Consider the following 57671-nt stretch of genomic DNA (forward strand, 5'->3'; position numbering starts at 1 on the left):
CGGCAGGCGCAGATCCGGAGAAAGTGCTGCGCGAGCTGAGTAATAAACTCACCAACAAACTGATTCACGCTCCAACTCGCGCATTGCAAAGTGCAGCAGAGCAAGGCGAACCAGCAAAATTAACGATTATCCGCCAAACACTTGGCTTGGATGATCTATAACTCACGCTTTTTATTAAGAAAACGACACTATGAAAGCCTCTATTCTGACTAAGCTAGAAACGCTAGTAGAACGTTACGAAGAAGTTCAACATCTTCTTGGTGATCCTGATGTTATTGGAGATCAGGACAAATTCCGTGCTCTATCAAGAGAGTACTCTCAGCTAGAAGAAGTAACTAAGTGCTTCCAAGCTTATCAACAAGCGCAAGAAGATCTTGTCGCCGCTGAAGAGATGGCAAACGAAGACGACGAAGAAATGCGTGAAATGGCGCAAGAAGAAATCAAAGAAGCGAAAGCGACTATTGAGCGTCTTACTGATGAGCTACAGATTCTTCTTCTGCCAAAAGATCCGAACGATGATCGTAACTGTTTCCTAGAAATTCGCGCAGGTGCGGGTGGCGACGAAGCGGGTATTTTCGCGGGTGACTTATTCCGTATGTACAGCAAGTACGCAGAAAAGCGTGGCTGGCGCATCGAAGTGATGTCTTCAAACGAAGCTGAACACGGTGGTTACAAAGAGATGATCGCAAAAGTGAGCGGCGACGGTGCGTACGGCGTACTGAAGTTTGAGTCTGGCGGTCACCGTGTACAGCGTGTTCCAGCAACAGAGTCTCAAGGTCGTGTACATACTTCTGCATGTACCGTAGCGGTGATGGCAGAAATCCCAGAAGCGGATCTGCCAGAAATCAAAGCGGCAGACCTGAAAATCGATACGTTCCGTGCATCTGGCGCGGGTGGTCAGCACGTTAACACCACGGATTCTGCAATCCGTATTACCCACTTACCAACGGGTACGGTAGTAGAGTGTCAGGACGAGCGTTCACAGCACAAGAACAAAGCGAAAGCGATGGCGGTTCTTGCTGCTCGTATCGTTCAAGCGGAAGAAGAGCGTCGTGCTGCAGAAGTGTCTGATACACGTCGTAACCTTCTAGGTTCTGGTGACCGTAGTGACCGTATTCGTACCTACAACTACCCACAAGGTCGTGTGTCTGATCACCGCATCAACCTAACCATCTACCGTTTGAACGAAGTGATGGAAGGTGACCTGCAGAGCTTGATTGATCCTGTGATTCAAGAGCACCAAGCAGACCAACTTGCGGCGCTCGCAGAGAACGGCTAATCGATGAGCCAAGTTCAATCAATTGAGCAAGCACTGAAAAGTGCGACGGCGAAACTGGCAGAAGGCGGCAAAGAGTCGCCTTCTCTCGATGCAGCTGTACTCCTCTGCCATGTCCTTGGCAAACCACGAACTTATCTACTGACCTGGCCAGAAAAAGCATTAGAAGCAGAGCAACAAGCAAAATTCGACGCTCTACTTGAACGACGTTTAGCTGGTGAACCCGTCGCTTATATTATTGGTGAGCGAGAGTTTTGGTCTCTACCGTTCAAAGTTTCTCCCTCTACCTTGATCCCAAGACCGGATACAGAACGTTTGGTCGAAGTTGCACTCGATAAGACCTATGAGCAAACAGGACCTATTTTAGATCTTGGAACGGGGACGGGGGCAATTGCTATCGCACTCGCATCTGAAATGCCAACACGTCAAGTGATGGGCGTAGATCTCAAGCAAGAAGCGAAAGCACTTGCAGAGTACAATGCTGAGCAGCTAAACATCAAAAATGTGACCTTTGCTCAAGGCAGTTGGTTCGAGCCTATTGCAGAGGGTACGAAGTTTGCTTTAATTGTCTCCAATCCGCCGTATATTGATGAAAAAGATCCACATTTATCCCAAGGTGATGTGCGCTTTGAGCCAAAATCAGCATTAGTTGCTAAGGAGAATGGTTTAGCCGATATCCGCCATATCTCGGATCTTGCTCGTCAGTATCTTGAAGTGGGCGGTTGGCTGGCATTCGAACATGGTTATGATCAGGGTGATGCCGTACGTGAGATAATGCGTGGTTTTGGTTACCAACAAGTTGCCACGGAAAAAGATTACGGCGGTAACGATCGAGTAACGCTCGGTTGTTTTGCCTGTTAATCACGGAAGTCAGCAAACACTAACTAAAAAGAGAAGAAAAATGTACGTAGCTCTAAAACACATACACTTAGTGACGATTGCGCTCAGCGCGACACTATTATCGATCCGATTCGTGTTAATGATGATGAACTCACCGAAGCGAAACAATCGCTTTTTGAAAGTGTTTCCCCACATCGTTGATACTGCATTGCTAGTGTCAGGTATCGCGCTTATTTTCATTACTGGTTTCATCCCGTTTACTGATGCCGCACCGTGGTTAACAAACAAAATCACCTGCGTACTAGCGTACATTGCACTCGGTTTCTTCTCGTTGAAGCTTGCGAAAAACAACCTACTGAAGATATTTGGCTTTTTCGGCGCATTAGGTTGGTTGGTCATGGCTGCGAATATTGCTGTGTCTAAGAGCCCTACGTTATTTGGATAAGACGTCATGTTAGAGTTTTTTGACGAAGATTTTGACAATATACCGTTGGTGGAAGGTGCGCTTGAGCTAAACAAAGCGATTAACCCAGAAACCAAAGTACATTGGGCGAAACAAGAGTTAGAGCGTCTTTACAAAGATGCAGAAGCCACGCTTGTTCATGAAACCGATGAAGAGCAACGATTTGATGCATTCCTACGACTGTTTTTCCATGAGTGGGGATTCAAAGGCGACGAGCAGGAATACTTTATTTCGGACAACAGCTTTATCGATAAAGTGTTGGAGCGCCGAAAAGGTATCCCGGTTAGTTTAGGTTCGATTTTATTATATCTAGGTAAAAAGCTGGGTTTCCCGTTGAAGGGAGTCACTTTTCCTACTCAGTTCCTGCTAAAAGTCGATTGGATGCATAAAAAGCCAGACTACATTAACCCATTTAATGGTGAGTATGTAGGTGAAAGGATTCTTCAAGCTTGGCTTATTGGCCAAGAAGGACCGCTAGCTCAGCTAAAGCCAGAACACTTTGAAGAAGCTGACAATCCAACCATTATTGGTCGCTGGTTAGCGTTGATCAAAAGCGCGATGTTACGTGAAGAGCACTACACGCTGGCGTTGCGTTGTACGAACCTTGCGTTAACCTTTGTGCCAGATGACCCATACGAGATTCGTGACCGTGGTTTTATTTTCCAACAGCTAGAGTGCCCTCAAGTGGCGGTGTCAGATTTTCAGTACTTTATTGACCAATGCCCTGACGATCCGGCTTCTGAGCTACTAAAATCACAAGTTAATGTGATGAGTGAAACGCACGTCACACTTCACTAATTTTATCGATGTGCCGAACTGTGGCGTATCGTGGACAGAAAAAGAGAATCAAAATGGAACAGAAAATCGTTAATATCGGCGACATTCAGGTTGCTAACGACAAGCCATTCACCCTATTTGCAGGTATGAACGTTCTTGAGTCTCGTGATCTTGCGATGCAGATCTGTGAGCACTACGTAAAAGTAACGGAAAAACTTGGCATTCCTTACGTATTTAAGGCGTCGTTTGACAAAGCAAACCGCAGTTCTGTTCATTCATACCGTGGTCCAGGCCTTGAAGAAGGTATGAAAATCTTCCAAGAGCTAAAAGACACATTTGGTGTGAAGATCATCACTGACGTTCACACTGAAGCGCAAGCTCAACCTGTCGCTGACGTGGTAGACGTTATTCAGCTTCCTGCATTCCTAGCTCGTCAAACTGACCTTGTTGAAGCAATGGCAAAAACAGGTGCGGTTATCAACGTGAAGAAACCTCAATTTATGAGCCCAGGTCAAGTGGGTAACATCGTTGAGAAGTTCGCGGAATGCGGTAACGACAAGATCATCCTATGTGAGCGCGGCTCTTGCCACGGCTACGATAACCTAGTCGTAGACATGCTTGGCTTTGGTGTGATGAAAAATGCATCGAAAGGCAGCCCAATCATCTTTGACGTAACGCACTCACTACAGATGCGTGATCCGTCAGGTGCGGCATCTGGCGGTCGTCGTGAGCAGACAGTTGAACTTGCGAAAGCGGGTCTAGCAACAGGCATCGCAGGTCTATTTATCGAGGCGCATCCAAACCCAGACCAAGCACGCTGTGATGGCCCATCTGCACTGCCGCTAGACAAGTTAGAACCCTTCCTAGCGCAAATGAAATCTCTTGATGATCTGATCAAGAGCTTTGCAGATATCGATATCAAGTAAACGCCAGATGACTGGTGATCAAATGCAATAGCCAACCTCGTGTTGGCTATTTTTTTATCAGATGGCGCATCATTCTCAGCTTCTTGCTGCAAAGGCTCTAGGCCGCTGGGAATGTGCATCAGTGACTCCCAATAAGAAAAAAGGTAAATAAATGAAGCAGCGTCTGATTATTAAAACTGCGTTGAGTGCCGCTATTTTGGCCTCGTTAGCTGGGTGTGCTACGCAACCTGCACCAGAATGGAATGCAGATACAACCTATAAATTGACCGTGCTACACACTAACGATCATCACGGTCGTTTTTGGCAAAATCGATACGGCGAGTACGGTATGGCGGCACGTAAAACGTTAATAGATGATTTGCGTGAAGAAATACAAGCAGAGGGGGGCAGTGTGTTACTGCTTTCTGGTGGTGACATCAACACTGGAGTACCTGAGTCTGATTTACAAGATGCCGAGCCAGATTTTAAAGGCATGAGCAAAATTGGTTACGATGCGATGGCGCTAGGTAATCATGAGTTTGATAATCCATTGGATGTGCTTTTCAAGCAGCAAGAGTGGGCAAGTTTTCCGATGTTGTCTGCCAATATTTACGATAAAAATACTGGCAAGCGCCTATTCCAACCGTACGCGATGTTTAACAAACAGGGTATTAAGATTGCAGTAATTGGTCTTACAACCGAAGATACAGCGAAACTTGGCAACCCTGAATTCATTGAACAAATTGACTTCCGTGACCCAAAAGAAGAAGCCAAGAATCTAATTGCTGAGCTGAAAGAAACGGAGTACCCAGACCTTATTTTTGCTGTCACACATATGGGACACTATGAGAATGGCAATAGAGGCATCAATGCACCTGGTGATGTAGCGTTAGCTCGTTATTTGAATGAAGGTGATCTGGATATGATTGTTGGTGGTCACTCACAAGAGCCGGTTTGTATGGAAGGTCCAAATGTCATCAAAAAGAGCTTTAAACCGGGTGATGAATGTCAGCCTGATCAACAAAATGGTGCTTATATTGTTCAGGCACATGAGTGGGGGAAATATGTGGGACGCGCCGATTACGAGTTTCGTAATGGTGAACTCTCGATGGTGAGCTACGATCTGATCCCAGTAAACTTGAAAAAGAAAATTAAAGTTGATGGCCAGTCCCAACGAGTTTTGATCCAAGAAGAGATTGAACAAGACGAAGCGATGCTTGAGTTTCTTCGTCCTTATCAAGAAAAAGGTCAGGGCAAGCTAAACGTGAAGATTGCAGAATCTAACGGTAAGCTTGAGGGTGACCGCAGTGTGGTTCGTTACCAGCAAACAAACTTAGGTCGATTAATTGCAACGGCTCATATGGAACGGGCAAAAGCAGATTTTGCCGTAATGAATTCTGGCGGCGTTCGCGATTCGATTGCAGCAGGTGACATTACCTACAAAGATGTGCTGACTGTTCAGCCATTCGGCAATATGGTCTCTTACGTTGATATGACGGGCAAAGAAGTATTGGATTACCTAAATGTTGTTGCAACTAAGCCTGTCGACTCTGGAGCTTACGCGCAGTTTGCGGGTATTGCGATGAGTATCAATAATGGTGAGGTAACCAATGTGTTCATTGGTAATAAGCAACTTCGCTTAGATGATAATTACCGCTTTACCGTACCAAGCTATAATGCTGCTGGTGGTGATGGTTACCCTAAAATCGACGATCATCCAGGGTATGTAAATACAGGTTTTACCGATGCTGAGGTTTTGAAGGATTATTTAGAAACACACAGCCCTATTGATGTTAATGAGTATGCCCCTTCAGGTGAAATCACGTATTTAGTTGATACGGCGATTGATCAGTAACCCAACAGAGAAAAAGCGATTGACTCAAACTCGCTGATATCATTAACTAAAAGCGCAGATCCAATTCAATCTGCGCTTTTTGTTTTTATGAGGAGAATCTTGATGACTCCGGCCATTAATCTTGCGAAAAAGAAAAAAATTCCACACACGATTCATCAGTATGAGCACGACCCTAGAGCCGATAGTTATGGCTTGGAGGCTGCTGAAGTACTGGGGCAGGATCCGAAAACAGTATTTAAAACCTTGCTGTTCTGCTTGAACGGCGAGCCAAAGAACCTTGCGGTTGCGATTATCCCTGTTGAGCAAAAGCTGAACCTAAAACTGGCAGCGAAAGCAGCGAAGGGCAAAAAGGCCGATATGGCTGATCCGGAAATCGCGCAAAAGACCACAGGTTATGTTGTTGGTGGGATTAGCCCACTGGGGCAGAAGAAAGCCTTACCTACTTTTTTGCACGAAAGCGCAGCAGAGCAAGACACCATCTGTGTGAGTGCAGGTAAACGTGGTTTAGAAATCGAGTTAGCCCCGAAAGATTTGCTTGGATTAACTCGTGGTCAGTTTGCACCTCTTTGTTTGTAAACTCATGACAAATAAAAAGGACGCTCATGAGTGTCCTTTTTTGATCTTGCCTGTCAGAGAAGCGTTACTTACTTCTTCAGACTCAATGTACCACCGGTGCGTTTAGCTGGTTTGCTTGGCTTCGCGGCATTTGGGTTCATGTAATGCTGCTTAGGCTTACTCGGTGATTGAGGCTTGTTTGCTGAGTGCGTATTGCTCGATGCATCTGGTTTACGGTGTGATTTTCCATGCTCGCCTTGCGGTCTGCTACGTTCACCTTGTGGTTTCGCTTTGTAATGTTCTTTAGCTGGACGTCCGCCTTCATCGTCACGCTGACGACGCTTTTGTTGACCTTTTTTCGAGTTTGGAGCATGACGAAAATCGTCTGCGTTATTTCCGCGGTAGGTACGTGGCTTTTGATTTCGTCGAGATACCGAGTCTTGGTTTTCTTCACGGCTGTCATATAACTTCGCGTCGGTCGCTTTACGAATATTGCGGCCTTTTGAGTCAACACGAGATGCCTCTTCTGTACCCACCGAACCATCGCACATAGCAAGAATCTCAGCGACTTCATCGTCAGTTAAGTAACGCCATTTTCCGTTCGGAATACCGTCAAGAGAGATATTCATGATTCGAACACGACGAAGCTTAAAGACTTCGTAACCTAGTGCTTCACACATACGACGGATTTGGCGGTTAAGTCCTTGAGTGAGCACAATACGGAAAGAGAACTTAGTCTCTTTCGTTACCTTACAAGGTAGAGTGACGGTATCGAGAATTTTAACGCCGCTCGACATCTGTTTGAGAAACTCACCTGTAATCGGTTTGTCCACGCGCACAACGTACTCTTTTTCGTGGCTGTTGCCAGCACGGAGGATTTTGTTGACGATATCGCCATCGTTGGTCAAAAAAATCAGACCATCAGAGGGTTTATCCAAGCGGCCGATCGGAAAGATACGTTTTTTGTGACCGATAAAATCAACGATGTTCCCGGGTACATCTCGTTCTGTTGTACAGGTGATGCCTGTTGGTTTATTGAGAGCGATATAAATCGGCTTCTCTTTTGCTGCAACAGGCTTACCGTCCACACAAACATCATCACCAGGTAGTACTTTTGTTCCCATTTCAGGCTTGTTTCCATTAATGGTGACACGACCTTGTTCAATCAGTCTGTCTGCCTCACGGCGTGAACAAAAGCCAGTTTCACTGATGAATTTATTTAATCGTTTAGCGTTGTCTTGTGACATTTTTGTCTCCTAACGTTTCACAACGGCGAATGAAGTTTCCTTCCCGTGAGAGAGAAGGAAGAATAAGGACGGGCATTCTAGCATTAGGGTGAAATTTAGCCCAACCGTTTTTGGTGACGTTCGCGAGTTTCTAATTTCTTTTCCGCACTTTTTCTAAGTAGAACGTAAACGGCTCCGGTTCCACCGTGAAAGCGTTGCGCACTATGCACGCACTGAACTTCCCTGATTTGTTGTAGCCAGCTGCTAACAAAGCTTTTCATTAGTGCTGGTGGATTTGAGCGTTCTCCTCGGCCGTGGACAATAACGACCGTTCGTATGTCCATTGATAGGCACTGTTTTAAAAACTTTACGACTTCATCACGAGCTTCTTTCAATGTTTTACGATGCAGATCTAGGCGTGCTTGGATTGGATATTTGCCAAGACGAAGCTTGCGGTAAACCCCGTCTTGTACGCCATCACGTTTAAACTCAACAAAGTCCTCTGGTTTCAGCATTTCTGCGTGATCAAGTGACAGGTATTCTGGGTCATCTTCTGTTAGCCAGATTGCCGCTTCTCTCTTGGCGAGCTGCGCTTCGGTTACTTGGTGTACTTTTTTGTGTTCGGCGGTGTCTTGAGTGATCGGCTTTACATCGCCCATCATCTGTTGGAACAGATCAAAATCGTCATCGTGAGACATAGTAGTAATCTCATTAAGAACAGGGAGGAATAATAGGATTATATCAATGAGTGGTGCATTGAGATCAAATAAAAAACCGGAGTAGGCAAGTAACCGACTCCGGTGCAAAGCGTTTCTAGAGCTAAGCGAGATCTAGTGAGGAGATTTGTCGTTCATGATCTTGTATATGAAGAAACCGCCGTAAAATAACATCAGACCAATTGCCCCAAAGATTACTATCATTGACGATAGACCCACTGCATTACCAAATAGGAGATCAAGCCAAAAGTCCATACGTTTCCTCCAAGATGTTCCCGACAGGCATAAAACTAAATGGCAGTGCCTTGTTGCACACTGATCTGGATCAATTATGTTGCTAAGGTTAATAAACTGTATTTTTTTGTGAGTTATCAGTCACATTTTACGTGCTAGTGTTCAGTTATTCATCAAACGAATTAAGACCTAAGGTTTTTTTGTAAAAAGCACTTGCGTCACAGTTCAGAATCCGTAATATACGCATTCGTTGACGAGGACAAGTCCTCAGTTAAACATCTCGGTGAATAGCGCAGTTTGGTAGCGCATCTGGTTTGGGACCAGAGGGTCGGGGGTTCGAATCCCTCTTCACCGACCATATTGAGAAAAAGGCTCTACAGAAATGTAGAGCCTTTTTCGTATTTGGTGATATTTATTTGGATCCAGAGGGTCGGGGTCTGGAATGCCAGTCCAATCGAATCCCTACTTCACCGACCACTTTTAGAAAGCCTGCTCAATGAGCAGGCTTTCGTCGTTTTTAGCGCTAGTAATTTTAGACTTCAATAGTATCGAGCCAAATGGGTTCACCTGACGTTAGAATATGGCACTTCACCGACACGTATTGAGCGGAAGGCTCTACAGAGATGTAGGGCCTTTTCATTTTTTAGAGCGAGTAAATTTATTACTTGATGTCACACGAGATAGTGCTGATAGGGGTTTCAGAAGTTGTGAAGCAAACATAAGCGGTCTTTGGATGGTTTGGACCAACTTTGATGTAACCTGCTTTTAGTTCGTCTTCATCAAACGTGACAGAGTGAGATTTGCTCGAGCTTCCATCAAAGTAAACAGCTTCAAAGCCTTGATTCATCATATGTGCGACGCGATTTCGGGTATGGTTAGTGGAAAAAGTGATGTTCGCACAACGCATCATTGGTTTTTCGGTAATAAGAAACTGGCCACTCTCTTTATCTAATACCCCGCCTTTTGCTTCCGGGGTTATATCAATAGCTTGAAAATTTTCTACGTTACATGACGGTTTAGCATAAGCAAGCGATGAAGTGAGCATCATACTGCTCACGCATAGGAATAAAGCTTTAAATTTCATATGAGTTATTATGTATCCACATAGGTTAGAGTCGTTTTAGCAGAGGAGTAAACCATTGTCAGTGATCGTGTTAGCGTGATGCCTTGCTATTCATCATTGATGAGGCTGGCTGCCTTCAAATAAATTTCTAAATATGGCACCTAGCTTGACGGGTTTTACCGAGTGGTTTTATGTCAAAGCCCCTTTTTTTAAGCAGCTCAATCAGATTATCTTTACCAACTAAATGCAAACTGCCGACAACAACGGTATAGCGACCCGAACGTTGAGGTAGGACACTGCCAGTATCAAGCTTTTTTGCCCAATCTCGATTGCGCTCATATAAGAAAGCCTGATTAAAATCTTCTGTTGCTTGATCGGTTAATGATGCCTCGACCAACATACTACCATCACCGCTCTTCCAGCTTTCTATCAAACACTGAACCAATTCTTCCCCACCGTCATATTCTTCAATTGACGAGAGGAGCATCTCTTTACCGCCTTCTGATTGACCTGCTATTAAATCAATTTGGAATTGCACGGACTCCAGTGGAATGACCGGGATTTGTTTTTTATCAGCGAGTCCTATTAAGTGCATGTCGACCCCTTTATCAGAGACATACCCCAGTTTGTTGACTAAAGCGAGTTGGATGGTTAATGCAGCCGTCCATGGTGGAGAATTTAAAAGTTGAGTTTCTGGCAACCCTAAATCTTGTGCTATCTCGACTAAGTGGCGACGTTGAGCCTTGTCTAAAACATCTTTAGAAAGAATGGTTGTTTGTGGGTAAACCAAGCCTTCAGAGTTTCTGACATCAGCTTCGATAATCAATCCAGCGCTTTGGCTTAAGTGCTGAGTAATAGTTTTAGGGAGCGGGTACATCGTTTTATCGCCCACATGCACAGAGCCAATGATCATCAGCTCGGTTTCCCCTTTTTTTGCTAGCCAATGTTGCGGTTCTGCATAAGAGGAAAAGGGAGCAAAGGCAACAAGTAGGGATGATATGAGTGTCAAGAGACGAAACATAGAATGGTCCTCAGGTAAGTACCTTTAAACTTTATACGCAAAAATGCTTGAGGTTAAGTGCAATTTCTCTAGTGGGGATATTCGACAAAATCGTCATTTCTAAAAATATTGACGAGTTTTGACGATGAATAAATGAGAGTCACTTCACGAAAGATAAATAGGTCATTCGCTTACTAATGGTTCACAAAATAATTAGGCGTGATCCAAATCTTACAAAATCAGTCGTAACTCATGAATATTAGTGACCTAGATCGCAGCAAACTCGTCAAAACAAGTTGTTCGATTTTGACGTGGCTTGTAACTTCATGAAAGTTAAGTTTTTATGGTTTTTGCTGAGTATCATTTTTTGAACTAGATCACTTCCTATTTCTATTTATTTTACGCTTAGAAATAACTGGTTGTATGTTGAATGCAACTGTTAGGCCCCTCGCATTTGAGGAGCCGCGATTTTTATCATTGTCGTTTTGAACCACTGACTTTTTTGGGGAAGTAAGATGTTTAAACCTAGTCTGATTGCTGTTTCTGTTATCACCACATTAGCAGGTTGCTCTGCTCTGCAAAGCTCTGAGCAACAAGCTGTAAATTCACTGGCTAATAACCTTGATATTCAATACCAAGTGTTGACTAACCACGGTGCAAACGAAGGTCTTGCTTGTCAGGATTTAGGAGCTGAGTGGGCTTCTTGTAACAAGGTGAACATGACGCTAGTTAACCAAGGTGAAGCGGTTAACTCTAAAGATTGGGCTATCTACTTCCACAGCATTCGTCTGATTTTGGATGTAGATAATGATCAGTTCAAAATTTCTCGTGTAACGGGTGACCTACACAAACTGGAACCAACAGATAAGTTTGATGGCTTTGCGGCGGGCGAAGAAGTGGTACTTCCACTAATTGGCGAATACTGGCAGTTATTTGAAACCGACTTTATGCCAGGCGCTTTCGTGGCTGCACCAAACGCAGAACCTAAGATGATCGCTTCTCTTAACACAGAAGACGTTGCATCTTTCGTGACTGGCCTTGAAGGTAACAACCTAAAACGTACGCCAGATGACAACAACGTATTTGCAAACGCTGTGTCTCGTTTCGAGAAGAACGAAGACCTAGCAACACAAGACGTATCAACCACGTTACTACCAACGCCAATGTCTGTTGAAGCAGGCAAAGGTACAGTAGATATCGCGGCGGGTATTGCGCTGCCTAAAGACGCATTCGATGCGACTCAATACGCAGCAATTCAAGATCGTGCAGAAGTGGTAGGTGTGGACGTTCGTGGTGATCTTCCTGTAAGCATCACTGTTGTTCCTGCAGACTTCACCGGTGAACTGGCAAAATCTGGTGCTTACGAGATGAGCATCAAGGGCGATGGTATTGCGATTAAAGCGTTTGACCAAGCAGGTGCTTTCTACGCAGTACAATCTATCTTTGGCCTGGTAGATAGCCAAAATGCTGATTCTCTACCACAACTGTCTATTCAAGATGCACCTCGCTTTGATTACCGTGGTGTGATGGTAGATGTAGCTCGTAACTTCCACTCTAAAGACGCCATTCTTGCAACGCTAGACCAAATGGCAGCGTACAAGATGAACAAACTTCACCTTCACCTAACCGATGATGAAGGCTGGCGTTTGGAAATCCCAGGCCTACCTGAGTTGACAGAGGTTGGCGCTAATCGTTGTTTCGATACACAAGAGAAAAGCTGCGTACTGCCTCAGCTTGGTTCCGGTCCAACGACAGACAACTTTGGCTCTGGCTACTTCAGTAAAACAGACTACGTGGAAATCTTGAAATACGCGAAAGCGCGTAACATTGAAGTCATTCCCGAAATCGATATGCCAGCACACGCGCGTGCAGCGGTAGTATCAATGGAAGCACGTTACGACCGCCTGATGGAAGAAGGTAAGGAAGCTGAAGCGAACGAATACCGCCTGATGGATCCTCAAGATGCTTCTAATGTCACTACGGTTCAGTTCTACGATAAGCAAAGCTTTATCAACCCGTGTATGGAATCTTCCACTCGCTTTGTAGATAAAGTGATTTCAGAAGTGGCAGCAATGCACGCTGAAGCTGGGGCACCGCTAACGACATGGCACTTTGGTGGTGACGAGGCGAAGAACATCAAGCTAGGTGCTGGTTTCCAAGACGTTAACGCAGAAGACAAAGTAAGCTGGAAAGGCACGATTGACCTGTCGAAACAAGACAAGCCATTCGCGCAATCTCCACAGTGTCAGGCGTTAATCGCAGAAGGCACAGTGAGTGATTTTGCTCACCTACCGAGTCATTTTGCGCAAGAAGTATCAAAATTAGTTGCTGAGAAAGGCATTCCAAACTTCCAAGCATGGCAAGATGGTTTGAAATACAGCGAAGGTGAGAAAGCATTCGCAACAGAAAATACGCGTGTTAACTTCTGGGACGTTCTTTACTGGGGTGGTACATCATCAGTGTACGAGTGGTCTGAGAAAGGTTACGACGTGATCGTTTCTAACCCTGACTATGTGTACATGGACATGCCATACGAAGTTGATCCGAAAGAGCGTGGTTACTACTGGGCAACACGTGCAACCGATACGCGTAAGATGTTTGGCTTTGCACCAGAGAACATGCCTCAGAACGCAGAAACCTCTGTAGACCGCGATGGCAACGGCTTTACTGGTAAAGGTGAAATCGAAGCGAAACCTTTCTACGGTCTATCAGCACAGCTTTGGTCTGAGACAGTACGTAACGATGAGCAATACGAGTACATGGTATTCCCTCGCGTACTCGCAGCCGCTGAGCGTGCATGGCACCGCGCAGTTTGGGAGAACGACTACAAAGTCGGTGTTGAGTACTCGCAAAACTCTAACCTAGTTGATAAAGCATCGCTAAACCAAGACTACAACCGCTTTGCGAACGTGCTTGGCCAACGTGAACTGGCTAAGCTAGAAAAATCTGGTATCGACTACCGCCTTCCAATTCCTGGTGCGAAAGTAGAAAACGGCAAGCTAGCTATGAACGTTCAGTTCCCTGGCGTTGAACTGCAATACTCATTAGACGGTCAAAACTGGCTGACTTACGCAGACAATGCTCGTCCAAGTGTGAAAGGAGAAGTGTTTATCCGCTCTGTATCGGCGACAGGGGAAAGAGCAAGCCGCGTAACTAGCGTGAAATAACCTTAATCTTCTCAGCTAAATTTAAGCAAACCCTCAATGTCATGTTGAGGGTTTCTTTATTTTTATGGGAAATTAAGTGTGACCAATGTCTGATTATTTTTCATTGATAAATAAGTTTTAGCTTGTAATGGTCAGGGTTATTGTGAACTAGATCGACTTAATTTGCTAAATGTCAATAAATTACCTGTTTATGATCACACTTCTATTTTTTGAATCATTATAGAAAAATACGGTAAGTGCCTGTATTTGCCATACTTTTATCAGGGTTGTTGAGCGTCGGTTTGAACAAGATCACTTTTTAAAATGTTTTATTTTCCATCGCGAATTAATTGGAACAATATTGCGATCGCCAAGGAGGCACATTCCAAAGTTTGCGATAAAAGGGAAGAGAAGCCCTTTAAAACCGTCGCATAACGTGAATAAATAAAGGCAGTAATTATGAAAAACATTTTTGCACTGAGTGCTCTTTCTCTCGCTTTCGCTTCTAGCGCTTTTGCTGGTTCTTCTTACGTAACAGGTAATGTTCAATTCCACGATGATGGTCGAATCCATGGTTCGGACGTTACGTCTACACTGGAAGCTGGTCATACTTTTGATAACCAATTCGGCGGCTTTACGGTTTACACCGAATTTGATGGTATTCAGTTGGGTAAACTGGAAACAGAAAACGGTGGCGCGGGTAACACAACACCAGCAATCACTGTGGGTGGTGAGCAGTCATTTAACATTACCGATCATTTATGGGTTGCAGCGGGTTACCAACACTTGTTCTCTGCTGGCGAGAACGTACAGTACCGTCCATTGGTTAAGATCGGTTACAACTTCGATAACGGTATCTCGCTAAGTAACCGTACTCGTGCGCATATTGATGCGACAGACGCAGATGCGGATACAGATTACCGCATGGATAACCGTATTGGTTACGTGATGAATGAAGATGTGACGCTAAGCTACAACAACGTCTACATGATTGAAGCGGAAACGATGGACCACGAACTTCGCGCAACGTGGACACGTAAAGGTGTTCAGCCTTACTTTGAGTTCCGTAGCCAAGCACACGGTGCAGAAAACGCAAGTGGTGATAGCCTAGTTAACAATGCGTTTGTATTTGGTGCTTCTTACGGCTTCTAATCTTATATCTGTCCATTAAGAAAAAGCCCAGCAATTGATTTGCTGGGCTTTCTTGTTATTTATCGTTGCCTTCGTGGTGGCTATATTCGAACACTTGGCCTTTTTCGTTAAAGGCGTAAACAGTGTAGCTGTCTTTTTTATCGCCATACTCCATACCAGGGGAGCCCATTGGCATGCCCGGTACCGAGAGCCCTTTTGCGTTACGTGGTGGATTTTCTAAGAATGCTTTAATGTCTTCGGCTGGAATGTGGCCTTCGAACACATAGCCGTTGATTTCTGCTGTGTGGCAAGAGTAAAGCTGTTCGTTCTTGATGCCTAGATCGCGTTTTATGGCGTTCATGTCATCGTGCAATTTCTCTTCGACCGTAAATCCGTTCTCTTCCATGTGTTTTGTCCATTCACCACAGCAGCCGCAGTATGGCGATTTGTGGTTAATGACATCAGCTGCCAATACGTTGGCGGATGCGGTCGCAAGCATTGCAAAGGTCAATAATTTCAACTTCATAATAGCCTCAAATATAAGTGGTTATTTTACTGAAAAAAGTCGTAGTCGATTTGCATTACTAACGACAGTAATAGATGACAGCGCCATTGCCGCACCTGCGACAACTGGGCTGAGCAAAAATCCAAATGCAGGATAAAGTACGCCTGCGGCAACAGGGATCCCCAGTGAGTTATAAACGAAGGCTCCAAATAGGTTTTGCTTCATGTTTTTAAGTGTAGCGCGCGACAGTTCAATCGCATGTACCACCGCCATTGGTGACGTGTTCAGGATGGTCATTTGCGAACTTTCAATGGCGACATCACTGCCGCTACCCATTGCAATACCAAGGTTGGCTAACGCGAGAGCAGGGGCGTCGTTAATGCCATCCCCCACCATTGCCACGACATGGCCTTGGGATTGAAGTTGCTCAATGTGCTGAGCTTTCTCATCTGGCATTACTTGAGCGATTACTTCATCAATACCAAGTTCTTGACCGATAGCGTTGGCTACGTGTTGGTTGTCACCCGTCAGCATTACCGTTTTGATGCCTTGCGATTTTAATGCAGAGAGAGCGTGTTTTGCATCTGATTTGATTGGGTCAGCAATGGCGATCAGGCCGACTAACTCACCATCGAGCGCAACGGCAACCGGAGTCCATGCGTTCTGAGCGCATTCGTCAATTGCATCCTGAAGAGCCTCTGTTGCAACGTTTTCCGCTTGCATAAATTGAAGCGAGCCAATAAGCAGCGGTTTACCTTGATACGTTGCCAAAATGCCGCGTCCACGAACGTTTTCAAATTTATCGAGAGTCACTTCTTGTGTGTCGTGCTGATTAGCAAAATCGCATACCGCTTTTGCTAGTGGGTGCTCTGACTGACGCTCGGCGGCGTACGCTAACCCCAACAGCTCTTCTTGGCTGGTGGTCTGAGTAAACACTTGCTGCACACTCGGTTTACCTTGGGTAAGCGTGCCTGTTTTATCGAACACAACCGTATCTATTTTACTCGCTAGCTGCAGGGCATCAGCATCTTTGATCAAAATGCCGAGTTCTGCGGCTTTACCCACTCCCACCGTGACAGAAAGTGGGGTTGCTAAGCCTAGAGCACAAGGGCAGGCGATGATAAGTACGGTTGTGGTGACCACCAGCATATAGCTCGCTTTTGGCTCTGGGCCAACGGCAAACCAAACAAGCGCGGCCAGTATTGCTATGCCTACAACGACAGGGACAAACACCGATGAAATCTGGTCTGCCAATTTCGCGATGGCAGGCTTACTGCTCTGAGCGCTGCGCACCATACGAATAATACGTGCGAGCATCGTATTAGCGCCGATTCCGGTAGCCTCTATAGTGAGAGAGCCGTCGGTATTCAATGTCCCTGCAGATACATGAGCCTCTTGTGCTTTTAATACAGGAACGGGTTCACCAGTTAGCATGGACTCATCGATATACGATTCACCATTGATTACCGTACCGTCGACGGGCACTTTCTCTCCCGGCTTGATACGTAACTTCATTCCTAGAGTGATTTCTTCTACCGCGATTTGTTTATCACCTTTCTCAGTGATGACGGTCGCTTGTTGAGGCTGTAAGTTCACCAAAGCCTGAAGCGAGCGAGTTGTATTTGCTTTCGCTTTGGCTTCTATATAGTGGCCAAGTGAAATCAAACCAATGATCATCGCGCTGGCTTCGAAGTAAACATGACGAGATGCCATTGGGAACCAATCTGGGAAAATTACCACAAGCATAGAATAGAACCACGCTGCGCCAGTACCAAGCGCAACTAAGGTATCCATCGTGGCGCGCTTGTGAGTGGCCGCTAACCAAGCGTTACTAAAGAACTGTTTTCCGGCAGTGGCAAGCAGCAGCAAACACACAATACCGATCGCGCCCCAAACCAATTGGTCATTGGTGTTGCGAATCATCATGTTGCCACCAGCAACACCCCAAATCATCAAAGGGGCACCCACAACAAGGCCAGCAATTGCATCCAACTTAAAGCGTTTCTGCTGTTGACGCTGTTGCTGCGCTTGCTTTTCTTGCTGTGTCGCGGCGTCTTGTAAAACCTCGCCTTGGTAACCCGCTTGTTTGACAGATTGCAAAATAGATTGATGTAACGAATCTGAGTCTTCAGTCACAAACACCAGTGCGCTTTGTTCTGCGAGGTTTACTTGAGCTTTTTCAACCCCTTGTACATTAGTAAGGGCTTTTTCTACTGATGCGACACAGCTTGCACAGGTCATACCTTGAATCAACATCTGTAGTTGAGCCGTGCCTGCTAGTTGCTCGTCAGGCGTTGCTTGGTCGCCTTTTTCGCTTTGATGTGTCTGGCTTTGGCGTTGATCGGGAGTGATTGCCTTTTGCTCTTCAGCAACTGAGTTATCAGTAACAGCGTTATTGTTGGCCGTATAGCCCAAGCTAGCAACTAGCTCAATGACTTGTTGCTCGGAGAGTAGGGTACGAATCTCTAAGTGCGTTGTTGAAGCCTCGAAAGAAATAACGTCTTGATGAGAGTCTAATAAAGACGAGAGTTTTTTCACGCAGCCGCCGCAGCTTAAGCCTGAAAGGTTTAACTCGTACTGATTTCCTGCTTGGTAACCAAGAGATTCAATTGATGAGACAAGCTCTTTGAGAGAGGACTCGGTTTTGACCTCGACTTGCGTTGGGGACAAAGTGAGGATCTCTACATCGTGATTCGCATGTAAAGCCTTCTCAACTTTTCTCGCACAGCCCATGCAGTTGAGCCCTGATAAAGGTATGACAAACTGATACATAATCTGCACCTCAATAATAGTGATACATTGAGCTTAAACCTTCCTGCAAGGGTAAGGTCAATACCCATTTTTTGTTCTCAACAATTTCGTCAAAATCGCTTGAATCACAAAAGTTCACTGCCATTTTACTTGCGAGTGATCTCAAGGTTTTTTCTCTCTGAATATAAAGTTCCGTTAAAACACCTAAAAGATGAATGAAGTCGCTCACGCTTTTAAGATGCTCTCAATGTCAGTTCAGTGTCAAGAAGTGCTTTTAACGTTTTTAACTTTTTATATTTGAACTTAATTATTTGATTATTAAGTATTTATATTGTTTTTGATCTTCTCATTTTGAAGTCGCTCAGATTGCTGTAGGGAAAGTTTTTTAGTGCGAAAAAAGTTTGTCATATTTGCCCCGTCCAAACATTGTTTCAAGTTCCTGCCATGTCCTAGTTAGCGAATTTGAAAATGGAAAAAACTAAAAAATATAGGGGTTAAAAATGTCTTACCTAAAGAAAAGCCTACTTGCTACGGCAATCACAGGCATGATGTTCAGTGGTGCTGCATTTGCTGATGGTGCAAACAGTGACGCAGCAAAAGAGTTCCTAACCAAAGATTCATTCTCTTATGAAGTTTACGGGATCATCGCGATGCAGGCCGCGTACCGCGATTACGATTCTGGCAACAAAGCAACGGACGATGATCTAGGTGGCATGCAGCTAAACAACGAATCTCGCATCGGTTTCCGTGGTAAAAAACAATTTGCTAACTTCGGCCCTACTTTTATTTGGCAAATCGAAGGTGGTTACGTTGACCCTAGCTTTGGCGGCGAGGGTGCAGGTCTTGGTGAACGTGACACATTCGTCGGTTTTGAAAGTGCATCTTGGGGTCAAGTTCGTTTAGGTCGTGTATTAACACCGATGTACGAATTAGTTGACTGGCCTGCATCTAACCCAGGTCTCGGTGACGTTTACGACTGGGGTGGTGCAATCGGTGGTGCTAAGTATCAAGACCGCCAATCAAACACCATTCGTTGGGACTCGCCAATGTATGCGGACAAATTCTCTCTAGATATCGCGGCAGGTGCAGGTGACAAAGCGGGTCTGGGTGAAGGTGATGATTACTGGGGTGGTATCGCAGCGCACTACAAAATTGGTCCAATTCAGTTAGATGCCGCATACGAGGGTAACCGTAACATTAAGATGGAAGGCCAAACGTGGGAAAACAACACATACTTGGTGGGTGCTCAAGGCTGGTTTGATAACGGTATTTCTTTCTTCGCGCAATACAAATACATGGAAGCTGACGCAAGCAACGGCGTGAGTGAGAAGCAAGACGCAATGTCTGCCGCTATCATGTACACCACTGGTGATTGGCAATACAAACTGGCTTACGCAGCTAACTTCGATCTAGAGCGTGACGGTAAGACCATTAACGATACAGCAGACGATGTACTATCTGCACAAGTTATGTACTTCGTAGACCCATCGGCAGTGCTTTACGTACGTGCTCGTACTCTAGACTTTGGCGACGGTGCATATCAACTGGATAAACCAACAGAAGCGCGTTGGAAATCTGCGGACTACGATGAGTTCTCTGTGGGTGTTGAATACTACTTCTAATAAAGAAGCAGCTAAAAGGGCGGAAACGCCCTTTTTGTCTTGATACTGATTCAAATAAGCCTTTGGAATGACGGGCCTGTAAGTTTCAGAGGCTTATCTAAATTAGTATAAAGTGAGAAACCACGATGAAAAAAACAACGACACTTCTCGGACTTTGCGCAATGCTTTCTGCGCCTGCTTTTGCTGCTCAACTGACTCTGCAAGCTGAACTGGTTCCTCGCGTTCTCAACGGTGAGTTCGTGTACCCTGAGTGGATTTCCAAAAATAACAGCATCGAGCTGAAGGACGGGGAAAATCAGTTGGCGGTGACGGTTGGACAAATTGTCTTTGAAGATGGCAAGCGCCGTAAGTTCGATTCGCAGCCACTGGTATTAGAGTTTGAAGCAGAAAAAGACGCCGAACTATCGCTGACTTACAAAGCGTTCCGTACCATCGAAGAAGCGAAAGCTTTCGAACTCGATCCAAAAGTGGTATTGAAAGACAAACACGGAAAAGAAGTGGCATTCTCTATGGTTCAACTTCGTAAAGGTGGCTTGCAAGGTTTTCGTGATTACGAGCGAGAAGTGGCTGACTATAACAATGCAATGAACAAAGAGTCGACCAAGGCAAGCATTGCGTCTTCTCCGGCGGAAACCAAAACAATCAAAGCATCGTTTAATGAGTTAAGCCGTGAAGAGCAGCAAGAATTTATGCAATGGGCGATGCGTAACCTGAAGTAATTTCGTTCTGCACTTTAACAGTAAATAGGAGGGCAGTACCTTTATTGGTGCTGCCCTGTTTGTATTTCTGGTGTCAAACCGATTGTAGAATTGACTTACGGTGGTAAAATGTCGCCACTTTTATCCTTGACATTACAACGAGAGATCTCTCGTTGCTCATTACCCCTAAGGAACTCAAATGACGGTTAAAACTCGTTTTGCTCCTAGCCCAACTGGCTATCTACACGTTGGTGGTGCGCGTACTGCACTTTACTCTTGGCTATACGCTAAAAACCAAGGTGGTGAATTCGTTCTACGTATCGAAGATACAGACCTTGAGCGTAACTCTCAGGAAGCGGTTGATGCAATTCTTGAAGGCATGGAATGGCTAGGCTTGGAGTGGGATGAAGGTCCTTACTACCAAACTCAACGTTTTGATCGTTACAACGAAATGGTTGATAAGCTGCTGGCAGAAGATAAAGCTTACAAATGTTACGCGTCTAAAGAGCTGCTAGATGAAATCCGTGCAGAGCAAGAAGCAAATAAAGAAATGCCTCGCTACGATGCTAACCATCCAAAAATCAAAGCAGCAAACGAAGCGGCAAAAGATGGCGATCCATGTGTTATCCGTTTCCGTAACCCGAAAGAAGGCAGCGTAGTATTTGATGATCAAATCCGTGGCCGTATCGAAATCCGCAACGATCAAATGGATGACCTAATCATTCGTCGTACTGACGGTTCACCTACTTACAACTTCTGTGTAGTAGTGGATGACTGGGACATGGGTATCACTCACGTTGTTCGTGGTGAAGACCACATCAACAATACGCCTCGTCAAATCAACATCTACGAAGCACTAGGTGCACCAGTACCAACGTTTGCGCACTGTGCAATGATCTTAGGTGATGACGGTGCGAAACTGTCGAAACGTCACGGCGCTGTATCGGTCATGCAATACCGCGATATGGGTTACTTGCCTGCAGCACTAAACAACTACCTAGTGCGTCTAGGTTGGTCTCATGGCGACCAAGAAATCTTCTCTCAAGAAGAGATGATCAACCTATTCAGCCTAAATGCAGTATCTAAGTCAGCGTCTGCCTTCAACACCGACAAACTGCAATGGTTGAACAACCATTACATCAAGAACTCAGACCCAGCATACGTTGCAGAGCACCTACAATGGCACCTAGATCAACAAAAACTAGACGTAACGAATGGTCCTGCTATCACTGACGTGATCAAGCTAGTGGGTGAGCGTTGCAACACGCTGGTTGAGCTAGCTGAGCAAATCCGTTACTTCTACGAAGATTTCTCTGAGTTTGAAGCGGGCGCAGCGAAGAAACACTTACGCGGTGTGGCTAAAGAGCCTCTAGAGCTTGCTCTAGCGAAAGCTGAAGCACTGACCGAGTGGACAACAGCAAACATCAAAGATGGCGTTATCGCAGCAGTCTGTGAAGAGCTAGAAATTGGCATGGGCAAAATCGGTATGCCATTACGTGTTGCTGTAACAGGCGGCGGTCAGTCTCCTTCTGTAGATGCAGTAATGGAACTGGTTGGCAAAGAGCGTTGTGTTGCTCGTATTAAGATGGCGCTTGAGTTCATTGCTGAGCGTGAAGCAAACGCATAATTGCTTTGAACTAAAGGTTCTTTTGAATAAATAGTCACAAAGCCGCGGTAAACACCCGCGGCTTTTTTGTATCTGAATCCTAGATAATGAGAAACCTTCTCATATGTCGGTGAAGGATGTGGTATTTAGGACCGTAATTCACCTAGGTATGGATAAGATTTTTTAATCCAAATATCGTTGGCATGAATAAAAAATGAGCGATTATATATCAAATATCTGATTGATTTTTATCCACCTTCCTTAAAGTTCCATTTTTGTTGTCTCATTTTTAAGAAAAAACTTTGCTTAATTTGTAGTGTTCCAGAAAATAAAGCAAACGTTTGCGTCGTGATTGTGTGGGGATTTTTTTGCTTAAGATCACATGTTGTTGAGATTTTTGATGACAATAAATTGACAGAATTGGGATTTTTCTCGCGATTTCTTAGCGTTATAGTTCACCCCGTCAGTGATACCGAGATGGCGATATGTATCACTGAACAGGAAATGTACGTAAGTAGCTTCCATAAAAAAAATGCATGTGCATAAAAAGAAGCTGACTAAGTATCTCACTCAAGGAATGAATAAAAAGAATTGAAATACAACGTCAGTCAGACGGCGCATTTCGGCATCTAACAAAAGAACTTCTTTAGAGGAATCAATAATGAAAAAATTAGCAGCGGTAATTTCAGCGTCTCTACTTATGGCTTCAGCAGCACAAGCAGAAGTATACGTTGGTGGTAAGATGGGTAAGTCATGGATGGAAGACGCGTGTGTAGCGGGCCAGGCTTGTGACAAAGACGACTCTACTCTTGGCGCTTTTGTTGGTTACGAAATGAATAAATACTTCGCAGTAGAAGCAGGTTTCGACAACATCGGTGATTTTAACCAAACTTCTTTCGGTGGCCATGTAGAAGCAATCACTCTTGCACCTAAATTCAGCCTACCAATCACTGAAGACATCGCACTTTACGGTAAAGTGGGTGGCGCTTACGTAATGTTTGATGGTAAAGATGATTACTCTTACCTAGGCGCAGCTGGCCTTGAGTTCAACCTAAGCCAAAACGTAACTGCTCGCGCGGAATACCAAACTCTGACTGATATCAGCAACGATGTAACTCGTGCGACAGGTAACACAGCAACACTGGGTGTTTCTTTCAAATTCGGTGGCAACGATGAGCCAGTAATCGTAGAAGAGCCAGTTGTTGTTGAAGAAGTGGTTGTAGAAGAAGTGGTAGAAGAGCCAGTAGTTGTAACGAAAACATTCGAAACTCAAACAATCGGCACTGGTAGCTTCGATCTAAACAGCACAACTCTAAAACCAGAGAGCGCTGCAAAACTTGATAACCTAGTTGCTTTCCTAAACGAGCACCCACAAGCGAACGTTGAAGTTGTAGGTTACACAGATACTTCTGGCCCAGCAGCTTACAACCTAAAAGTTTCTGAGAAACGCGCTGAATCTGTAGCTAACGCACTCGTTGAAAAAGGCATTGATTCATCACGTATTCAAGCGCGTGGCGAAGGTGAAAACAACCCAATCGCTTCAAACGACACTCGTGAAGGTCGTCAGCAAAACCGTCGCGTAGAAATCGTTGTTCCAGAGTTTGAATACCAAGTTCAGCAATAAGCTCCTATCCGACCGTAGTATAGAAGACTGAAGCTGAAAGCCCCAAAGAGTTCGCTCTTTGGGGCTTTTTCATTTCTATTTGAAACGGACTGAAAAGCTAAAAACGGTAAACATCACTTGAGGTCAATGCTGTTTAAGCGCCCCATGAATGTTAGGATTTCCAAGTTGTCTTTATGTGCTTCTAACAACGCTTTTTTGGTTTGCATGTAGGCGGCAAGCTTGCCGTATTTACTAATAGAGCGAACCACCGTTTTGTATTTGTAGTCACCGTCATCATTGAACTCTCGCCACTTAGCGATGTAACACGTATCTCGGTTATCTGGGTTTTCAAGAGTGGGGTTAGGCTTGTGAACAATTTTTGGCTCAACGCTGTGTGGGAGTCTGGTCATGAGGTAAGGATCCTTCAAAAGACGTCGCCAAAATTTGCCCCACATTTGCCGGCCTAATTCGTTTCTCAGCTTAATGGCTTTTTGTAAGCCTTTCTTTTCTCCAATACGAACAAACCCAACCGAGCGGTGCAGTACCGTGTCCTCGGGGGTATGGATATGAATCTTAAAGGCAGTCTTGCCTTTAGAAATAAAGCGGTGTCCAGTGTTAGTTATTAAATTGCTCTTAGACATAGTGCTAACTAATAATTTTATTAATAGCTAAAAGGGTAAGCAAAACTCATAGATAATTAAAGTAATAAAATACAAAACTGTAAATAGGGCTTGTTGAAATGATTTCAAGGGGAAGAGATCGGATCAGTAAAAGGTTTTATCTCGTCGAGTAAAGGAGCGAGGCGATCATATTGATTACTGAAGAAATTGTTTCACTCGTTACTTGGAAACGCTCTGTGAAGCTCGAAATAGTGGATACAAAAAAGCCTTAGCTCAAGTGGGAGCTAAGGCTATGATATGGCGCCCCCAGTAGGATTCGAACCTACGACCTGTCCCTTAGGAGGGGACTGCGCTATCCAGCTGTGCCATGGGGGCGTAATACCAATAGTTGCAGTTCATTGAACCGTTTTACTGAATGCAAACCTAGCAACTTTGTTTAGGTCTTTATCAGTATCACTTTGAACGACTCACTACGGTCATTGGTATAATCAAATAAGATGCGCTGCCTATGATATTCAAAAGTGAGCATATCTCAAGACTTAATGTTTGCTTTTATAGGATCTTGTTCATTACGTCGCCAATTTGAACACTAGACGCTAAATTTGGCTGATCAATCGTCAGCTCGGCTTCGTGTTCGTATATACGAGATACCGTCAATGTAATTTCACTTTGCGATACTTTATTTCTTGGTAATCCGTTTTGGTCGATAAATGATGCGGTGTGCCAAAGTTGCAATTTGTCTCCCTCTTTTACGCCATGCATACGGCCGAGATCCATCGTTACCGTATTGCCGAAGACTGCGACGACCTCTGGCAGCGTAATTTTGCAAGACAGCTCTGACTCTAGATCCAGCATTATATTGCGACTAACGCGTAGCATCATCTCGCCATAGGTCGACGCCCAAAAGCGCGCACTGCGAGTATCTACTTGGCTCGTTTTGGCAAAGGGCCAACGCGCCACTTCACGGTAGGCTTTGTTGAAGACTTCATGGCCAGTTTTACCATCAAATACTTTCATCTCTAACGCAAACTGACGATTGATGATGTCATCTTGCAGTAGTTGAGATTCGACCGTCGCAGTGAGATCGGTAATGACTCCCCCAATGATGTATTGTGCGCCGTTGTCTTGCGCGATCATTTGAGTACGAGCGGGATAGTTACTGCTAATTGAATAGTCCGTTGTACCCACAGATACAAAGCTGCGAGAGGTTTGATCCAACTGGCGATTCACCACGCGGCTAAAATCGTCACCCACTTGGTAAATCTGTCCCATCACCGCTTGTTGTGGTGAGGCAACCTCAATATTGCCGACAAGGAGCGTCTTTTTGTATTGATCGGTGTGGCAACCCGTTGCCGATGGATAAATATCGACGCGAATTTTTACCTCGACTTTACCTCTACGTTTACGTTCAGACTCGACCAAAATGTAACGGACTTCATGGTTGGTAAACTGGTACTCGTTACGGCTTTCTTCTAATAGCGGCATCAAATTGCTAATACTGCCAATATCTGCGCCCGAAAAATTGACGGCTTTGAACAGAGCGTCTTCCAACGCATGGAGCCTTGCCGTCTCTTCTGAAGAAACGATAGTGGCAACGCCTGTTACTTCATACCAAGATGCCATTACTTTAAAAGGCACAAGCATCACTAAAGTGATTGAAAACAGACTGTTTAATATTTTTTTCATTGATTACAACCGTTCGGGTATAAATATTGCTTTAACAATTTCAGTGAAGTTTGGTGGATTTTTCTTCGTTAGGCAAACAAAGAAAAGCAAAGACTGTTCCAATATTCACTTTCTTAGAAAGGAATTAATCAAGAACGGTATCACCTAAGATTATCTGGAGAATCAAACCATGAAAAAGTGGCTTGTCGCCGCATCGATGATGACGCTTCTGACATCGTGCGCGTACTCACCGATTTACAATGGTAAAGAACCGTACTCGGGAAGCCAGTTCATGCTGATGGATAGTCCACGTCATACGATGGACTTTTTCATTGAAAGCATGACCGAAGACCTGATGGTTTCTAATGTGGCGGTATCTGCGCGGACACCGATTGCAATTACCTCGTTTGTTGATCTACAAAATATGGATGCAACAAACTGGTTAGGTAACTCGGTTTCGGAAGGTTTTATCCATCAGTTCCAGCGCCGAGGGTTTAAAGTGGTTGATTTCAAAACTACGGGCTCTATCCAAGTGACGCAGCAGGGCGATTTTGCTTTAAGCCGTGATTGGCAAGATCTGGCGCAAGAGCAACAAATTCAGTATGTACTGACTGGCACGATGCTGCGCCAAGAGGGCGGAGTGCTGGTCAATGCACGTGTGGTCGGTATGCAGAGCCGTGTGGTTGTAGCAACGGCGCAGGGTTTCCTTCCGGCTGACCGTATTGGTCGTGACTTAGATACGTTAAACAGTATCCGTACGCAAGATGGCGTGTTGATTCGCTCAGACCCAACCATTCGTCAGCCGTACACTGTGATTCTGCGTCCATAGGATAGAAGCATGAAGAAGTTATTATTTATTATTACCACACTGGTATTGGTGGGGTGTCAGCCACTACAACAGATGCGTCAAGATGAAATCTTAGTCGCAGTGGGTTATGCGAGTGTCAGTGAGCAAACAGGTCGTACTGTTGAAGAGAAGCGTGTACGAGCGATGCGCGCATCAAAAATTGATGCATACCGTGAGCTGGCAGAACAAGTGTATGGTATGCGTGTTAGTGGACGTGCAGAACTGCAAGACCAGCGTTTAGGTATTGAGAGCACTACAGGCGCGGTTGATGGTGTGATTCGCGGTGCAGAAGTTGTGCGTAGTTATCTTGTTGAAGACAGTTACGTTACAGAGTTGCGTCTTGATATTCGTAAAATGGATAAGCTACGTGATTACGGAGAAGTTCAACAGGTGCCTGAGAAGCGTCAACAAACCTTGTTCTAATGCCCTAAGCGCATTACTTCAGAAGACCAGATAATCTTTCCCGCGGCTGATTGGCAACAATGAGTCGCTTTTTTATATCTACATTCTAGAGGTGGTGGGGCAGGAGTGACGTTTAGGCTTTTATATTGGTGCCAAGTGTCGAAATAGTATGGGTTTTGCCACCGGCATTGTAGGTCATGCCCACTTTGCCATGAGTTCGCTGAAGCATGTTATTGAGTTTATTGAAACTCAGCTGTGCGCGACTAAGCGATTCACCATTTACTTTGTTGACTTGTTGACAGTCGAGGACGATCGATTGGATTTGAGCAACAACCTGACTTAGGTGCTCATCTTCAGTAAGTTGATTGACGTGCGGGTGAGAGGCGATTCGCTGATCAGTTGTTCTGAGCTGATCAATGAGCGTCATCTTCTGTTTGGCAATGTTCTCAATCTCGGTAGAGACACGCGCCGTTATTGCTTGTGTTTCTTGGCGTAAAACAGCGGAAAGTGCCTTAGCATTTTCTAGCTGGAAATTAACGAGATCGACTAATGCTGCCATAAAATACTTACCTTCGGCCTAAGTCAGTTAGCTTTTGCCTTGCAATTCGTTTTCAAACTTAATCATGTTGTCAGCCAATTTTTCAGGATCGACTTTGTATGAACCGTTTGTGATAGCTTCTTTGATTGCTGCAACTTTGGCGCTGTCATATGCCGGAGAAGCTGCCATATCCTTCTGGAGTTTACTGACGGCTTTACTTTGCTGGCTGAGTGATACAGCGTCTTGTTGTGCGGGTGCTTTTTTCGATTCAGTCGTGCTGGTAGCATTGGAATCGTTACGCGCAGGTGCACGACTTGTCGTCGTCATCATTTGCCCTGAACGTATATTATCTATACCTGCCATGTTTAACCTTTGCCTTGTATCGTAATACTGGTATCCAGACTATCGACCAGTGCAAAAATAACTTTAGTCATTTTTTGCATTTTTATTGATCAGTTTAAACACGCTACCAGTCGGTGTTAAAAATTAACAGTGATTTCCGCAATGCCAGTCACTATGCCTTCTATTATACGCTGTGACTTATCATTTTTCACTCTTACTTGATCGCCAGCCGCACCATCTTGCAATGCTGTGCCTTGCGTGGTGATTGTCATGCCAGAATTCACCGCTTTAATTGTGACCTTTTCATTCCGGCAAACGACACAGACATCATTACGCTCAACAACATCACCTAAGCGAACGTTGCGTTTTAGCTTTGCGCCAACCACTTGATCGTAGTTAGAAAAGCCATCTTTGCGAAAGCGCTGCAGCTCGATCATAGAAGTGGTGACATCCGATGCGCTGACGATTTCTCCTCTCCCTAGTGTTCGTGTTGCGACGATCATTGGCACCGATACAGAGATCCTTACAGGCACATAGACTTTCCAGTCATCAGGTGGGCATTCCACTAGAACATTGATGTTGCTTCGAGTACTGCTGGTGGAAGAAGCTGACGTATCTAGGGGCACTGGGCAATCCGTTGCTTTTATTCTCGAGTCGATATCTGCCGCATTAACAGATAGCTCGCCACCATCAGGCTGATCAACTGTAGCAAGAATATGTTGTTCTGCTGCCGTTTTTATTTGCTCGATCTGATTATCTGAAGCTGAATGAACAAAAAAGCTAAACATACTGAGCAAAATGCCGATAGACTTAGCGTACTTTGTAATTAGCGCTCTACATATTGTCATAGTCAATGGTGTCGAAGTGAAAGTGAAATACGCCATACTGTCTCCCTGGTATCGTGCTTGCCAGTGGTAGAGTATCATTTAAAAACAAAAAGTTTGAGATGGAGATGAGCATATGACGGGGATTCTTGACTCGGTGAATCAGCGTACGCAACTCGTCGGTCAGAACCGATTGGAATTATTGACCTTTCGACTGATGGGCCGACAGCGCTACGGCATTAACGTATTCAAAGTGAAAGAAGTACTGCAGTGCCCTAAGCTGACTTCAATGCCAAATCTACACCCGCTGGTAAAAGGTATCGCTCATATCCGCGGCCATACCGTGTCCGTTATTGATTTGAGCCTGGCAATTGGTGGCCGCCCAACCACTGATCTGGATAAATGTTTTGTTGTTATCGCAGAATTTAACCGTACGATCCAAGCATTTTTGGTATCATCGGTTGAGCGTATTATCAATATGCATTGGGAAGCGATTTTGCCACCGCCAGACGGTGCGGGTAAAGCGCACTACTTGACCGCAGTGACAAACATCGACAACGAGCTGGTTGAAATCCTTGACGTTGAAAAAATCCTGGCAGAGATTGCGCCGGTTGATGAAACGATGGATTCCGCTATCGGTGAAGAAATCGCGCAAGCAGAACAAGAAAAGCCTATTGTACGCCGTATATTGATTGCTGATGACTCGACTGTCGCGCGTAAACAGGTAGAGCGTGCGATTACATCAATCGGTTTCGAGGTCGTATCTGTCAAAGATGGCAAAGAAGCGTACAATAAGTTGATTGAAATGGCTCAAGAAGGCAATATCTACGATCAAATTTCGTTGGTTATTTCCGATATTGAAATGCCAGAAATGGACGGCTATACCTTAACGGCTGAAATTCGCAGACATGCCGATTTGAAAGACCTTTATGTTATCCTCCATTCTTCATTAAGTGGTGTATTCAACCAGGCTATGGTTGAGCGTGTAGGTGCCAATACCTTCATTGCGAAATTTAACCCAGATGAATTGGGTAACGCGGTTAAATCTGCATTAACACAATAAAAGAGACATTAATGACTGCTATTACAATCAGTGATCAAGAGTATCGTGACTTTAGCCGTTTTCTAGAATCGCAATGTGGCATCGTGTTAGGTGATAGCAAGCAATACCTTGTGCGTAGCCGACTGAGTCCTTTAGTGACGAAGTTTAAGCTCGCATCGTTATCAGATTTGCTACGTGATGTTGTTACAGGGCGCAATCGTGAATTACGAGTGGCCGCTGTGGACGCGATGACGACTAACGAAACCTTGTGGTTTCGAGATACTTATCCGTTCACAGTTTTAGCTGACAAATTATTGCCAGAAGTAGCGGCAAGCAAGCGCCCAATCAAGATCTGGTCTGCAGCCAGTTCATCGGGCCAAGAGCCGTATTCTATTGCAATGACGATTCTGGAAACGCAACAGCGCAAGCCGGGTTTGTTACCAAACGTGTCTATTACAGCAACAGACATTTCAGCAAGTATGCTCGAAATGTGTCGTGCAGGTGTGTATGACAATTTGGCTCTAGGGCGCGGACTTTCACCAGAACGTCGCCGCACCTTCTTTGAGGATGCGGACGGTGGCCGTATGAAAGTCAAAGACAACGTCAAACGTTTGGTGAACTTTCGTCCACAAAACTTGATGGACAGTTATGCACTGATGGGTAAGTTCGACATTATTTTTTGTCGCAACGTGCTGATTTACTTCTCACCGGAAATGAAATCAAAAGTGCTTAACCAAATGGCGAGCAGCTTAAACCCAGGTGGTTATCTGCTGTTAGGGGCATCAGAGTCGCTAACTGGTCTGACTGATAAATTTGAAATGGTGCGCTGTAATCCGGGTATCATTTACAAGCTTAAATAGCGGTATCTCTTCATTGATAAAAAGCCTGACCTCGTGTCAGGCTTTTTTTGTTTGCTGGTTTCCTGCCTTCGAGTGTTTCCACGTTTTCACTTGCTAAATTGAAGCGCGATTTTGCTTTGTTCCCTCATCACGGTGTATCTTTATTAAGTGAACAAGGTGAAACGACATGACATTCCAGTCACTTTGGCTCACTTATTGCTATTCCAATGGGTGATAGCTATTAAGTAGATAGAGCGCTTTATGTTTTTGGCATGCTAATTGCTTTTTGGTTATCAATCACGGTCAGTTCTTAATTGTAGAGGCAAACATGGCTATATCTTTTGACAATGCACTAGGCATCCACCAGCACACGGTGGGCGTACGTGAGCGCAATGCTGAGGTGATTTCCACCAACATTGCACAAGCCAACACGCCTGGTTACAAAGCAAGAGGTTTAGACTTTGCGAAGGAATTACAAGCGGCAACATCTGGGGCAAGCATTGGTCTTAGTCGTACGGATGGTCGGCATATTCCTGCCACTACAACGTTGGTCGGGGACAAGCTATATCGTCTTCCTACGCAACCTGATACGGGTGATGGCAACACGGTTGATTTGGATTTAGAGCGTAACTTGTTTATGCAAAACCAAATCAGACACCAAGCATCACTCGACTTTCTAGGCAGCAAATTCAAGAACTTAACCAAAGCAATCAAAGGGGAATAATTTAGATGAGCTTATTTAACGTTTTCAATGTGACAGGTTCCGCAATGAGCGCTGAATCCGTTCGTCTGAACACTACCTCAAGCAACTTGGCGAACGCCGACAGTGTCAGCAGCTCTGCGAAAGACACTTATAAAGCGCGCCATGCTGTGTTTGGTGCTGAGTTAAGTAACGCCATGCGTGGCGGTGATACGGTGCCAGTGAAAGTGATGGGTATTGTAGAAAGCGATAAACCGCTGAGTGCGGAGTACAACCCAGACCATCCCCTTGCAAACGAAGAAGGCTACATCTACAAGCCGAACGTGAATGTAATGGAAGAAATGGCGAACATGATTTCAGCTTCTCGCGCATACCAAACTAATGTGCAAGTGGCTGATTCTAGTAAACAAATGCTGCTGCGTACGCTGCAGATGGGTCAATAAGGATAAGGAGGTAGCGTATGGCCGGAATTAACAACGTTGGTCAAAGCGGCTTGTCCTATATCGACCAGCTTAAAAGTCTACAAGAGAGTAACAAGAAGACGGAAGAGAGCACGGGTAAGCAGGACCTAAAGCAGGAAGACTTCTTATCATTGCTCACGAAGCAATTGTCTCAACAGGACCCTTTTAAGCCGGTAAGTAATGACCAGATGATTGCGCAAATGGCTTCATTTGCGACCGTTGATGGCATCGGCAAGATGAATACTCAGTTTGAGAGTTTGAACTCGTCAATGACATCAAACCAAGCGTTACAAGCTTCCTCTTTGGTAGGGCGTGACGTATTGGTCCCAGGAGCGGCAGGTGTGAAGCAGGACGACGCGCCAATGGCGGCAATGGTTAAGCTTTCACAATCTATCGATAATCTGTTTGTTCGTGTAGAGGATGAAGCTGGCCAACTGGTTCGTACTTTTGAGGTAGGGGCGAAACCAGCCGGCGACACGCGTGTGCTTTGGGACGGTAAAGATGAAAGCGGAAATCCACTGCCTGCTGGCAAATACAAAGTGAAAGCGTCTGGCTTGGTTGAAGGGGAGTCGCAAGAGTTCCCAGTATCGACGTATGCCAACGTAAACAGTGTATTGCTCGGCAAAGGTGACGGAAACGTATTACTCAATCTGGCTGGTTTTGAATCGCCAGTTCGACTTGCAGAAGTATTGGAAGTTGGCAAAGCGTAGTCATAGCTCGCTAGATTAGGAGATTTTGGAATGTCATATGTATCTTTAAGCGGTTTGTCCGCCGCACAACTGGATTTGAACACCACCAGTAACAACATTGCGAACGCCAACACGTACGGCTTTAAAGAGTCCCGAGCTGAGTTTGCTGATGTTTACTCTAACTCTTTATTTACTAACGCAAAAACCACGCCGGGTGGTGGTGCGCAAGCAAGCCAAGTGGCGCAGCAGTTCCATGAAGGCTCAAGCATTTACACCAACAACCCAATGGATCTGCGTGTTTCGGGTACAGGTTTCTTCGCCGTGGCGAAGGAGCGTTTGACTCCCCAACAGAATGAACTGACACGTAATGGTGCATTCCATTTAAATAAAGAAAACTACATGGTGACCGCGAACGATGAGTTCTTATTAGGTTACCAAGTGGATCCAAGCTCTGGTGAGGTTTCTTCATACGAGCCACAACCTATCAATATTCCTGCTGAATTTGGTAAGCCAAAGCAAACAGCAAACATTGAAGTGGGCGTGAACTTGCCAGCTAACGGCGATTTGAAAGATCCGACTCAGTTTGATTTTTCAGACCCAGATACATACAACCGTTCAACCTCTTCGACTATTTATGACTCGATGGGTCAGTCTTACAAGCTAACGACGTACTACTTGAAAGATCAGACTCAGCCAAACACGTGGAACACTTACTACACCGTGACAGATAAAGAAGGCGAAAAGCCTTTAAATGTTGCGGCAGGTGATGCACAAACGCCAACAGGCCATGTGGGTCATACCATGAAGTTCAACAACGATGGTACGTTGGCGAGCTTGAACAATGGTCAGCCAATTACGTCTGTGGCATTAGGCGATCCGGCGACGAACACGACACCAGTCGATATGAATGGTGCCGATCCTGCGCAGACGCTTAACTTCGGTTTAGGCTCGGCAACACAGTTTGCTGCTCCGTTCGAACTGACTAAGTTCGATGAAGACGGTGCAACAACGGGTTTCCTAACCAAAGTTGACTTCGATGAAAACGGCAGCGTAATGGGGACTTACTCAAACGGTGAAAACGTCACATTGGGTCGTGTCGCGCTAGTACGTGTTCCAAACGAGCAAGGTCTGGATAAGAAGGGCGGTACGCAATGGGATTCAACTCAGTTCTCTGGTGACAAGATTTGGGGTGAATCTAACAAAGGCTCTTTTGGCACCATCAACAACGGTATGCTGGAACAGTCAAACATTGATATGACGCAGGAGCTGGTGGACCTGATTTCTGCTCAGCGTAACTTCCAAGCAAACTCACGTTCGCTAGAAGTGCACAACCAGCTACAACAAAATATCCTGCAGATCCGATAATCTGCATCATCAAGTTAGGCGAGCTTTCGCCGCTTGGCTTGATAACATCATGACATTCATCTGATGCTTAGCCTGAAAATACCTCAGTTCAGGTTAAGCATGCTTTGATCTCTGATTTGCCGCCGTTGCCGCCATGTGGATCAAAACCTTGCCCCTTGTTGCAGTTTTCTGCCACTGAAACCCCTCTTAATCTTTTGTTTCTTATTTAAATATTTGATAAATAAGCTCATTTTATGTTGGCATAACTATTGCTTTTACTCCGTGTACAGAGAAGTTTTTGGAGTAATTTATGGATCGCGCACTGTTTCTCGCAATGAGTGGGGCCAAGCAAAATATGCAGGCACTACAATTGCGTGCTAATAACTTGGCTAACGTAAGCACGACAGGGTTTCGTGCGGATTTAGCGCAGGCTCGCTCAATGCAGGCTTATGGTGAAGGCCATCCTTCACGTGTGTTCAGCATGACAGAGCGTCCAGGGCATAACTTTGCTCAAGGTAGCGTGATTACAACAGGGCGTGATCTGGATGTGACTATTGAAGGCAGCGGCTGGATATCGGTACTCGATCACACGGGTAAAGAAGGGTTGACCCGTAACGGTAACCTAAAAGTCGATCAAAATGGCATGCTTACCAACGCAAGTGGTCATTTGGTGCTGGGTGAAAACGATGCGCCGATTACTTTGCCTATTCCTCTCTCCAAAATTGAAATTGGTCGTGATGGCACCATCTCTGTGCTTCCTCAAGGTGCCCCGGCGGAAGAATTCCAAGCGGTTGATCGCATCAAGCTTGTTAAGCCTAATGATCAAAGCTTATTTAAAGACACCAATGGCTTATTTCGCCATAAAACTCCAAACCAACCTTACGAAGCAGACGCTACTGTTAGCCTCCAGACAGGAGCGATTGAAGGCAGTAACGTGAATGCCGTAGGTGAAATGACAGCATTGATTGACTTACAGCGTCAGTTTGAAATGCAAGTCAAGATGATGAGCACAGCTGAAGAAATGGATAAATCTTCAGATTCACTGCTTCGTATGAGTTAACTGAGTTAGAGGTTCACTATGCATCCAGCACTATGGGTAAGTAAAACAGGTCTAGACGCCCAGCAAACCAACATTGCCACGATTTCGAACAACTTGGCGAACGCCTCTACTGTCGGCTACAAAAAGAGCCGTGCGGTATTCGAAGATTTGTTCTATCAGAACATCAACCAGCCTGGCGGCCAATCATCTCAGAACACTGAGCTTCCGAGTGGCTTGATGCTAGGTGCGGGTTCTAAAGTGGTTGCGACGCAAAAAGTGCACACGCATGGTAATGCGCAGACAACGACCAACGCACTGGACATGATGGTTGAAGGCGACGGCTTCTTCCAAGTGACGTTGCCGGATGGCAACATCGGTTACACCCGTAACGGTCAGTTCACGTTAAATGGTGAAGGCACGTTAGTCACGTCGGGTTCTGGCTACCCTGTAGAACCTGAAATTGTGATTCCAGAAGATGCGATTTCTATCACTGTCGGTACGGATGGTGAAGTATCGGTTCGAGTCCGTGGTCAGCAAGACAACCAAGTCGTTGGTCAGCTAACCATTACAGACTTTGTTAACCCAGGAGGCCTAGAGCCAATTGGCCAGAACCTTTACTTACCAACGGGTGCCAGTGGTGATCCACAAGAAGGTGTTCCTGGTTTGGACGGTTTGGGTGAAATCCGTCAATCCATGCTGGAAGCGTCTAACGTGAATGTAACGGAAGAGTTGGTCAACATGATCGAAGCCCAGCGCGTTTACGAAATGAACTCAAAAGTGATCTCGTCAGTCGATAAGATGATGAGCTTCGTTAACCAGCAGTTATAACGGTTAAGAGCAAGAATTGAGGAGCTCACGATGAAACGTATTTGTCTACTTGCTTTGATTGCCACGATGTCGGGTTGTGCCATGTTAGAGCCGATTGAAACGGATGAAGTGACACAAGCAACGACAGTGGTTGACGCGGTAGAAGGCGATAAATCGAAAGAAGAGAGCAGCGGTATCGTGGATACACTGCGTGGCAGAAGCGATCCGGTTGCGGGTGATCCTGCATGGGCTCCGATTCATCCGAAAAAGAAACCTGAGCATTATGCTGCTGCAACAGGCTCACTGTTTAGCGCCGAGCACATTACCGATCTTTACGACGATTCCAAGCCACGTGGTATTGGCGACATTATTACCGTGACACTGGATGAGACTACCAGCGCCACGAAAAGCGCCAATGCCGATTTATCGAAAACCAATGAAGCGCAAATGGACCCGCTTCAAGTGGGCGGAGAAGAGCTGCAAATTGGTGGCAAATACAATTTCTCTTATGACTTAAATAACTCAAACTCATTTGCGGGTGACTCTTCTGCTAAGCAGAGTAACAGCATCAGTGGTTACATCACTGTTGAGGTGATTGAAGTACTGGCAAACGGCAACCTCGTGATCCGCGGTGAGAAGTGGATGACGCTAAATACGGGTGATGAGTACATACGTTTAAGTGGCACTATTCGTCCGGATGACATTAGTTTCGACAACACCATTGCATCAAATCGCGTTTCTAACGCAAGAATTCAGTATTCTGGCACCGGTGTACAACAAGATATGCAAGAGCCGGGTTTCTTGGCACGATTCTTTAATGTAGCGCTATAACACGCCGTGCTGACGGCAATTTGACTGCAAGAGATAAGTAAGCATGAAAAAACTCCTTTTAATACTGATGAGCGTTGCTCTGTTTTCTACCGCTGCCCAAGCTGCACGTATCAAAGACGTCGCGCAAGTGGCAGGTGTACGAAGCAACCAACTCGTGGGTTATGGTTTGGTTTCAGGCTTACCTGGCACAGGCGAAGCGAACCCGTTTACGGAGCAAAGTTTCGCCGCTATGCTGCAAAACTTCGGCATTCAGATGCCGCCGGGCACAAAGCCAAAAATTAAAAACGTTGCTGCAGTCATGGTAACGGCAGAGTTGCCGCCTTTCTCTAAACCGGGTCAGCAAGTAGACGTGACAGTCTCTTCCATCGGAAGTGCCAAAAGTTTGCGTGGTGGTACGCTACTACAAACCTTCTTGAAAGGCTTAGACGGTCAAGTTTACGCGGTTGCTCAAGGTAACTTAGTAGTGAGCGGTTTCAGTGCTGAAGGTGCTGACGGTTCCAAAATCGTAGGTAACAATCCAACCGTTGGTCTTATCTCTAGTGGTGCGACAGTAGAGCGCGAAATTCCAAACCCATTTGGTCGTGGCGATTACATCACGTTCAACTTGCTTGAGTCAGACTTCACAACGGCTCAACGTATGGCGGATGCGGTAAACAACTTCCTTGGCCCACAAATGGCGAGTGCAGTAGACGCGACGTCGGTACGTGTACGTGCCCCTCGTGATGTCAGCCAGCGTGTGGCGTTCTTATCGGCAATTGAAAACCTAGAATTCGACCCAGCAGATGGCGCAGCCAAAATCATCGTTAACTCTCGCACGGGTACCATCGTAGTTGGTAAACATGTTCGCCTTAAACCTGCTGCGGTAACCCATGGCGGAATGACGGTCGCAATCAAAGAAAACCTGAATGTTAGCCAACCTAACGGCTTTTCTGGTGGGCAAACCGTTGTCGTGCCAGACTCGGATATCGAAGTCAGCGAAGAACAGGGCAAGATGTTTAAGTTCGAGCCAGGCTTAACGTTGGATGATTTGGTCCGTGCCGTTAACCAAGTCGGCGCAGCGCCGTCGGATTTGATGGCTATCTTGCAAGCATTGAAACAAGCTGGTGCCATTGAAGGCCAGTTGATCATCATTTAATGGTTAGGAGGTAGGTATAATGAACAATCCTAACGACATTGGTTTTATTCATGACATCAGTTCGCTGGATACCTTGCGTCAAAAAGCAGTGAAGGAAGGTAAAGATGGCGAGCAAGAAGCACTGCGTGCAGCGGCTCGTCAGTTCGAATCTATTTTCACCTCCATGATGTTGAAATCCATGCGAGAAGCCAATGAGGGCTTTGAGTCCAACATGATGAACAGCCAGAACGAGAAGTTCTATCGACAAATGCTGGATGAGCAGATGGCGAGCGAGCTCAGTTCGTCTGGTTCAATGGGCTTGGCCGATATGATTGTTAAGCAATTAACGGCTGGGCAAGGTAACGACAAGAGTGAAACTGCAATGCGTGATGCGGCAAATAATGCCGTGGAATATCGTCGTGTTGACCCGAAAAAAGCGCGTGAGATTGAACAGCGCTTGATTGAATCTGGTCAGCTATCTCGACCAAGCAATGAACCAACTCGATTCGATTCGCCAGAATCTTTTGTTAACTCGATGAAGCCATACGCGGAGAAAGCCGCGAAAGCCCTAGGTGTCGAGCCATCTCTGCTACTTGCGCAAGCGGCTTTGGAAACCGGGTGGGGACAAAAGGTCGTGAAGAACGCGCGTGGCAGCAGCAACAACTTATTTAACATCAAAGCAGATCGAAGCTGGCAGGGTGACAAAGTGACGACTCAAACGCTAGAGTTCCACGATAATACGCCAGTGAAAGAGACGGCAGCGTTTCGCGCCTACTCAAATTACGAAGACAGCTTTAATGATTTTGTGCGCTTTTTAAATGACAACCCACGTTACGAGACAGCATTGCAACAGCGAGGGAATTCAGAGTCCTTCATTCGCGGCATTCACAGCGCGGGTTACGCGACCGATCCGAATTACGCAGACAAAGTCCTGCAGGTGAAGCAGAAAATCGAAAGTATGTAATTTACTCTTCGCCAGTTCATGTTGTTTTCGAAGGCTTGCTACAGTGCAAGCCTTTACTTTTTCTGAACATTCACACCTCTCTTTTATTTGGCACACCTTTTGCTTTGATGTGTCTAGGTGATCGGTTTTGCCGATTTTATTTCGTTTTTGGGGGCATGTATGGCGTCAGATCTTCTGAATGTAGGTACTCAAAGTGTGCTTACTGCTCAGAGACAATTAAACACCACTGGTCATAACATTTCTAATGTTAATACAGAGGGTTATAGCCGCCAGTCTGTTATCCAAGGTACGAATGATCCGCGCATGTTTGGTGGCTCTACCTACGGCATGGGTGTGCATGTGGAAAATGTTCGCCGCTCGTGGGATCAGTTTGCCGTGAATGAACTGAACTTGTCGTCAACCAACAATGCCAACAAAACGGATACCCAAGACAATCTTGATATGCTCTCTAGCATGTTGAGCTCAGTTGCATCGAAGAAAATTCCAGAGAACTTGAACGAGTGGTTCGATGCGGTCAAAACCATGGCAGATACCCCGAACGATTTGGGGGCACGAAAAGTGGTATTGGAAAAGGCGAAAATCTTCTCTGATACATTAAATGACTTCCATGAAACCGTGCGATTGCAATCTGATGTGACCAATAAAAAATTGGATATGGGCATTGAACGCGTGAACCAACTTGCGTTGGAAATCCGCGATGTGCATCGGTTAATGATGCGCACACCCGGTCCACACAATGATTTGATGGACCAGCATGAAAAGCTGGTTACTGAGCTATCTGAGTACACCAAAGTAACCGTCACCCCACGCAAAAATGCGGAAGGGTTTAATGTTCACATCGGCAATGGACACACGCTAGTTTCTGGCACGGAAGCAAGCCAGCTCAAAATGATTGACGGCTATCCTGATGTTCACCAAAGACGATTAGCAATGGTGGAAGGGGATGGCATTAAAGCGATCAAGTCTGACGACATGGATGGCAAAATCGGTGCCTTGCTTGAAATGCGCGACAAACACATTCCGCAACTTCAGGATGAAATGGGCCGTTTAGCGACGGGCTTTTCCTACAAAATTAATCAGCTGCAATCTCAAGGTCTGGATCTTAACGGTAAGATAGGTAAAGACGTATTTACCGACGTGAACTCTGAGCTGGTGGCAAAATCTCGAGTTTTTGCTGCGCCTGACTCTCAAGCTGATGTTGCGGTTTACATTGATGATATCTCAGCGATCAAAGGTGGTGAATATTCGCTACGTTATGATGGCGACCAGTATAGCGTGACAACACCGAAAGGTGAGCAAATGTCGTTGAACATTGATCAATCAGATTCTTCGTTTGTTCTGGATGGTATGAAAGTGCAAATCGGTGAAGGTCTTGCCGCTGGTGAGCGCGTATTATTGCGCCCAACACGAAGTGGCGCAGCCATCATCAAGATGGAAACCAATGACGCAAAAGCTATTGCCGCACAAAGTTATGAAGCCTCAACCACTTTTGCCCAAGGTAACGCCAAGTTTAAAATTCGTGAGGCGGGGGATGTTAAAGAGTTTGAGGTTACCGTACAACCAGCCGACGAGAAGCATGATAAGCCGTGGTTAAAGATCACGGACAACAAAGGCAATTTGCTATCGGACAAATACTCATACCCGCTAGACAAAGATAACCCGATGATTGAAATCTCAGTGCCGAAAAGCCATCCGCTGTATAAAAACGGCGATGCGACTGTATTTGAGCTGAGCGAAGGTGCGCTGATGAATGACAAGTTCACCGCTAACTTGGTGCCTTCGGAAGGTGGTAATGGCAACTTGAGAAAAATGCAGAAGATCCAAACAGACAAGATGATGGACGGAAAATCCAGTACTTTGATTGATGTTTATCACAACCTCAATACCGAAGTCGGATTGAAATCTTCTACAGCAAACCGATTAGCTTCTGTCGCTCGCTTAGAGCATGAGGCGGCACAAGAGCGCGTTGCTTCTATCTCTGGCGTTAACCTCGATGAAGAAGCGGCCAACATGATGAAGTTTCAACAAGCGTACATGGCTTCATCACGTGTGATGCAAGCGGCGAATGACACCTTCAATACCATTTTACAACTGAGGTAAGGAGAAGAGATAAGTGCTAACCCGAATTTCTAGTTTCCATAACTATCAGTCCGTACAAAATGATTTGCGTCGTCAAGAAAATAAGGTTCACCATAACCAAGAGCAACTTGCTTCAGGGAAAAAGTTACTGAAACCTAGCGACGATCCCCTTGCGTCGCATTACATTCAAAATATTAGTCAGCAACAAGAACAGCTACAACAATACCTTAGCTCAATAGTGTTGGTGCGTAATCGTCTAGAAAACCACGAAGTTAATATCGCCAATGCAGAGAATTTTGCCGACGAGTCGAAGCGCTTAACGATGGAGATGATTAACGGTGCGTTTTCTGCGGAAGACCGACAAGCAAAGAAGCGTGAGCTAGAAGAGATTGCGAACAACTTCCTTAACTTAGTGAATTCGCAAGATGAATCTGGTAACTACGTGTTTGCTGGCACTAAGCCAAAAAGCCAACCATTCTATCGCGATAAAGACGGTAGTGTTCAGTACGCTGGAGACGATTACCAGCGTAAAATGAAAGTCTCCAGCATGCTTGAGATGCCAATGAACGATCCTGGCAGCAAGCTGTTTATGGAGATACCAAACCCATTTGGCGATTATCAGCCGAATTACGATCTACAAAACGGTTCTGAGTTGCTATTAAACAGAGCCACTAACGTTGATACGAAGGATGATGCGGCGTATCGCGTGACATTTGTCGATATGAACAACGGCAAATTTGGTTACCAACTAGAGCGTAACGGTAAAGTCGTGGATGCCGATGAGTTTTCTCCAGAAAAAGGCATTGAGTACAAAGGCCTGAAAGTGCACGTAAAAGGTCAAATTACGCCTGGCGATAGCATCGAGATCGAAAAGCGGGCAGAGTTCAGCATTTTCGATACCTTCAAGGATGCAATGGCGTGGTCAGATAAATCGGTGTCGGATACGTCGGCGACCGCCAAATTGCACCAAATGACAGAAGAATTTCACGCTGCTTTTATCCATTTGAATAAAGCGCGTACTGATGCTGGCGCTCGATTGAGCACGCTCGATATCCAAGAGCAAAACCACGAAGACTTTAATTTGTCTCTGGCGAAAGCGAAGAGCAACTTTGAGGATTTGGATTACTCTAAAGCCGTTATCGAGTTCAGTGAAAACTCGCGAGCGTTACAGGCATCGCAACAAGCATTCGGTAAGACCAAAGATCTAACTCTGTTTAACTATATTTAGTCTGACTTAAGACACACTGTCTGATTTTTGATGCCTTATGTGCAAAGCCTTAAGTGCGATAAATCGACGTAAATTAAGAGTCATGCTATGCGGCACGATTTTACCCAAAGCGGCAATGACGCGAGAGGCAAGTCGGGCGGCAACAAAGTAGCGGTCAATATCTATGAAGCAAGATGAGCCTCATTATCCGGAAATGGTTTAGTGATAACGCTAACTTATTGTTTATGCGCTTCTTTTAAAAGCGGTGAAATAAATTTTATAAGTTGGCACACAAATTGTATTGAAAATATCAGAACAGATTTAGAGATTCTAAACCCTGCGTTTAAGGCAGATTTAGCAAGTAATTTTTACGGTCAGTGCTTATCCAAATGAGAGTAAAGCTGGCCGCTTCGCAAAAGCTTGCGAACTCAAAAGGAGAGCAAAATGGCTGTAACAGTTAGTACTAACGTCTCCGCGATGACCGCGCAGCGTTACCTAAACAAAGCGACTGACGAATTAAATACGTCGATGGAGCGCTTATCTTCAGGACATAAGATTAACAGTGCAAAAGATGATGCGGCAGGTCTACAGATCTCTAACCGCTTAACTGCACAGTCTCGTGGTCTAGATGTCGCAATGCGTAACGCGAACGATGGTATCTCGATTGCACAAACCGCTGAAGGTGCGATGAATGAGGCAACATCTGTCATGCAACGTATGCGTGACCTTGCTATTCAATCATCGAACGGTACTAACTCTCCGGCTGAGCGTCAGGCGATCAACGAAGAGTCAATGGCATTGATTGACGAGCTAAACCGTATCGCAGAAACCACGTCATTCGGTGGCCGTCGTCTATTGAACGGCTCATTCGGTGAAGCGGCATTCCAGATTGGTGCGAGCTCAGGTGAAGCAATGATCATGGGGCTAACCAGCATTCGTGCGGACGATACTCGCATGGGCGGTGTGACCTTCTTATCGGAAAACGGTAAAGATAAAGATTGGGGCGTTGACCCTGCTAAATCGGACCTAAAAATCACTTTGCCAGGTATGGGTGAAGACGAAGACGGCAATGTCGATGATCTAGAAATCAACATTAATGCAAAAGCAGGTGACGACATCGAAGAGCTTGCTACGTACATTAATGGTCAGTCTGATATGATCAACGCGTCTGTAAGTGAAGATGGCAAGTTACAAGTTTTTGTTGCACATCCAAACGTTCAGGGTGAGATTTCAATCTCGGGTGGATTGGCGTCTGAGCTTGGTTTGAGCGATGAACCTCTTAGAACATCAGTACAAGATATTGATATGACAACCGTACAAGGTTCTCAAAACGCTATCTCTGTGCTGGATTCGGCACTGAAATACGTGGATTCACAACGTGCGGATCTGGGTGCGAAGCAAAACCGTCTGAGTCACAGCATCAACAACTTGGCAAACATCCAAGAAAACGTTGACGCGTCGAACAGCCGAATTAAAGACACGGACTTTGCGAAAGAAACCACGCAAATGACCAAAGCACAAATTTTGCAACAAGCAGGTACATCGATTCTTGCTCAAGCGAAACAGTTGCCAAACTCTGCAATGTCACTATTGCAGTAGTTTATACCAATCACAGTGAATAAGTGTTCAGAAATAGCGTAGATAAAATGCTTGAGAACGAGGCAAAGTTTTTCGATAAGTAGTTATTCTACATTCAAAAACTTTAACGTAGTTATCGAGTATTTTAGCAAGCTAGGGTGAGCAGTTATTTACTACGATTGGTATCCTCTAGCCTGTACTCAATACATTCAGACGTGGATGGGAATGCAGGCTTTTGGCAAGCAACTTTATAATAGAATGAGCGGCTCTCTCATCTCTCACCTGCCAATCATTTTCAATGTAAAGTTGCACTCGGTATGCCGGAAATGTGTTCATTTCTCTTGATCTCCACATAGGCTCTGGCGACCAACCTAGCCCCAGTTCTCTCAAAGGAAAAGGGGCTTTTTCTTTTCTAATTCTCACGTCTATCGTCTGCGAACTTACCTTCAACTGTTTCCTTTTGCTGGTTTTCTATACAATTTGGCCCACTCGGCTCGATTTGTGGAAACTTGAGCACTTTTTCTTACTTTTCTTCAATTTTTTTAGCCAAATCTCGCAATGTTATTTTTTTAAATTTTTTTCTAAAGCTTCTGAATTTGGTGTCGTTAATAGGGGTAACTTTGAGAGAACTACTTGGTTTTCCGAGACGTCGGAAACCGCTATACCGGAAAATCAATTGGAGAAATCACCATGGCAGTGAATGTAAACACTAACGTATCAGCGATGACGGCTCAGCGTTACCTAAACAACGCAAACTCAGCTCAACAAACTTCTATGGAGCGTTTGTCTTCGGGTTTCAAAATCAACAGCGCAAAAGATGACGCTGCGGGTCTACAAATCTCGAACCGTTTGAACGTACAAAGCCGTGGTTTGGATGTGGCGGTTCGCAACGCGAACGACGGTATCTCAATTGCACAAACCGCTGAAGGTGCAATGAACGAGACCACTAACATTCTTCAACGTATGCGTGATTTGTCTCTACAATCAGCAAACGGTTCAAACTCGAAATCAGAGCGTGTGGCGATTCAAGAAGAAGTGACCGCGCTAAACGACGAACTAAACCGTATCGCAGAAACCACTTCTTTCGGTGGTAACAAGCTACTAAACGGAACACACGGCGCGAAATCGTTCCAAATCGGTGCGGATAACGGTGAAGCCGTGATGCTTGAGCTAAAAGACATGCGTTCAGACAACAAAATGATGGGCGGTGTGAGTTACCAAGCTGAAAGTGGTAAAGGTAAAGACTGGAACGTTGCTGAAGGTAAGAACGACCTAAAAATCAACCTAACGGACAGCTACGGTCAAGAGCAAGAAATCAACATCAGCGCAAAAGCAGGTGATGATATCGAAGAGCTTGCGACTTACATTAACGGTCAAACTGACCTAGTGAAAGCCTCAGTAGACCAAGACGGTAAACTGCAAATCTTTGCTGGCAACAACAAAGTCGAAGGCGAAGTCGAGTTTTCAGGCGGCTTATCTGGCGAGCTGGGTTTGGGCGAAGGTAAAAAAGTGACGGTAGATACTATCGACGTAACCTCAGTTGGTGGCGCACAAGAATCTGTCGCTATCATCGATGCGGCACTGAAATACGTAGACAGCCACCGCGCAGAGCTGGGTGCATTCCAGAACCGTTTCAACCATGCAATCAGCAACTTGGACAACATTAACGAGAACGTGAACGCGTCGAAGAGCCGTATCAAAGATACTGACTTCGCGAAAGAAACGACTCAAATGACCAAGTCACAAATTCTATCGCAAGCGTCAAGCTCAATCCTTGCGCAAGCGAAACAAGCGCCAAACTCAGCGCTAAGTTTGCTAGGTTAAGCACCTTAATAAGACAAGATACAAAAGCCAGGCTCATCCCTGGCTTTTTTGCTTATCGGCTATAACGTTTAGATGCGTCCCAACAGGATGTTCGACAAGGCACTCATATCGATTAGATGGTCTCTTTAAATACCAATGTTGCCGCGATGGTGGCGCAGAGACACTTGAGTCAAGCGGCAGCGCAAAACGTCGAATCACAACGCAACCTGACTTCTGGTTTTCGAATTAACTCGGCGAGTGATGATGCGGCAGGTTTACAGATATCCAATACTCTCCATGTGCAAACGAGAGGGCTTGATGTCGCCTTAAGAAATGCGCACGATGCTTATTCGGTCGCGCAAACCGCGGAAGGCGCGTTACATGAGAGCAGTGATATTTTGCAACGGTTACGCTCTCTAGGGCTTCAAGCGGCAAATGGTAGTAACGATACCAGTGACCGACAAAGCATCCAATACGAGGTCGTAGCGCTGCAGGATGAGCTTGATCGTGTCGCGATCACGACAACATTTGCGGATAAAAACCTGTTTGATGGATCTTACGGTTCACAAAGTTTCCATATTGGAGCGAACGCTAATTCAATCTCTTTGACGTTACGTAATATGCGTAGCCATATCCCAGAGATGGGAGGGCAGCATTATGTTGGTGATGCGGTCGATAAAGATTGGCGAGTCACTAAAGATAACGAAACTCTAAAAGTCGAATACCAAGACAGTAAAGGGCAAACCCAAACGGAATCCATTGGGCTCAAATTGGGTGATCGCATAGAACAGGTCGCCACTTACATCAATGCTCAACAATCGGTAGTGAGTGCCTCAGTAACGGAAAACAATGAACTGCAATTCTTTGCCTCTACGATGAATACGCCAGAAGGAGTGGAGTTAGAAGGCAGTTTAGCGGATGAGCTTGATATAAGCACTGGTCAATTAGTCACAATGGATGACATCGATATGTCGACGGCTGGTAAGGCGCAGCTTTCAATTGGGGTGATTGATGCAGCGATCAAGTACGTTGATTCGCACCGAAGTGAAATTGGCAGCTTTCAGAATCGTGTAAATGGTTCGGTGGATAACTTAAATACCGTGAATCGGAGTGTTACGGAATCCAAGAGTCGAATAAGAGATACAGACTTCGCAAGAGAATCTACGGAAATGGTGCGTTCTCAGTGCTCAAAGATGCGACAACTGCGTTATTGGCTCAGGCAAAACAAAGGCCGAGCTCGGCACTTGGTCTACTCAGTTGAATCTGGTAAGAAAGCATAAACTTCAGGTAATAAAAAACGCTGCCAATGGCAGCGTTTTTTCGTGTTCGGCTAAGTAAAAATTACTTAGTTACACGTAGAACTGGAGTTTCACCAACAGTCACAGAACCAGAAAGCTTGTTCAGCTCTTTGATTTCGTCCATGTTAGAGATAACAACTGGAGTTAGCGTTGACTTCGCTTTCTCTTCTAGAAGAGCTAGATCGAATTCAATTACAGTGTCGCCAGCTTTAACAGTTTGACCTTCTTCAGCGATACGCGTGAAGCCTTCGCCTTTTAGTTCAACTGTGTCGATACCGAAGTGAACGAAAAGCTCAACACCGTCGTCAGACTCGATAGAGAATGCGTGGTTAGTTTCGAAGATCTTACCGATAGTACCGTTTACAGGAGCTACCATTTTGTTGCCTGCTGGCTTGATAGCAATACCGTCACCAACGATTTTCTCAGCGAAAACAACATCTGGCACGTCTTCGATGTTTACAATCTCACCAGAAAGTGGCGCGATGATTTCGATAGCACCAGCGTCAGCGCTGTCATCAGATACAAGCTTCTTAAGTTTGTCAAACAGACCCATTGTGTCATGCTCCTAAGGTTTGGTTTTATTCTGTCGAATTATAGTATACCAATATAGCGCATTAGACGACTTTTTTCGCCGTCTAATGGCCATTAAGTATTGAATTACTTGGTACTACCGATTACTGAGCTTTCTCAGCAATAAACTTTTCTACCACTGCTTCGATTTCTGCAGCTGTTGGTAAAGAAAGGGCTTCTTCAGCCATTGCTTTCACTTCTGCGAAGTTAGAGTTACGAACTACTTTCTTCACTTTAGGGATTGAAATGCCGCTCATTGAGAACTCGTCCAGACCCATACCTAGAAGTAGAAGCGTTGCACGCTCGTCACCTGCAAGTTCACCACACATACCAGTCCATTTACCTTCTGCGTGAGAAGCGTCAATAACTTGCTTGATCACGGTTAGTACTGCTGGTGATAGTGGGTTGTAAAGATGAGAGATCATCTCGTTACCACGGTCTACCGCTAGCGTGTACTGAGTTAGGTCGTTTGTACCGATAGAGAAGAAAGATACTTCTTTCGCTAAGTGGTGTGCGATCGCTGCGGCAGCAGGAGTTTCAACCATAACACCGATTTCGATGTTTTCGTCGAATGCGTGGCCTTCAGCGCGTAGCTCTTCTTTGTACTCTTCGATCGCTTTCTTAAGCTCACGGATTTCTTCGACAGAGATGATCATTGGGAACATGATACGCAGTTTACCGTGTGCAGACGCACGTAGGATGCCACGTAGCTGATCACGAAGGATTTCACGACGATCCAGGCTGATACGTACAGCGCGCCAGCCTAGGAATGGGTTCATCTCTTTTGGAAGATCCATGTATGGGAGATCTTTATCGCCGCCGATATCCATAGTACGGATGATCACAGCTTGACCGTTCATTGCTTCTGCAACTTCTTTGTACGCTTGGTACTGTTCTTCTTCAGTTGGTAGCGCAGTACGGTCCATAAATAGGAATTCAGTACGGTACAGACCAACACCTTCACCGCCGTTACGGAGGATACCGTCACAGTCTTTCACTGTACCGATGTTACCGCAAACTTCTACACGGTGACCGTCAGTCGTTTCTGCGTGCAGGTCTTTCAGTTTCGCTAGCTCTTCTTTTTCAGCTAGGAATGCCGCTTTAACCGCTTTCGCTTCTTCTAGTTCAGCTTCTGATGGGTTAACAACAATCTTGTTGTTCATCGCGTCAAGAATCAGCATATCGCCATTCTTAACTTTTTTCGTGATGTCGTTAGTGCCAACGATAGCTGGAAGCTCAAGAGAGCGAGCCATGATTGAAGTGTGAGATGTACGACCGCCGATATCACAAGCAAAACCAAGTACGTAGTCTAGGTTAATTTGTGCCGTTTCAGATGGCGTTAGGTCGTAAGCAACTAGGATAACTTCTTCATTGATGTCGCTAAGCGAAACAATGTTGATACCCAGTGCGTTTTTCACAAAACGAGAACCGATATCGCGGATGTCAGTTGCACGTTCTTTTAGGTATTCGTCATCTAGTGACTCAAGAGCACATGCTTGCTCTTCGATAACTGAGTGGATAGCGTGATCCGCAGTCATCTTGTCGTTTTTGATAAGTGCTAGGATCTCTTCTTCTAGCTCTTCGTCTTCAAGAAGCATGATGTGACCTTCAAAGATCGCTTCTTTTTCTTCACCAAACGTTTCAAGCGCTTTTTGCTTGATAGTTTCTAGCTGAGCTGCAGATTTGTTACGAGCGTCGAAGAAACGCTGAACTTCAGCTTCTACTTGATCGTCAGAAATAGTGTTTGTGTTTAGGACAATTTCATCTTCTTGAAGTAGTAGTGCTTTACCGATTGCAATACCAGGAGATGCTAGGATGCCTGAAATCATAGCCTTACCTTAAGTTTGGTCAACTTTATAAAACGGGAGAATAATGGGTGCGCTAACGAATAGTTTTAGCTTAGTTTTGAGCCTATTTCCAACGAAGCCATTTTGCTTTCACAAAATGGCTTCTGGAGTAGGAGACCGGATTAGTGTAGTTGGTCCATTAGAGCAACTAGGTGGTCAACTGCTTGCTGAGCTTGTGGGCCTTCAGCAGAAATAGTTACTTGAGTACCTTTTACTAGGCCTAGTGTTTGTAGTTTGAATAGGCTCTTAGCGCTAGCGCTTTTACCGTTAGAAGTCACAGTGATGTCTGCGTCGAATGCTTTTGCTTCTTTAACAAACTGTGCAGCTGGACGAGTGTGAAGGCCGTTTTCTGCTGTGATTTCTACTTGCTTCTCGTACATGTGATATACCCCAATAAATGTATTTTTTTGTTAGTTTGTGACTAGATTTTAGCTTAACTGCTTTACATCTTGTGCGCTAGCACGGGAAGAGTTCAAAGCGCGTCAGTTCTGATACTAGTCAAAAGTTTGGTAACTACGCAACTGTTTGCGTGCGTAATCACTTTGAAACCTTTTTGTGTTCTTGCTTCTTTATTTTGAAGCTAGAAATAAAACACCCTGATATTACCAAAGGTAGGGCAGGGATCAACAAAAAAGCCCCTAAACGGGGCTTTTTTAAACTAAAAATTGATTTGAACACATATTATTGTTGGTTCTCTTTTTCGGTAAAGATACCAGCAAAGAGTGCTGTACTTAGGTAACGCTCACCGGAACTTGGTAGAACGGTTACAATTGTTTTTCCTTCAAATTCAGGGAGTTCTGCAAGTCGGTTGGCTGCAACAACAGCCGCACCAGATGAGATACCAGCTAGGATACCTTCCTCTTCCATTAGGCGACGAGCCATCTCAATCGCTTCTTCTGAGGTGACTTGTTCAACGCGGTCAATAATGTCTAAATCGAGGTTACCTGGGATGAAACCAGCACCGATACCTTGGATCTTGTGCGGAGCAGGTTGGATTTCTTCGCCAGCAAGTGCTTGTGCAATAACTGGAGACTCTGCTGGCTCAACTGCGACAGAAGTGATGGCTTTACCTTTTTCACCTTTGATGTAACGGCTTGTACCTGTGATAGTACCGCCCGTACCAACACCAGCAACGAATACGTCGATTTCACCGTCTGTCGCTTCCCAAATCTCAGGGCCCGTAGTCTTCTCGTGGATTTCTGGGTTCGCTGGGTTGTCAAATTGTTGAAGAAGTAGGTACTTCTCAGGGTTGCTTGCTACGATTTCTTCTGCCTTAGCAATCGCCCCTTTCATGCCTTTCGCCGCTTCAGTCAGCTCAAGGTTAGCGCCCAGTGCTTTAAGTAGCTTACGGCGTTCTAGGCTCATTGATTCAGGCATGGTCAATGTTAGCTTGTAACCGCGAGCGGCCGCTACGAATGCTAGAGCAACACCTGTGTTACCACTGGTAGGTTCTACAAGCTCTACACCTGGCTTAAGAAGCCCCGCTTTCTCTGCTTCCCAAATCATGTTTGCACCGATACGGCACTTAACACTGAAGCTAGGGTTACGCGCTTCAATTTTCGCGAGAACTTTGCCTTTGCTTACTTTGTTTAGACGAACGAGAGGTGTATTACCGATAGTAAGAGAGTTATCTTCGTAGATTTTGCTCATAGTGATGTTCCTTCATTACACGTTGTGTGAATATGGATAGAAGAATATGCGGTATGAAAAAAAGGGAAAAGGATTAAAAAGTTATATCTTATTAGGTTGGCCCAGAACTCGATAAAAGAAAAGGGAAAAGCTGGCGCAGATCCCTTTCCTTAATCTCTAATCGACTATCGTTGGTGCTTAAACTCCGCCACCCACATAGCGGTTGCGCCACATATTGCTACAGGCATGACAATGAGGTTCAAAATTGGGATCGTCGTAAACACAGACACCAATACCCCAAAGCCATAGGCCTTACCTTGCTTTTGTTTCAATTTGTAACGCATGTCGTTAAATGGGATTTTATGGTTATCAAACGGGTAGTCACAATATTGAATCGCGAGCATCCAAGCGGTAAAAATAAACCATAAAAATGGGCCTACTGTTTGCCCAAGGGCAGGTATAAGCAATAACAGGAATAGGCCTATTGCTTTAGGTAAGATGTAAAGCAGCTTTCTCCATTCACGAGCTAAAACGCGAGGAACATCTTTCAGGACGGCAATGAATCCATCATCATTTACTTTTTGTCCCGTTAAGTACTCTTCCACTTTTTCAGCTAAGAGGCCATTGAATGGCGCGGCGATAAAGTTCGCGAGCGTGCTGAAAAAATAGGAGAAGGTAGCGAGTATCGTCAGAGCGAGTAAAGGCCAAAGAATGTAAGTTAACCAGGATAAAAACTCAGGCAATTGCCCAATCCAGTCTTCGATCCATATATTAAGGTTTGAAAATAGATAGAAGATGGCACCACCCACAAGCAAGATATTTGCAAGTAGAGGTAAGATGACAAAGCGTCTGATTTTAGGGGCAAGTGCCAATTGTATCCCGTATAGAAAATAACCGAATCCGGTTCTCTGCTGATTGTTTTGCTTCATGTCTATTTTGGCTTCGTGTAAATGAAAACTCATTGTACCTGTGAGGGCTTTTCTTTCAATGCCCTGACAAATGACGTCTTGTTAAGTGGAATCGTGGCAAGAATCACAACAAAAAACGGAACTTCTTGCATTAAGTTGTTCTAAATCTACATATAGTTTTGGTAAAGTAAACGTATCATTCAGATTTATTGCACTTGGGTTGCTGCTCAAGGAACTGCGAGTAGTAAAAACAAGTATATTGAGAGTAAATAATGCAGGAATTGCGATTCGTACTCATTGTTGTTGGCGCATTAGCCATCGCGGCATTGCTGTTTCATGGTTTGTGGAGCAGTAAAAAAGAAGGCAAAGCAAAGTTTGGTAACAAGCCGCTTGGTAAGCTGGATGTTGACCAAGGGGACAAAAATGATCTTGTCGAGAAAGAACGAGACTTCGCTCCCGCTCCTGAAGATGACTTTGAGATCATTCGTAAAGATCGCAAAGAACCAGATTTTGGGATGGCGAGTTCTTTCGACAACAAATTTGAATCTGACCCGCTATTCGGTGGTCCATCTGAAGTAACACAGACACAGCAGGAGCCAGATGACATCCCTTCATTTGTTGCAGAAAAAGATAAAGAAGAGTACGTTGAGCCTGTCGTTCAAGCACCAGTAGCTGAAGAGCCATTCCAGCCTGCTGTGGAAGAAGAAGCTATTCCCGCCGCGTTTGATATTACGGAGAAAGAACAGCAAGTCGAAACGGTTAGTGAGCCTGTCGTTGCAGAGCCTAAGGAAGAGCCAAAGCCAGAACCTGAAATGCAAGTGATTGTATTGAATGTGCACTGTGCGGGTGAAGAGCCATTTGTTGGTACTGCTTTATTTGAGAGTATGCAACAAAACGGCTTAATTTATGGCGAGATGGATATTTTCCACCGTCATGTCGACTTGTCCGGTAACGGCAAAGTGCTGTTTAGCGTCGCTAATATGATGCACCCTGGTACGTTTGAGCATGCTGATCCTGCTGAGTTTACAACGAAGGGGATTTCATTCTTCATGACATTGCCTTGTTATGGCGAGGCTGAACAGAACTTCAACTTAATGCTCCGAACTGCGCAGCAAATTGCTGATGATTTAGGTGGCAACGTTCTTGATGACCAGCGTAACTTAATGACGCCAGACCGTTTAGCGTCTTATCGACGTCAAATAGTTGAGTTTAATGCCGCTAACGCATAATCTTAACAGCAAGTAATAATAGGGCTCCGGATGGAGCCCTTTTTCTTGGATTTCCCAACCTCACCGATTGAAAATACACGGGGCTTTACTATGTCTGAATCAGTACTTCAGCGATTAGAAGAACTAAAAGAGTCGTTGCATTACCACGCTGTGCGTTACTACGTGGAAGATAACCCAGAGATCCCTGATGCCGAGTACGACCGTTTAATGCGAGAGCTCCTGGATATTGAAGCTGAGAACCCTGATTTAATTACCGTAGATTCACCAAGTCAACGTGTCGGTGGACAACCTCTCTCTGCGTTTAGCCAAGTGACACATGAAGTACCGATGCTTTCGCTTGATAATGTGTTTGATGACAGCGAACTTGATAGTTTCCATAAGCGAGCACAAGAGCGGGTGGGCAGTCAGAGTGTGAAAGAATACTGTTGTGAGCCGAAACTGGATGGACTCGCAGTTAGTTTACTGTATGAGAACGGTGTGTTAGTTCAGGCGGCAACACGCGGCGATGGCACTACTGGCGAGAACATCACAGAGAATGTTCGCACGATTAAAGCCATTCCTTTAAAACTCAGGGGTAATGACTGGCCAAATCGTCTTGAAGTTCGTGGTGAAGTCTTTATGCCGAAAGCTGGGTTTGAAAAGCTCAATGAATTAGCAAGGAAGAAAGGCGAGAAAATCTTTGTTAATCCACGTAATGCTGCGGCAGGTAGCTTACGACAATTGGATTCACGCATTACGGCTTCTCGTCCGCTTAGCTTCTATGCATACAGTGTAGGCGTGGTGCAAGGCGCTGAATTGGCGGCAAGTCACTACGAACGCTTCTTGCAAATTAAATCTTGGGGATTACCAATGTGCCCGGAGACCAAGCGAGTTGGAAGTTTGGCGGATGTAAAAGCTTACTACCAAGATATCTTGCAGCGTCGTGATGCCCTTCCTTATGAGATCGATGGTGTCGTCATTAAAATTGACGATATTGCCGTGCAAGAGCGTCTTGGATTTGTTGCTCGCGCTCCACGTTGGGCGATTGCCTACAAATTCCCGGCTCAGGAAGAAATGACGACGTTGAATGAGGTGGAATTCCAAGTCGGTCGTACTGGTGCGATTACACCTGTTGCTAAACTAGAGCCTGTATTTGTTGGCGGGGTAACGGTAAGTAATGCGACGCTTCATAACGCAGATGAGATAGAACGTCTGCAAGTTAAGATCGGTGATCACGTTGTGATTCGTCGAGCGGGTGACGTTATTCCTCAAGTCGTTTCTGTCATCAAAGAGCGTCGACCAGAAACAGCGCGAGATATTATTTTTCCAACTCAGTGTCCGGTTTGTGGCTCGCATGTTGAGCGGATCGAAGGAGAGGCGGTAACACGTTGCACGGGTGGCTTAGTTTGCCAAGCCCAACGTAAACAAGCGCTAAAACACTTTGTGTCTCGTAAAGCGTTAGACGTTGACGGTCTAGGCGATAAAGTGATCGAGCAACTTGTTGATCGTGAGATGGTAAAAACCCCTGCTGACTTATTTAAGTTATCTGCGGGGATTTTAACGGTATTAGATCGCATGGGGCCAAAGTCTGCGCAGAATATTGTGAATGCGTTAGAAAAATCCAAAGAAACAACGTTACCTCGCTTTTTGTATTCGCTTGGGATTCGTGAAGTTGGCGAGGCAACCGCCGCAAACCTAGCAATGCACTTTAAAACGTTGGAAGCCATCCAAAATGCTAACGAAGAGCAGTTAATTGAAGTGCAAGACATCGGTGCTGTGGTTGCTCAACATATTACGACTTTCTTCAGTGAAGAGCAGAACCAAGCAGTGGTTAAAGATTTGCTTGAACAAGGGATCCACTGGCCAGAGATTAATACGACTGAGCAGGTAGGAGAGCTACCGTTAGAAGGTAAGACAGTTGTATTGACAGGAACACTTTCTCAATTAGGTCGCACAGAGGCTAAAGAAGCCCTTCAATCACTAGGTGCAAAAGTGACAGGTAGTGTTTCTAAGAAAACAGATATTTTGTTTGCTGGTGAAAATGCAGGCTCGAAGTTGGCAAAGGCACAAGAACTGGGTATCGAGATCAAAACAGAACAAGACTTACTCGAGTTGATGAATTAAGTCTTATCAAAAAGCTAAAAAATAACTAAAAGCCCCACATGGTAAGCATGTGGGGCTTTTTCTTGCTCATAATTAAGTGCTTTTTGATTGAGTTATTTGTGCTTTTTATCTTTTCAGTGATCAAGATCTCCCATTGAATTATTAAGGTTTTTTACTTCTTTAGTCTGCGAGTGACTTCAAGTTGGAATTCCAGGGTGTGATTTAAGTTGTTGATATTCAATGTTTAACTGTCTTTTTGTATTGGTGTTGTTAAAAGTAAGATCTGGATCAACAACTTATATGGAACTTTGGACTGGCTCATATTTTTTTAGAAAAAAAATAAGTTCCGTTTGGATGTTTTTAGCTGCGAAGTTAGTCTTAATCACGTGGATACACGGTGTGTATGCAGGAACTAAAAAAAGCCAAATTAGAAATAATGAGGTTTGATCAGGAATTTACTTCTCTCCTTCGGCGGCCAACTAAAGGTGAGATAGAAAAATACAGCTATATCCATTTTTAGGAGTTTTTCCATGGACAAATTTTTTAAGGTTTCAGCGTTAACCGCAGCAATGTTTGGTGTTGTTGCTGTTGCTCCAGCTACAGCGTCTACTGAAAGTGCAGCAGGTGGCGAGTACGTAGAGAAAGTGAACGAATTTATGCAAGACTCTAGTCTTAATGCATTATTTCTAGTTGATACTCGTTCTCGTACTCGTACAACAGGTAAGCCTGGCGGTGAAAACGGTGACCGTTGGAGTCGTCTAAACTACTCTTCTTACAACGCAATTTTAGACTTTACTTCTGGCTACCACGATGGTTGGGTTGGTGCAGATGTTGCGGCTTACTATTCTGGCGACCTTTACAACGATAGCCTTTACAATTCAAACGAAGGCTACCTATGTAATGAAATTTCAACTTGTAACAACCTAGACTGGGGTGCAGGTGATGGTCAACAGCTTAAAGTTTACAAAGCAGCACTGAAGTTCAAAGCAAACGAAAGCTTCAACGCGCGCTTTGGTATGCTACAAGCGGGTGGTAACGGTACTATTGGTAACGTTTGGAGTTTCGTACCTGGTACTTACCGTGGTTTCGAACTGAACGCTAAACTAGGTGATTTCAACCTAAGCTACTTTGGTGCAGACCAATTTACAGCACCTTGGCTACTTCACGAAGATGACTACGCGCCAGCGCTTTGGTCTGACACTTCATGGAGCTACCTACACTCTCTAGGCCTAAACGGTAACCTAACTGACAGCTTGTTTATGCAACTTGGTTTGGGTCAAGCTACTGGCGTTCAATATGCAAATGGTATCGACTGGGGTGCAGGTCAAGTAACTAGCTACCACAACGAAACTGACAACACTTCTTACAAGGCTTACTTGAAGTACACTGTGAGTGACCGTACAAATCTAGCATTTGATTTCTACGGTGTTGACGATGATGTGAAATACGATGGTCTAGGTTTCCACACTGGTCTATCTTTGAATCAATCTTTCGGCAAGCTAGCTTGGATGTCTGAGCTACGCTACACAGACACAGACAACCGTGCTGACTTCGTTCCTCGTACAATTCATACTTACGGTATGAACAACGGTACTTGGTCTCAGTGGTGGGATGCACTGTCTGACTGGAACAAAGCGGGTGAGCTAGCGTGGTACAACCGTCTATCTTACAACCAAGGTAACGGCTGGAACTACTACCTAGGCTTTGGTTATGGTACTGGTGCTGATTCTGCAGCAAGCGGTGCATCAGGTGACTGGGATTACGAAAGTGAATACGCAGTTAACGCGACAGTATCTTACTCTCTACAGAGTGGTGCACTGAAAGGTTCTACGATCCGTCTACACGGTACAATCCTAGAGCGTGATGAGTACGCTGGTGCTGGTGATGCGGATGAAACAGACCTACGTCTACAAGTTCTTATCCCTTACAGCTTCCACTAATACTTAGTGAGATGATAAAAAGGAGCCGCTAGGCTCCTTTTTTTATTTTACTTCTCGACCATCATATATTTTGCAATATAACGGCGGTAGCATATGCACGTTACCGTTTGGTAACTCACACTTTATCTCTGGGGCTAGCGTACGACCACCTGAAGCACCATTAGCATGAGTAGTTAATGGAGCTAGGGCAAAACATGCTAACAATAGACCAGCTAAAAATTTCATAATCATCACCTTAATGTAGACATTGAATATCTACTTGCTTGGATAAATAATGACTTTACTGAAAAGTAAGGTATCAATAGTTTCTTAATATTGAACTAACTACTGACTTCTATATTAGTTCCATTCCCCGCCTCTAAATCGACACATTTCACTTGGAATATTAGTGACATCACCACTGGGCAATTTACATTCGACTATCGGTCCTAAATTAGTTGTACCACCATTTCCGTTGGTGT

At 45.1% G+C, this 57671-nt stretch carries 53 protein-coding genes, 2 tRNA genes and 1 pseudogene (2 of these 56 only partly in view); 36 read left to right on the plus strand and 20 right to left on the minus strand.

Translation table 11 applies throughout. From position 1 onward, the window contains the following. The 8 genes from hemA to ybaK form a co-directional block, all read left to right on the plus strand. Positions 1-161 carry the 3' portion of a glutamyl-tRNA reductase gene (gene hemA, locus ACHFJ9_RS11810; RefSeq protein WP_395356901.1) on the plus strand. Its footprint begins 1096 nt before the window's first position, so only the last 161 of its 1257 coding nucleotides appear in the window; its start codon lies off the left edge, out of view; its stop codon occupies positions 159-161. Between the two features lie 29 nt (positions 162-190). After that, entirely contained in the window at positions 191-1279 is a 1089-nt protein-coding gene (gene prfA / locus ACHFJ9_RS11815) for a peptide chain release factor 1 (protein WP_006743330.1), read from the plus strand. A 3-nt stretch (positions 1280-1282) separates the two neighbouring features. Next, on the plus strand, positions 1283-2137 hold the full coding sequence (prmC, locus tag ACHFJ9_RS11820; protein ID WP_046874291.1) for a peptide chain release factor N(5)-glutamine methyltransferase: 855 nt from the start codon (positions 1283-1285) through the stop codon (positions 2135-2137). 40 nt (positions 2138-2177) lie between these two features. Then, a complete protein-coding gene (locus ACHFJ9_RS11825; protein ID WP_005382225.1) occupies positions 2178-2561 on the plus strand; it encodes a SirB2 family protein in 384 nt (127 codons plus the stop codon). 6 nt (positions 2562-2567) lie between these two features. After that, on the plus strand, positions 2568-3377 hold the full coding sequence (locus ACHFJ9_RS11830; protein WP_005384098.1) for a SirB1 family protein: 810 nt from the start codon (positions 2568-2570) through the stop codon (positions 3375-3377). 53 nt (positions 3378-3430) lie between these two features. After that, the gene (gene kdsA / locus ACHFJ9_RS11835; RefSeq protein WP_005384095.1) at positions 3431-4282 is read left to right on the plus strand and encodes a 3-deoxy-8-phosphooctulonate synthase; all 852 of its coding nucleotides are present in this window, start codon (positions 3431-3433) and stop codon (positions 4280-4282) included. Between the two features lie 151 nt (positions 4283-4433). Further along, a complete protein-coding gene (gene ushA / locus ACHFJ9_RS11840; RefSeq protein WP_395356905.1) occupies positions 4434-6116 on the plus strand; it encodes a bifunctional UDP-sugar hydrolase/5'-nucleotidase UshA in 1683 nt (560 codons plus the stop codon). A gap of 102 nt (positions 6117-6218) precedes the next feature. After that, complete coding sequence (gene ybaK / locus ACHFJ9_RS11845; protein WP_395356907.1) at positions 6219-6692, plus strand: Cys-tRNA(Pro) deacylase; 474 nt, start codon at positions 6219-6221, stop codon at positions 6690-6692. 68 nt (positions 6693-6760) lie between these two features. Here ybaK and rluF read toward each other — a convergent pair whose 3' ends face one another. The 3 genes from rluF to ACHFJ9_RS11860 all read right to left on the minus strand — a co-directional run bounded on the left by rluF (position 6761) and on the right by ACHFJ9_RS11860 (position 8868). Continuing rightward, a complete protein-coding gene (gene rluF, locus ACHFJ9_RS11850; protein ID WP_006743334.1) occupies positions 6761-7918 on the minus strand; it encodes a 23S rRNA pseudouridine(2604) synthase RluF in 1158 nt (385 codons plus the stop codon). A gap of 95 nt (positions 7919-8013) precedes the next feature. Then, the gene (gene smrA, locus ACHFJ9_RS11855) at positions 8014-8595 is read right to left on the minus strand and encodes a DNA endonuclease SmrA (protein ID WP_005393162.1); all 582 of its coding nucleotides are present in this window, start codon (positions 8593-8595) and stop codon (positions 8014-8016) included. Positions 8596-8727: 132 nt separating this feature from the next. After that, positions 8728-8868, minus strand: a complete 141-nt coding sequence (locus ACHFJ9_RS11860; RefSeq protein WP_005382236.1) for a DUF3149 domain-containing protein — start codon at positions 8866-8868, stop codon at positions 8728-8730. Positions 8869-9128: 260 nt separating this feature from the next. On the opposite strand from ACHFJ9_RS11860, the gene ACHFJ9_RS11865 reads away from it, so the two are divergent. Next, a tRNA-Pro gene (locus tag ACHFJ9_RS11865) sits at positions 9129-9205 on the plus strand. A 303-nt stretch (positions 9206-9508) separates the two neighbouring features. Here the strand turns inward: ACHFJ9_RS11865 and ACHFJ9_RS11870 are convergent. Then, positions 9509-9931 carry a hypothetical protein gene (locus ACHFJ9_RS11870; RefSeq protein ID WP_048626110.1) on the minus strand — a complete coding sequence of 141 codons (423 nt, stop codon included), beginning with the start codon at positions 9929-9931 and terminating at the stop codon, positions 9509-9511. 127 nt (positions 9932-10058) lie between these two features. Then, positions 10059-10931, minus strand: coding sequence for a TraB/GumN family protein (locus tag ACHFJ9_RS11875; RefSeq protein ID WP_006743037.1), 873 nt, complete (start codon positions 10929-10931; stop codon positions 10059-10061). Between the two features lie 494 nt (positions 10932-11425). Here ACHFJ9_RS11875 and ACHFJ9_RS11880 point away from each other — a divergent pair, with 494 nt between their 5' ends. Together ACHFJ9_RS11880 and ACHFJ9_RS11885 are read left to right on the plus strand one after the other, a co-directional pair. Further along, complete coding sequence (locus ACHFJ9_RS11880) at positions 11426-14077, plus strand: beta-N-acetylhexosaminidase (protein ID WP_054868256.1); 2652 nt, start codon at positions 11426-11428, stop codon at positions 14075-14077. Between the two features lie 438 nt (positions 14078-14515). Further along, positions 14516-15208, plus strand: coding sequence for an oligogalacturonate-specific porin KdgM family protein (locus tag ACHFJ9_RS11885; protein WP_005382004.1), 693 nt, complete (start codon positions 14516-14518; stop codon positions 15206-15208). 55 nt (positions 15209-15263) lie between these two features. Here the strand turns inward: ACHFJ9_RS11885 and ACHFJ9_RS11890 are convergent, their stop codons facing one another. Together ACHFJ9_RS11890 and ACHFJ9_RS11895 are read right to left on the minus strand one after the other, a co-directional pair. After that, positions 15264-15713, minus strand: a complete 450-nt coding sequence (locus ACHFJ9_RS11890; RefSeq protein ID WP_012842060.1) for a DUF411 domain-containing protein — start codon at positions 15711-15713, stop codon at positions 15264-15266. A 21-nt stretch (positions 15714-15734) separates the two neighbouring features. Continuing rightward, positions 15735-18464 (minus strand): copper-translocating P-type ATPase, encoded by a 2730-nt coding sequence (locus ACHFJ9_RS11895; RefSeq protein WP_395356911.1) that lies wholly within the window; start codon positions 18462-18464, stop codon positions 15735-15737. A 479-nt stretch (positions 18465-18943) separates the two neighbouring features. On the opposite strand from ACHFJ9_RS11895, the gene chiP reads away from it, so the two are divergent. From chiP to ACHFJ9_RS11915, 4 genes are all read left to right on the plus strand, one after another. After that, positions 18944-20065 carry a chitoporin gene (gene chiP / locus ACHFJ9_RS11900; protein WP_006743034.1) on the plus strand — a complete coding sequence of 374 codons (1122 nt, stop codon included), beginning with the start codon at positions 18944-18946 and terminating at the stop codon, positions 20063-20065. A 125-nt stretch (positions 20066-20190) separates the two neighbouring features. After that, on the plus strand, positions 20191-20784 hold the full coding sequence (locus ACHFJ9_RS11905) for a DUF2057 domain-containing protein (RefSeq protein WP_012842058.1): 594 nt from the start codon (positions 20191-20193) through the stop codon (positions 20782-20784). A 178-nt stretch (positions 20785-20962) separates the two neighbouring features. Next, positions 20963-22390, plus strand: a complete 1428-nt coding sequence (gene gltX / locus ACHFJ9_RS11910) for a glutamate--tRNA ligase (protein ID WP_046874282.1) — start codon at positions 20963-20965, stop codon at positions 22388-22390. 640 nt (positions 22391-23030) lie between these two features. After that, entirely contained in the window at positions 23031-23993 is a 963-nt protein-coding gene (locus ACHFJ9_RS11915; protein WP_006743033.1) for an OmpA family protein, read from the plus strand. Between the two features lie 113 nt (positions 23994-24106). On the opposite strand, the gene ACHFJ9_RS11920 is transcribed toward ACHFJ9_RS11915, so the two are convergent. The 3 genes from ACHFJ9_RS11920 to ACHFJ9_RS11930 form a co-directional block, all read right to left on the minus strand. Beyond that, on the minus strand, positions 24107-24613 hold the full coding sequence (locus tag ACHFJ9_RS11920) for a hypothetical protein (RefSeq protein ID WP_031780328.1): 507 nt from the start codon (positions 24611-24613) through the stop codon (positions 24107-24109). 277 nt (positions 24614-24890) lie between these two features. Next, positions 24891-24967: transfer RNA gene (locus ACHFJ9_RS11925), tRNA-Arg, on the minus strand. Positions 24968-25144: 177 nt separating this feature from the next. Further along, the gene (locus ACHFJ9_RS11930; protein ID WP_167426815.1) at positions 25145-26278 is read right to left on the minus strand and encodes a flagellar assembly protein FlgT; all 1134 of its coding nucleotides are present in this window, start codon (positions 26276-26278) and stop codon (positions 25145-25147) included. Between the two features lie 169 nt (positions 26279-26447). On the opposite strand from ACHFJ9_RS11930, the gene ACHFJ9_RS11935 reads away from it, so the two are divergent. After that, positions 26448-27086 carry a FlgO family outer membrane protein gene (locus ACHFJ9_RS11935; protein WP_005382013.1) on the plus strand — a complete coding sequence of 213 codons (639 nt, stop codon included), beginning with the start codon at positions 26448-26450 and terminating at the stop codon, positions 27084-27086. 9 nt (positions 27087-27095) lie between these two features. Further along, positions 27096-27527 (plus strand): flagellar assembly lipoprotein FlgP, encoded by a 432-nt coding sequence (gene flgP, locus ACHFJ9_RS11940; RefSeq protein WP_053807681.1) that lies wholly within the window; start codon positions 27096-27098, stop codon positions 27525-27527. Positions 27528-27639: 112 nt separating this feature from the next. Here flgP and ACHFJ9_RS11945 read toward each other — a convergent pair whose 3' ends face one another. The 3 genes from ACHFJ9_RS11945 to flgA form a co-directional block, all read right to left on the minus strand. Then, positions 27640-28065, minus strand: a complete 426-nt coding sequence (locus ACHFJ9_RS11945; RefSeq protein WP_012842057.1) for a flagella synthesis protein FlgN — start codon at positions 28063-28065, stop codon at positions 27640-27642. Positions 28066-28092: 27 nt separating this feature from the next. Further along, positions 28093-28407, minus strand: a complete 315-nt coding sequence (gene flgM / locus ACHFJ9_RS11950; protein ID WP_005382018.1) for a flagellar biosynthesis anti-sigma factor FlgM — start codon at positions 28405-28407, stop codon at positions 28093-28095. Positions 28408-28523: 116 nt separating this feature from the next. Further along, on the minus strand, positions 28524-29270 hold the full coding sequence (gene flgA / locus ACHFJ9_RS11955) for a flagellar basal body P-ring formation chaperone FlgA (RefSeq protein WP_005393139.1): 747 nt from the start codon (positions 29268-29270) through the stop codon (positions 28524-28526). Positions 29271-29346: 76 nt separating this feature from the next. Between flgA and ACHFJ9_RS11960 the strand changes: the two genes are divergently transcribed. From ACHFJ9_RS11960 to ACHFJ9_RS12035, 16 genes and pseudogenes are all read left to right on the plus strand, one after another. Continuing rightward, entirely contained in the window at positions 29347-30273 is a 927-nt protein-coding gene (locus ACHFJ9_RS11960) for a chemotaxis protein CheV (protein WP_005382022.1), read from the plus strand. Between the two features lie 11 nt (positions 30274-30284). Next, positions 30285-31112: a protein-glutamate O-methyltransferase gene (locus ACHFJ9_RS11965; RefSeq protein ID WP_005393137.1), complete on the plus strand. Its 828-nt coding sequence runs from the start codon at positions 30285-30287 to the stop codon at positions 31110-31112. Between the two features lie 307 nt (positions 31113-31419). Then, positions 31420-31815 (plus strand): flagellar basal body rod protein FlgB, encoded by a 396-nt coding sequence (gene flgB / locus ACHFJ9_RS11970; protein ID WP_005382026.1) that lies wholly within the window; start codon positions 31420-31422, stop codon positions 31813-31815. A 5-nt stretch (positions 31816-31820) separates the two neighbouring features. Beyond that, positions 31821-32234 carry a flagellar basal body rod protein FlgC gene (gene flgC, locus ACHFJ9_RS11975; protein ID WP_005393132.1) on the plus strand — a complete coding sequence of 138 codons (414 nt, stop codon included), beginning with the start codon at positions 31821-31823 and terminating at the stop codon, positions 32232-32234. 17 nt (positions 32235-32251) lie between these two features. Next, the gene (gene flgD, locus ACHFJ9_RS11980; protein ID WP_005393125.1) at positions 32252-32962 is read left to right on the plus strand and encodes a flagellar hook assembly protein FlgD; all 711 of its coding nucleotides are present in this window, start codon (positions 32252-32254) and stop codon (positions 32960-32962) included. Between the two features lie 30 nt (positions 32963-32992). Next, on the plus strand, positions 32993-34306 hold the full coding sequence (gene flgE, locus ACHFJ9_RS11985) for a flagellar hook protein FlgE (RefSeq protein ID WP_005393123.1): 1314 nt from the start codon (positions 32993-32995) through the stop codon (positions 34304-34306). A 289-nt stretch (positions 34307-34595) separates the two neighbouring features. Then, a complete protein-coding gene (gene flgF, locus ACHFJ9_RS11990) occupies positions 34596-35345 on the plus strand; it encodes a flagellar basal-body rod protein FlgF (RefSeq protein ID WP_005382031.1) in 750 nt (249 codons plus the stop codon). An 18-nt stretch (positions 35346-35363) separates the two neighbouring features. Beyond that, positions 35364-36152 carry a flagellar basal-body rod protein FlgG gene (flgG, locus tag ACHFJ9_RS11995; protein ID WP_005382032.1) on the plus strand — a complete coding sequence of 263 codons (789 nt, stop codon included), beginning with the start codon at positions 35364-35366 and terminating at the stop codon, positions 36150-36152. A gap of 30 nt (positions 36153-36182) precedes the next feature. Then, positions 36183-36962, plus strand: coding sequence for a flagellar basal body L-ring protein FlgH (flgH, locus tag ACHFJ9_RS12000; protein ID WP_006743029.1), 780 nt, complete (start codon positions 36183-36185; stop codon positions 36960-36962). A 43-nt stretch (positions 36963-37005) separates the two neighbouring features. Next, positions 37006-38097, plus strand: a complete 1092-nt coding sequence (locus tag ACHFJ9_RS12005; RefSeq protein WP_006743028.1) for a flagellar basal body P-ring protein FlgI — start codon at positions 37006-37008, stop codon at positions 38095-38097. Between the two features lie 16 nt (positions 38098-38113). After that, on the plus strand, positions 38114-39040 hold the full coding sequence (flgJ, locus tag ACHFJ9_RS12010) for a flagellar assembly peptidoglycan hydrolase FlgJ (protein ID WP_046874278.1): 927 nt from the start codon (positions 38114-38116) through the stop codon (positions 39038-39040). Positions 39041-39199: 159 nt separating this feature from the next. After that, entirely contained in the window at positions 39200-41140 is a 1941-nt protein-coding gene (gene flgK, locus ACHFJ9_RS12015; RefSeq protein ID WP_012842055.1) for a flagellar hook-associated protein FlgK, read from the plus strand. 13 nt (positions 41141-41153) lie between these two features. Then, positions 41154-42347, plus strand: coding sequence for a flagellar hook-associated protein FlgL (gene flgL, locus ACHFJ9_RS12020; protein WP_005393113.1), 1194 nt, complete (start codon positions 41154-41156; stop codon positions 42345-42347). 423 nt (positions 42348-42770) lie between these two features. Next, on the plus strand, positions 42771-43925 hold the full coding sequence (locus tag ACHFJ9_RS12025; protein WP_006743025.1) for a flagellin: 1155 nt from the start codon (positions 42771-42773) through the stop codon (positions 43923-43925). Between the two features lie 669 nt (positions 43926-44594). Further along, positions 44595-45728, plus strand: coding sequence for a flagellin (locus tag ACHFJ9_RS12030; protein WP_005393103.1), 1134 nt, complete (start codon positions 44595-44597; stop codon positions 45726-45728). A gap of 116 nt (positions 45729-45844) precedes the next feature. Beyond that, a pseudogene (locus ACHFJ9_RS12035) lies at positions 45845-46968 on the plus strand (flagellin). An 80-nt stretch (positions 46969-47048) separates the two neighbouring features. Here ACHFJ9_RS12035 and crr read toward each other — a convergent pair. From crr to cysZ, 5 genes are all read right to left on the minus strand, one after another. Continuing rightward, a complete protein-coding gene (gene crr, locus ACHFJ9_RS12040; RefSeq protein WP_005382041.1) occupies positions 47049-47558 on the minus strand; it encodes a PTS glucose transporter subunit IIA in 510 nt (169 codons plus the stop codon). Between the two features lie 121 nt (positions 47559-47679). Continuing rightward, a complete protein-coding gene (gene ptsI / locus ACHFJ9_RS12045; RefSeq protein WP_005393100.1) occupies positions 47680-49404 on the minus strand; it encodes a phosphoenolpyruvate-protein phosphotransferase PtsI in 1725 nt (574 codons plus the stop codon). A 140-nt stretch (positions 49405-49544) separates the two neighbouring features. Further along, positions 49545-49802, minus strand: a complete 258-nt coding sequence (locus ACHFJ9_RS12050; protein ID WP_005382043.1) for an HPr family phosphocarrier protein — start codon at positions 49800-49802, stop codon at positions 49545-49547. Between the two features lie 301 nt (positions 49803-50103). After that, on the minus strand, positions 50104-51072 hold the full coding sequence (gene cysK, locus ACHFJ9_RS12055) for a cysteine synthase A (protein WP_005382045.1): 969 nt from the start codon (positions 51070-51072) through the stop codon (positions 50104-50106). Positions 51073-51236: 164 nt separating this feature from the next. After that, positions 51237-51980, minus strand: coding sequence for a sulfate transporter CysZ (gene cysZ / locus ACHFJ9_RS12060; RefSeq protein WP_395357435.1), 744 nt, complete (start codon positions 51978-51980; stop codon positions 51237-51239). A 251-nt stretch (positions 51981-52231) separates the two neighbouring features. Between cysZ and zipA the strand changes: the two genes are divergently transcribed. From zipA to ACHFJ9_RS12075, 3 genes are all read left to right on the plus strand, one after another. Beyond that, on the plus strand, positions 52232-53188 hold the full coding sequence (zipA, locus tag ACHFJ9_RS12065; protein ID WP_395356924.1) for a cell division protein ZipA: 957 nt from the start codon (positions 52232-52234) through the stop codon (positions 53186-53188). Between the two features lie 90 nt (positions 53189-53278). Then, a complete protein-coding gene (gene ligA, locus ACHFJ9_RS12070; protein ID WP_395356926.1) occupies positions 53279-55291 on the plus strand; it encodes an NAD-dependent DNA ligase LigA in 2013 nt (670 codons plus the stop codon). 509 nt (positions 55292-55800) lie between these two features. Further along, a complete protein-coding gene (locus ACHFJ9_RS12075; protein WP_395356928.1) occupies positions 55801-57210 on the plus strand; it encodes a porin in 1410 nt (469 codons plus the stop codon). 42 nt (positions 57211-57252) lie between these two features. Here the strand turns inward: ACHFJ9_RS12075 and ACHFJ9_RS12080 are convergent, their stop codons facing one another. Further along, entirely contained in the window at positions 57253-57435 is a 183-nt protein-coding gene (locus ACHFJ9_RS12080) for a hypothetical protein (protein WP_109168626.1), read from the minus strand. A 114-nt stretch (positions 57436-57549) separates the two neighbouring features. Beyond that, positions 57550-57671, minus strand: partial view of a hypothetical protein gene (locus ACHFJ9_RS12085; RefSeq protein ID WP_074191004.1) — the 3' portion only. Its footprint extends 58 nt past the window's final position; 122 of the gene's 180 nt are visible here — the last part of the coding sequence; its start codon lies off the right edge, out of view — the gene reads right to left on this strand; its stop codon occupies positions 57550-57552.

Source organism: Vibrio sp. D3, from assembly GCF_043995865.1.
Lineage (GTDB): Bacteria > Pseudomonadota > Gammaproteobacteria > Enterobacterales > Vibrionaceae > Vibrio > Vibrio diabolicus.

What these genes read in the sequence shown, in the direction of transcription:
- prfA (WP_006743330.1), top strand. Translation starts at nt 191, where the DNA reads ATGAAAGCCTCTATTCTGACTAAGCTAGAAACGCTAGTAGAACGTTAC.
- prmC (WP_046874291.1), top strand. Translation starts at nt 1,283, where the DNA reads ATGAGCCAAGTTCAATCAATTGAGCAAGCACTGAAAAGTGCGACGGCG.
- ACHFJ9_RS11825 (WP_005382225.1), top strand. Translation starts at nt 2,178, where the DNA reads ATGTACGTAGCTCTAAAACACATACACTTAGTGACGATTGCGCTCAGC.
- ACHFJ9_RS11830 (WP_005384098.1), top strand. Translation starts at nt 2,568, where the DNA reads ATGTTAGAGTTTTTTGACGAAGATTTTGACAATATACCGTTGGTGGAA.
- kdsA (WP_005384095.1), top strand. Translation starts at nt 3,431, where the DNA reads ATGGAACAGAAAATCGTTAATATCGGCGACATTCAGGTTGCTAACGAC.
- ushA (WP_395356905.1), top strand. Translation starts at nt 4,434, where the DNA reads ATGAAGCAGCGTCTGATTATTAAAACTGCGTTGAGTGCCGCTATTTTG.
- ybaK (WP_395356907.1), top strand. Translation starts at nt 6,219, where the DNA reads ATGACTCCGGCCATTAATCTTGCGAAAAAGAAAAAAATTCCACACACG.
- rluF (WP_006743334.1), bottom strand. Translation starts at nt 7,918, where the DNA reads ATGTCACAAGACAACGCTAAACGATTAAATAAATTCATCAGTGAAACT.
- smrA (WP_005393162.1), bottom strand. Translation starts at nt 8,595, where the DNA reads ATGTCTCACGATGACGATTTTGATCTGTTCCAACAGATGATGGGCGAT.
- ACHFJ9_RS11860 (WP_005382236.1), bottom strand. Translation starts at nt 8,868, where the DNA reads ATGGACTTTTGGCTTGATCTCCTATTTGGTAATGCAGTGGGTCTATCG.
- ACHFJ9_RS11870 (WP_048626110.1), bottom strand. Translation starts at nt 9,931, where the DNA reads ATGAAATTTAAAGCTTTATTCCTATGCGTGAGCAGTATGATGCTCACT.
- ACHFJ9_RS11875 (WP_006743037.1), bottom strand. Translation starts at nt 10,931, where the DNA reads ATGTTTCGTCTCTTGACACTCATATCATCCCTACTTGTTGCCTTTGCT.
- ACHFJ9_RS11880 (WP_054868256.1), top strand. Translation starts at nt 11,426, where the DNA reads ATGTTTAAACCTAGTCTGATTGCTGTTTCTGTTATCACCACATTAGCA.
- ACHFJ9_RS11885 (WP_005382004.1), top strand. Translation starts at nt 14,516, where the DNA reads ATGAAAAACATTTTTGCACTGAGTGCTCTTTCTCTCGCTTTCGCTTCT.
- ACHFJ9_RS11890 (WP_012842060.1), bottom strand. Translation starts at nt 15,713, where the DNA reads ATGAAGTTGAAATTATTGACCTTTGCAATGCTTGCGACCGCATCCGCC.
- ACHFJ9_RS11895 (WP_395356911.1), bottom strand. Translation starts at nt 18,464, where the DNA reads ATGTATCAGTTTGTCATACCTTTATCAGGGCTCAACTGCATGGGCTGT.
- chiP (WP_006743034.1), top strand. Translation starts at nt 18,944, where the DNA reads ATGTCTTACCTAAAGAAAAGCCTACTTGCTACGGCAATCACAGGCATG.
- ACHFJ9_RS11905 (WP_012842058.1), top strand. Translation starts at nt 20,191, where the DNA reads ATGAAAAAAACAACGACACTTCTCGGACTTTGCGCAATGCTTTCTGCG.
- gltX (WP_046874282.1), top strand. Translation starts at nt 20,963, where the DNA reads ATGACGGTTAAAACTCGTTTTGCTCCTAGCCCAACTGGCTATCTACAC.
- ACHFJ9_RS11915 (WP_006743033.1), top strand. Translation starts at nt 23,031, where the DNA reads ATGAAAAAATTAGCAGCGGTAATTTCAGCGTCTCTACTTATGGCTTCA.
- ACHFJ9_RS11920 (WP_031780328.1), bottom strand. Translation starts at nt 24,613, where the DNA reads ATGTCTAAGAGCAATTTAATAACTAACACTGGACACCGCTTTATTTCT.
- ACHFJ9_RS11930 (WP_167426815.1), bottom strand. Translation starts at nt 26,278, where the DNA reads ATGAAAAAAATATTAAACAGTCTGTTTTCAATCACTTTAGTGATGCTT.
- ACHFJ9_RS11935 (WP_005382013.1), top strand. Translation starts at nt 26,448, where the DNA reads ATGAAAAAGTGGCTTGTCGCCGCATCGATGATGACGCTTCTGACATCG.
- flgP (WP_053807681.1), top strand. Translation starts at nt 27,096, where the DNA reads ATGAAGAAGTTATTATTTATTATTACCACACTGGTATTGGTGGGGTGT.
- ACHFJ9_RS11945 (WP_012842057.1), bottom strand. Translation starts at nt 28,065, where the DNA reads ATGGCAGCATTAGTCGATCTCGTTAATTTCCAGCTAGAAAATGCTAAG.
- flgM (WP_005382018.1), bottom strand. Translation starts at nt 28,407, where the DNA reads ATGGCAGGTATAGATAATATACGTTCAGGGCAAATGATGACGACGACA.
- flgA (WP_005393139.1), bottom strand. Translation starts at nt 29,270, where the DNA reads ATGGCGTATTTCACTTTCACTTCGACACCATTGACTATGACAATATGT.
- ACHFJ9_RS11960 (WP_005382022.1), top strand. Translation starts at nt 29,347, where the DNA reads ATGACGGGGATTCTTGACTCGGTGAATCAGCGTACGCAACTCGTCGGT.
- ACHFJ9_RS11965 (WP_005393137.1), top strand. Translation starts at nt 30,285, where the DNA reads ATGACTGCTATTACAATCAGTGATCAAGAGTATCGTGACTTTAGCCGT.
- flgB (WP_005382026.1), top strand. Translation starts at nt 31,420, where the DNA reads ATGGCTATATCTTTTGACAATGCACTAGGCATCCACCAGCACACGGTG.
- flgC (WP_005393132.1), top strand. Translation starts at nt 31,821, where the DNA reads ATGAGCTTATTTAACGTTTTCAATGTGACAGGTTCCGCAATGAGCGCT.
- flgD (WP_005393125.1), top strand. Translation starts at nt 32,252, where the DNA reads ATGGCCGGAATTAACAACGTTGGTCAAAGCGGCTTGTCCTATATCGAC.
- flgE (WP_005393123.1), top strand. Translation starts at nt 32,993, where the DNA reads ATGTCATATGTATCTTTAAGCGGTTTGTCCGCCGCACAACTGGATTTG.
- flgF (WP_005382031.1), top strand. Translation starts at nt 34,596, where the DNA reads ATGGATCGCGCACTGTTTCTCGCAATGAGTGGGGCCAAGCAAAATATG.
- flgG (WP_005382032.1), top strand. Translation starts at nt 35,364, where the DNA reads ATGCATCCAGCACTATGGGTAAGTAAAACAGGTCTAGACGCCCAGCAA.
- flgH (WP_006743029.1), top strand. Translation starts at nt 36,183, where the DNA reads ATGAAACGTATTTGTCTACTTGCTTTGATTGCCACGATGTCGGGTTGT.
- ACHFJ9_RS12005 (WP_006743028.1), top strand. Translation starts at nt 37,006, where the DNA reads ATGAAAAAACTCCTTTTAATACTGATGAGCGTTGCTCTGTTTTCTACC.
- flgK (WP_012842055.1), top strand. Translation starts at nt 39,200, where the DNA reads ATGGCGTCAGATCTTCTGAATGTAGGTACTCAAAGTGTGCTTACTGCT.
- ACHFJ9_RS12025 (WP_006743025.1), top strand. Translation starts at nt 42,771, where the DNA reads ATGGCTGTAACAGTTAGTACTAACGTCTCCGCGATGACCGCGCAGCGT.
- ACHFJ9_RS12030 (WP_005393103.1), top strand. Translation starts at nt 44,595, where the DNA reads ATGGCAGTGAATGTAAACACTAACGTATCAGCGATGACGGCTCAGCGT.
- crr (WP_005382041.1), bottom strand. Translation starts at nt 47,558, where the DNA reads ATGGGTCTGTTTGACAAACTTAAGAAGCTTGTATCTGATGACAGCGCT.
- ptsI (WP_005393100.1), bottom strand. Translation starts at nt 49,404, where the DNA reads ATGATTTCAGGCATCCTAGCATCTCCTGGTATTGCAATCGGTAAAGCA.
- ACHFJ9_RS12050 (WP_005382043.1), bottom strand. Translation starts at nt 49,802, where the DNA reads ATGTACGAGAAGCAAGTAGAAATCACAGCAGAAAACGGCCTTCACACT.
- cysK (WP_005382045.1), bottom strand. Translation starts at nt 51,072, where the DNA reads ATGAGCAAAATCTACGAAGATAACTCTCTTACTATCGGTAATACACCT.
- cysZ (WP_395357435.1), bottom strand. Translation starts at nt 51,980, where the DNA reads ATGAAGCAAAACAATCAGCAGAGAACCGGATTCGGTTATTTTCTATAC.
- zipA (WP_395356924.1), top strand. Translation starts at nt 52,232, where the DNA reads ATGCAGGAATTGCGATTCGTACTCATTGTTGTTGGCGCATTAGCCATC.
- ligA (WP_395356926.1), top strand. Translation starts at nt 53,279, where the DNA reads ATGTCTGAATCAGTACTTCAGCGATTAGAAGAACTAAAAGAGTCGTTG.
- ACHFJ9_RS12075 (WP_395356928.1), top strand. Translation starts at nt 55,801, where the DNA reads ATGGACAAATTTTTTAAGGTTTCAGCGTTAACCGCAGCAATGTTTGGT.
- ACHFJ9_RS12080 (WP_109168626.1), bottom strand. Translation starts at nt 57,435, where the DNA reads ATGAAATTTTTAGCTGGTCTATTGTTAGCATGTTTTGCCCTAGCTCCA.